A 45034-nucleotide genomic window follows, 5' to 3' on the forward strand; every position below is an offset into this window, starting at 1 on the left:
AAACTATCAATAACTCATGCTTGTAAAGTTTGTACACTAAGGCTTTGAGTTTTTGTTAGATTGATATTTATCAACTTTAGAGCCTTGCTGTGCAGAGAGGGAGCTTGAGGAATTTTCTACAGTGTAAGTTCGGAAGAACCAGTAATTTTAAGCTAAAGAAACACCTTTGCGTTTAAATTTTAAGCCCTTTTTGGAGGATTTTGTTTCAGTTTCCCCCGCCAAAATTTTGGCTTCTTTTTCCTGTTTTTCGATCACGGGTAATTTAAAAATTACGCCCGCAAATATCCAGTAATAAACGCCCACAGGATCCGTATCGAGGGCATACCAATAGGGAAGATAGGCAACAAAGGGCAGCAAAACCCAATAACTACCGGCAAAACCCCGCAGAGTGGAATCTTTGAGAGAAAGATAGGTGCGGAAGGCCAGATAAACTAGATGGGTTATGAATATCATGTACAAGGCAAAACCAATGTATCCCAACTCGAATAAAACTTTACTGTGAAAGGTTTCCACGAAAGAAATATCACCGAAAAACCTAGCAGAAGATGTGGCCACACCGAGTCCACGACCTAAAATACCGCCCTGATTACGGATAGCAAAATCCAACTGTTCTTGAATAAAAGCGGTGGGGGGACTGTTTTGCCAACGGGCGATGGCGCTATCGTAGCGTTGTTGGACAAAATCGGGGTTAAGGAAAGAAAAACCGACAGCTAGGAGTAAAGCGACGGAAAAAATGATCGGCAAAAATCGTTTTAAGTTAGCGATTTGTCCCGTAAGAATCGTCATCAGACCAACAATCATCGGTACAGCAAAGAAAGCTAATCTTTGCCCGGAGACCACTGCATTAATAAGAACTAGGGTTAAACCCACTAGGGCTGCTAGTCGCCATTTTTGAGAAATTTCACTAAAGGCACTGGCATAACAAATCACGGCACTAGAGACCAAAAACCAAGCCCAGTGCCAGGGAGAAACAAAAGTACCGGGTAGGCGGATCATATTTACTTCTGGACTATAGACTAATCCTCCACCGACCAAACACCTTGCCTCTAAGGTGGCTTTGAATAGTGAGTCACCCAGGTAGCCTCTAGTTCCTGCACAACGACCGGTTTTCAGCATCCAGTATTGCATTAGTCCTAGGACACAACAAATAATCGCTAAAGTCACTAAAAGACGACTAAAAAATAAGAGGGTCGGTTTGTCTTTGATTAAGTAATAAGTGCAGAAGATCAAGGGGACATAACCTAGCAAAACTTTAAACCCTAATACTCCTTGCAGAAAAGTCTCACTTTCCCGACAGGGAAGTCCGACCAAACGGCCATCCCTAAAGATACTCATCCCAGCCACGGAATCGCAAGTAGGCAGAAATTGTCTCTGTAAATTGACGGCTAATAGACAGACTACACAGAAAACAAAGATTAATAATAGGGTTGTACCCAATTGTTTCGGGACAATAATCGGTAATCGCTTTTTTCGACATTCTAAAACTAAGGCGATTAAAGCGGGTAGATAAAAGATATCTTTACTTAGCTGGAGGATTGGACTACCCCCCAACCAATAGACGATAGTGCCAGTGAAGGGGACATAGATAATAAATGTCCAAAGAGCCGTACGAGGATAGCTAAAGGAGAAAACTCCTAAAATTAAGGCTAAACTTACTACAGCTCCTATCTTGGGATCAAACAACAAGCTGAGGGGTAATCCGATCAAAATTGCTACACAAATGGCAAAAACAATCAACCCTGTTAACTTTTGTTTCCTTTGCCTTTCTTCTTTTTTCAGGGCAAGTTTCTCCTTGATGTTAGGCGGGCGACTATCGGCTTTTGTTTCCCCTTGTTTATGCTTTTTTTTCTGGCGATCGATACTTAGTCCAGTCATAATTATCCCTTGCTAGGCTAGGCTAAGGGCATTATAATCCCTGTTCCCCTCGATCGACTACAAAAGATAGCTTCGCACCGCTTCCACTAGCCTTTCTGTCCAAAAACTGGCTAATTCGAGGGTTTCTGCTTCCACCATTACCCGAATTAACGGTTCTGTCCCGGAAGCTCGCACCAAAATTCGGCCTTTTTCTGCCATGGCTGTCTCAGCTTGGCGGATTTCTCGCCGCAAAGGTTCACATTGCTGCCAATTACGTCGCACTTCTCTATCTTCCACCCGCACATTGCGTAAAATCTGCGGATAGGTGACAAAGCTATGATCGACTAAATTAGCCAAGGAAACCCTCGATTTCTGCACTAAAACCGCTAAATGTAGGGCGGTTTGCATTCCATCCCCAGAAACTCCGTAATGATGGCAGAGAATATGGCCGGATTGTTCACCCCCTAGCATGGCCCCAGTTTCCCACATTTGCGCCTGAACGTGCTGATCACCCACGGCAGTCCGCAAGAATTGACCCCCCAGTTTTTGCCAAGCGCGTTCAAAACCTAAATTAGCCATCACCGTGGCTACTAATAACCCATCGGGTAGCTGTCCGGCTTCTAAGAGGGAACGACCCCAAAAATAGAGGATATAATCGCCATCTACTACTCTACCCTGACTATCCACGGCCATTACCCGATCGGCATCGCCATCGAAGGCAAACCCTAAATCCGCTTGCTGATTAATCACCGCAGCCTGTAAGCTTTCTAAATGGGTAGAACCACAATTAACGTTAATGCGATCGCCATCGGCTCGCTCGTGTAGGCAGATAACTTCCGCCCCCAAGGCTTGGAATACTAAAGGTGCTAGGTTAACGGCTGCCCCCCAAGCTAGATCCAAAACTATTTTTAATCCCGATAGGTTAATATCCGTCCCGACGGAATCAATCACAGCTTGATAATATTTTTGGATTAATTCGGGACAAAAAGTCGCTTTTCCCCAATTTTCTGGTTTATCTGCTAATTCTAAATTGCCCCTTAAACCCGCTTCTATCTGTGCCGCTAAACTGCCAGACAATTTTAAACCGCTGCCGTCAAAAAATTTAATGCCGTTATCTTCAGGAGGATTATGACTGGCAGAAATCATGATCCCCCCCATCGCTTCGCTTTCTCTGGTTAAATAGGCTACGCAGGGAGTGGGACATAATCCCAGTTGCCAGACTTCTATTCCCGCCCAAGTTAAACCCGCAGTGATAGCATTGGCTAACATATCACTGGAATTACGCGAATCTTGACCAATAATTACCGGTTTGGTGACACCAGCTTGATTTTTTAAGACCTGTCCCGCCCAAAATCCGATTTGTAGCGCTAGGGGGGCAGTTAATAATTCTCCCACTTGACCGCGAATTCCGTCCGTGCCGAACAGGGGTGATGACGGTAATTCGATCAAACCCCCTAAGGATAACAGGGGATGCGATCGAGCTTTTTGCCCATTTTGATACGATAGAGACGCTACCATGGCCGATTCCTTTCCTCACACAACACACTCAGAGAATAACATGATCGCCGATTTTTTAAAATCAATGTTCCCAGTTGACCCTAATCCTCCTCCCGGAGTTCCTTACATAGAGTGTGGGGTGTAGGGTGTAGGGTGTAGGGTGTGGGGTGTGGGGTGTGGGGTGTAGGGTGTGGGGTGTAGGGTGTAGGGTGTGGGGTGTGGGGTGTAGGGTGTAGGGAAATGGGGAGAATAAATAAAAATAATCTCCTGAATCCTGTCTCCTGTCTCCTGAATCCTGTCTCCTGAATCCTGTCTCCTGAATTAAAGATTGTTGATTTTTGCGGGAGGTCTAATCAAGAAACCGAGGTTATTTGGTAAGCTAAAACGATAATCTTGACCCCCGAATGCCCGTGCTGATCAGTGTTGTCATCCCTACCTACAATCGCCAAGCAATCTTAAAAAAATGTTTACTCGCCCTAGAAAATCAGCGTTTAACCGATAATAAGGTGGAAAACTACGAAATAGTCCTTGTCGATGATGGCTCTACCGATGGGACGATCGCTTGGCTAGAAACTCAAAAGGCTAATTTACCCCACCTGCAACTGTGGCAACAGGATCACGGCGGACCGGCGATCGCTAGGAATCTGGGGGTAGAAAAAGCTCGTGGTGATACGATTATTTTTATCGATAGCGATCTGGTGGTGACAGAAAATTTTTTGCAAGCCCACGCCGACGCTTTAACCGCCGGGGCAGCAAGTCTCGGTAGCGATCGCTTATTTACCTACGGCAGCGTCATTAATACCTGTAACTTCGAGCATCCCAGCAGTGAACCCTATAAAATCACCGATTTCTCCGCCGCCTATTTTGCCACGGGCAACGTGGCGATCGCCAAAAAATGGTTATTAGCAGCGGGGTTATTTGATACTCAGTTTCAACTCTACGGTTGGGAAGACTTGGAATTAGGGGTGAGATTGAAGCAATTGGGACTAAAATTAATTAAATGTCCTGAAGCCGTCGGTTATCATTGGCATCCCCCCTTTAATCTCGCTCAAATTCCCAATCTCATCGATAAGGAAATTCAACGGGGACGAATGGGAGTGCTTTTTTATAAAAAACATCCCACCTGGGAAGTGCGGATGATGATTCAAATGACTTGGATTCACCGACTTTTGTGGGGTTTACTTTCCCTAGGCGGAACCCTGAATGAACGCAGCCTCTCCCCGCTGTTACAATGGTTAATCGATCGAGGTAAACCGCAATTAGCCCTAGAAATTGCCCGCATTTTTCTCAATTGGTACAACGTGCGCGGCGTTTATCAAGCTTATCGGGAAATGCAGCCTCAGTGAAATGTCTTGCCAAACACCGATGCGGTGTGACAGGATTTAGCATCGACAACCGACTCCCTAAAACCAGAGACTTTGTACCTCACCATATTTGCCGAGAAAAAACTTAATATTTTCTTTCTTTTTTTGATAATTGCTGCCACAATCAAAAGCAATCGGCATAGAGAGCGGCGGATTACAAGTAAATTTTCCTAGAGGAGGAATCCCATAATGAGTATCGTCGATATTTTAATCGGTTTTGTCGGTGGAGGTGCGATCGGGGGTGGGGCTTTATATGCCCTGCAAGAGGGAAAAATCAGGGAGGCACGGCAAAAACAGGGTAAAATTCGGGCGGATTTAGGTAAAACCGAAGCGGAGTTAGAAGATACCAAAGGAGAGTTAAAACGACTCGAACTCTCCCAAGAACGGATGGGCAATATCGAAGCCGCCTATAGAGAAGAAGTGGCTAAATTACAAAAAGAGTTAGAAGACAGCCAAGGACGTTTACAAGAGGCAGCCGGCGCAAATCCAGTTCAAGCCACGGAAGTTGCCTATAAAACCCAAATTCAGGAACTTGAACAGGAATACGAGACTAAAATCGAGGAATTGCGCCAAAGCTATCAAAGTCAAATTCGCGAGATTATCGACGGCAAGCAAGCAGAAATGGAGGCCCTGCGTCAAAGTCAACAGGCGCAGATTCTAGAATTAGAAAAGGGCTATCAGTGGCAAATTCAACAACTAGAACAGAGTTATCAAAGCCAACTGTTAGAACTACAAAACGACACCCAAACAATCCAACCTGGGGAAGAAATCAATCCTTTTGATGGTTTTATCACCGAAGAAACCCTAGGATTGGAGCCAGAATTTGCTCCCGAAACGCTGCTAGAAGCCACAGTTTCTGAACCAGAATTCGTCAGTGAAATCAATACTTTTGATGGTTTTATCACTGAAGAAAATCTAGATTTGGCAGCGGAATTCACTCCTGAGATGGAGATGTTTGACGAAGAGGAAGAAACTAGAATGATCGTTAGCCTAGAAGAATTATCGGGTAATTACGATCAGAGCTACAGTCAAGAAACCGTTGGCAGTAACACGGGTTTCTCTGATTTATTAGCCACCGACTCAGAAAAATTCGCCGCTGCCCCAAATTCTCTAGATGACTTATTTGCCGATATTACTGACAGCAATAGCCCAGAATTATTCGATCCTTTTGCTGAAGAAACCCCTAAAGTTGAATCTAACCGCCAAAATGTTGCTTCTGTTCCGAGTTACCAAGAGGAACTAGATTTCTTCAGTATGTGGGATGATGAAGGAGTGGGCGATCTAGAATCCCTGCCTTCTGAGGAAGAATTTCCCCTTGATGATCTATTTAGCGATGATTTATTCTCCGATGGAGATAATACCAAAACCACGATGCCAGAATCTCATCAGTAGGTGGATTGCCCGCTATGAAACTAATCTACTCACTTAAAGCAACCAACAGGGAGAAATCTAGATATTAGGTAAAGTTACGTCAATGGTCGTTGGAGCAATAAGGGTGGCAGCGAAATTCAAGGAACTGTAGCCCGTCCCTAGCAGATTTGACATTTTCTCAATCGGGACACAAGGGATAAAAACTTAGTAAGGGCCATAATTACCCCTTGCCAAGGGGAATTTTTTGACTGGAAAACCAATGTTCGCCGTTGGGGCAGCCAAGATCCCTTCAATGGAACCTGTGGCCAGAAAAATTGGAAAAACAGCCCTGGGGTTTCTCGCGAGTGCTATAAAGGAAATAGTCATTTTGATCGCCTACTCGTCCTAACTATGCCACGCACTCAACGTAACGATAATTTTATTGATAAATCTTTTACCGTCATGGCGGATATCATTTTAAAGATACTCCCCGCCGATAAAAAAGCCAAGGAAGCCTTTGTTTATTATCGCGATGGGATGTCTGCTCAAGCTGACGGTGAATACGCCGAAGCCCTCGATAATTACTATGAAGCTTTAACATTAGAAGAGGATCCTAATGATCGCAGTTATATCCTCTACAATATCGGCATTATCCACGCTAGTAACGGCGAGCATCAAAAGGCCTTAGAATACTACGAAGAAGCTATCCAACTTAATCCCAGAATGCCCTCCGCCTTGAATAATATCGCTGTTATTTACCATTTTCAAGGGGAAAAAGCCAGAGAAGACGGACAACAGGCCGAAGCAGAAGCACTCTACGACAAAGCGGCAGAATACTGGAAACAAGCCATCCGATTAGCCCCCAATAACTACATTGAAGCCCAAAACTGGCTGAAAATTACCGGGCGCTCGGAAATTGATGTTTTCTTTTAAATTGAGGAGTCGCTCGTCGGTCGTTAGGAGACGGGAGACGGGAGACGGGAGATTATTTTTATTTATTCTCCCCACACCCCACACCCCACACCCTACACCCCACACCCCACACCCCACACCCCACACCCCACACCCTACACCCTACACCCTACACCCCATTTCTCCCATGATCGATCGAGCTACAGTTGAAAAAATCGCCCATTTAGCCCGTTTAGAGATTACCAACGCTGAAGAAGAACAATTTGCGGGGCAATTAAGCGGGATACTGGATTATTTCGAGCAGTTAAGCGAATTAGACACTGAAAATGTGCCACCCACCACGCGAGCGATCGAAATTCAAAATATTACTCGCGCTGATAGTAATAGACTTTATCGCGATCACGAGGTCTTAGTGCAGGAATCGCCGGTCCCGGAAGGAGATTATTTCCGGGTTCCCCGTATTCTCAACAGCGACGAAGAGTGAATCAGTGAGCAGTTGATCACTGATTTAGATGCCATCTAGGATTTTTGCTGCTATCTTGGACTAAGATCAGACCTAGCAATGGAGACATAATATAATGATCGCAGCCCAAGATGTGGCACCATTTCAGCTTATTTCGAGCGTAGAATCGGCGGCAACAGAATTTAGGCCCTGGGGTTCCTTCACCACCCTAGAAGAGGGTCCCGGTTATAAAATCAAGCGGATTGAAGTGAATCCGGGTCATCGTCTCAGTTTACAGATGCACTACCATCGCAGTGAACATTGGATTGTCGTTTCGGGGACGGCAAAAGTCACCTGTGGAGATAACGAGGAAATTCTCGGTGCTAATCAGTCCACCTATGTGCCGCAGTGTACCGCTCACCGTCTGGAAAACCCCGGGGTAATCAAATTGGTATTAATTGAAGTGCAGAATGGGGAATATTTAGGAGAGGATGATATAGTGCGTTTTCAGGATGATTATGCTCGTCACCAGAGCTAAGACTGCTTTTAGGGGGACAGAAAGGCAAGAAACTATATTTTCGCTCCAAAAACCTTTTTAGTTTAGTCTGTCTGACTGTCTTCCCTGCTGTCAAGGCTTGTCAATTTCTAGAAAAATTTTCTTTTCGGGCCAGGTAGCGGTTTTCCTCATGGGCAGAAAAATAAACTTCCCCTAGACCCTGTGTGGGAAGCTTGAGGAAAGCTGGGCTAGGGGAAATAATTTATTCCTTTGCTGGATTAACTTTAGCATATAACTCTCATTTGTCAGGACTATAACAGCCGGATGTCAATTCTGTGACAAGTGCGAGTTTTCAGTTTACTGATTGCTGGTGACTGATTACTGGTTACTGTCGTCCACCTATTTTCTGAGAATTCTAGAGGTACTTGTAAAGATTTGTTACAAAGAGACGCGGAAAAATCTGAGGACAGGGAGACAAGAAAGGATTATCGACGGGGATCAAGGATTTCAGTAGGAAACTGGATTGGGGATCAAGGGAAACCGATTGTAAAGTTTTCGATACCTCTTGGCGATTTTTGTAATAGTTCGATACATATAACATAGATGATCGGCGATGATTGTAAATTTATATTGCGAATAGCTCATTTTCTTCGGTGTTTTTCCTATACTGGTTTTCATCAACTTTGAGCCGACGTGCAGAAAAGTTAGACCACCAAGTTTGTAAGAGGTCAGGAAGATGCAATTAACCGCAAGAAATAACTGGGGCCACGTTTCTTTAGCAATGCTAAAAAGCTTTCTTCTCTGGAGTTTCGTCCTCACTGTCTGTTTATTAGTAGTGGGATTTCCTTTAGTAGTATTAATGATGACAGTGGGGGCATTGTCTGCGATTATCTTACAGTCAGTTTTACCGGTTAGTTCCGTGCTTTTAGTGGCAGGAATGATTATTGGTATTAACATTTTGGCTATCCTAATTAGTGCCGCTTTGTTGGCAGCAAAAGGTGTTCATCCCCATGAAGTTAGCTGGCTGCACTGGTTACACGGTGAGGTAAAAACCTCTCATCAAGCTGTTTATGCTTCTTGTCCCCTAACTTGCGGGATGATTCATTAAATCTGATTCTCTTACAGCGGAATTGCTTACCTTTTTTCTATTTAGATTTATTTAAGTTTTCAACTGCCTTATCGGTTGATTATACACACTCCAAGCTAGTGCAACCCGGTGAAACCGGGTTTTTTCATTGTTATTGAGCTAAAGCAGTTATCTGAATGGTGAGGTACGAAGTTTTCGTTTTGGGGGGTAGGTCTTCAATCAAATTAGGTTAAACTTCATCTATTATCAGAAAAGCTGTGACTGAATATTAGGAAGATAGGGAGATGAGAGCTTTTTTGCTGTGATCGGTAAACAGTGATTAGTGAACTGAAAACTCACATCTGATAACTGATAACTGATCACTGATAACTAACTGGTATAATGGGCGAGAAAACCGGAAAAAATCGATGTCTAGCCTTCCAGAAACCGACAATCCCAGTTACAAGGCCATCTTAGCGGCATTAAACCATTTAATCAGCGTTGTTGCCCGTTTACGAGACCCAGAAAGCGGCTGTCCTTGGGATTTAGCGCAAACCCCGGAAACCCTAATTCCCTACGTTATCGAGGAAGCTTATGAGGTGGTAGCAGCGATTAAAAGTGGTGATAAAACTGCCATTGCCGAGGAATTAGGCGATTTACTGCTACAGGTGGTTTTACAAGCTCAAATTGCCAGTGATGAGGGTAATTTTAGCCTAGAAGAAGTGGCTAGGGGCATCACTGATAAATTAATTCGTCGTCATCCCCACGTTTTTGGGGAGCTATCCCTAGAAAATCCCGAACAGGTGCGTCAAAATTGGGAGAAAATCAAAGCTGAGGAAAAAAATGACCCGACTATTAGCGGCAAATTAACCCGTTATGCCCAAACTTTACCACCCTTGATCGGGGCGATGAAAATTTCTCGGCAAGCAGCGCGAGTCGGTTTTGATTGGGAAAATATCGCGGGAGTCTGGGAAAAATTTGGCGAAGAGTTAGCAGAATGGCAAGAGTCCCTAGAATCGGACGATAAAGAGCATCAACAGGCAGAATTAGGCGATTTACTCTTTACTATTGTCAATCTTGCTCGCTGGTATGATTTAGACCCCAGTATCGCTTTACAAGAGACTAATCTGCGTTTTATTCAACGTTTTTCCCTAGTGGAATCCGTGGCAGAAAAGCCTCTCCATGACTATACACTAGAGGAATTAACAGTTTTCTGGCAGCAAGCGAAAGCTAAGTTAAACCAACCATCATCTGGGCAATAATGCAAGAGCAAGAAATTAATAAGGACAAATCCAAGAGTTTTTGGGCTTCTATTCGAGAAAATCTGCAAATTATCACTATAGCTTTAGTTTTAGCCCTATTGATTCGCACTTTTGTGGCTGAACCTCGTTTTATCCCCTCTGATTCTATGTTACCCACTTTAGAACAGGGCGATCGCTTAGTGGTGGAAAAACTTTCCTACGATTTCCATCCTCCTCGACGGGGGGATATCGTCGTCTTTGAACCGCCGGCACAATTACAATTACAGGGATATCAAAAGAACCAAGCTTTTATTAAAAGAGTGATTGCCACCCCAGGGGATGTGATTGCTGTCAAGGAGGGCAAAATTTATCTGAATAATCAACCCTTGGCAGAAGATTATATTCTCGAATCCCCTCAATATAATTTAATGCCTTTGCTCGTGCCAGAAAATAACTTATTTGTCATGGGAGATAATCGCAATAATAGCAATGACTCCCATATCTGGGGGTTTTTACCGGAAAATAACGTGATTGGTAGGGCGGTTTTTCGCTTTTTTCCTTTTAATCGTTTGGGGATTTTAGGGGGAAATAGCTAACAGGAATTTTTAGTCCTGAGGATGTTGAACAATTAAGACGGAACAGGGGGCATGATGGAGAACATAATTACTCACACTACCTAAGAATAACTCTCCTAGACCCGATCGCCCACGCCGACCGATAACAATTAAATCAATATTTTCCTCTCGCGCCACTTTACAGATAGTTTTGGCGGCATGACCATAAATTTGCCGGTATTCTCCCTTTACACCCATTTCTCCCGCTTGATTAGCTCTTTTTTGCAACATTGCCAACCCTTTCTGCTCAAATTCTTCCCATTGTTGCCGCCAAAAATCAAGAGTCAGATCATTACCCTGGGCGGGGTAAATATCGGCTAAGTTGGGCGGAATCGGTAAAGGGCTATAATCTTCTTCAGGAGAAAGGACGTGCAGTAGTAGGAGGTTAGCTTCGTACTTACTGGCTAAGGATACAGCCTCCTTAAAGACACTCTCCCCCATCTCCGACAAATCTACTGCTATCAAGATTTTTTGATACATTTTTCAGCCTCTGCAACCATGCCTTATTTAACGGAATCCGACGCTATTAGGAATGCGATCGATCACTTTTGCCATTTTCCCATTCTTTGGTTAGATACGGAAGTAGCCGATTACGATAGCAAGACTCCCCGTTTGTCTCTGATTCAAATTCTGGCTGATTCCACGGATTTAACGGGGGAGCGGGTGACAATTTTGGATGTTCTCGAACGACTGGATCGTACTGACTATTTTATCACTAAAATCCTGTTGGTTGACCGGATAGAAAAGGTTTTGCACAATGCTACTTATGATTGTAAATTTTTGGGCGGTAAAAGCAAAGTTAAAAAAATTACCTGTACCCTAGAGTTAGCTAAACAGGTTCCCTACTATATTGCTCCTTTACCCAATTATCAACTGAAAACGCTGGCTGAATTAGGTTATACTTGATATTTATGAGAAAGGCTGTAATAGCTAGAAAAAATTGCTTGCGGGGATAATCTAAATGACTGTAAAGATCGCTTATCTGGGGCCAGTGGGAACCTATTCAGAAACAGCCGCTTTAGCCTATGCTAACAGTTTACCACCCCAGCCTCATCAATTAATACCCTATCCTAGCATTGCCCTGGCCCTGCGATCGGTTGTCCAAAATCAGGCCGATTTAGCAGTGGTTCCGGTGGAAAATTCCACCGAAGGAAGTGTGGTAATGACTCTTGATGCTTTATGGCAATTACCCAGGTTACAGATTCAACAAGAATTAGTTTTACCGATTTCCCATGCACTTCTATCTCCTCAACAATCGCTAACAGAAATTAAAACCGTTTATTCCCATCCCCAAGCTTTAGCTCAATGTCAAAAATGGCTAGAAAATAATTTACCTAACGTGCCGATTATTCCCACCAATTCTACCACGGAAGCGATTCAAATTCTCGATCGAGAGGCTAATTCGGCCGCGATTGCTTCCCCCCGAGCAGCAAAACTCTATCATGTACCAATATTAATACAACCAATTAATGATTATCCCGATAATTGTACCCGTTTTTGGGTAATGGCTTTAACTTCCTATCCTCAAGGAGAGCGAATGTCCCTCGCTTTTCAAGTTTTAGATCAACCCGGTGCTTTAGTCAAACCTTTAGAAGTTTTTGCCAAACGTCAGCTTAATTTATCTCGGATTGAATCGCGACCAACTAAACGATCTTTAGGGGAATACATATTTTTTATTGATCTAGAAATTAATCTGGATCAACAGCATTTAATCGCAGAAACTTTAGAAGAATTAACAAATTATACCGATGCGATCAAGGTTTTTGGTGCTTATCAGGTGGTTAATTTGCCTGTAGAAAGTTTAGAGGAATTATAAACTAAATTCCTCATAAATTACAGTAGTTAAATAGAGATATTTTAGCTTTTAAGAGAAGGAAGAATCGGCAAAGATGAGTTTTCCTCTGGTGGGGTAAAATCAAGCTTTCTTTCCCCCACCAGAGGAAGAATAATTTCTACAGTTGTTCCTAAACCTTGACCTTGACTAGAGATAGTAATATCTCCCCCCATTATTTTCATAAAATTCTTAGAAATAGCTAATCCTAAACCCGTACCGCTAAATTTTCTAGTTGTGGAACCATCAATCATCACAAAAGGACGGAATAATTTTAATTGCTGCTGGGGGTCGATACCGATTCCTGTATCGATTATAGTGATAATAGCCTGTGGATATTCTAAGTGAGTTATCAGAGAAATAGTTCCCGTCTCGGTAAATTTAATTGAGTTAGAAATAACATTCAAAATTACCTGTTTTAATTTAGTGGGATCAGCATAGACTATCGGATTTTCTGGACAGAAAAGCGAATTTAATTTTAAGTGCTTACCCTGCAGCGATGCTGTTTGTAAATTAATAACTTCATTGATAATTTGGTGTAAATCTACTGGTTCAGGATTAACGGAAAGTTTGCCTGCTTCTATTTTAGCAATACTGAGAATATCATCAATAATTTCCAAAAGATGTACGGCTGCCTTATCCGCTTGTTGCAAATATTCTTTTTCCTCCTCTTCACTGTTACAAAATCCATCCATAACGCAACGAATTGAGCCAATAATACCATTGAGAGGGGTGCGTAATTCGTGGGAAGTATTCGCCAAAAATTGGTTTTTTAATTGATTAGCATTTTCCGCTTCTTGCCAACTCTTAACTATTTCCTCTCCCCAAAGACGTAAACGTTCGAGCATTTCCTCTAGGGACGAGGCTAACTGATTAATTTCTCTAATATTAAAATTTTGTGGTCTAATCTTTTGGGAAGGAATTTTCTGAATATTTAAGGCATAATCTCGCAGTTTTTCTAAAGGTCTAGCTAAATCCCTAGCAATAAGTACAATAGCTACTAAATAAGCTAATAATAAACCAGAAATTAGATAAAAAATTGCCTCCCAAATTTGTTGTAGAGGAGCCAGAGCTTGGGAGAGAGAACTAATGGCTAAAACTACCCATTTTTGGGATGATTCTCCCGTAACTGGACTGGGGAGGGAACTGTAACCAGCGACTAATTCTTTGCCATATTTCTCGAAAGAAAATAAATGGAGAAATCTCCGTCGACCTCTAACAGCATTATCGATGATCAGATTGAGACGTTCCGCATCAGCTTCTTGACTGATATGGCTACCAATGCGATGAAAATAGGGATGAGCGAGAATAATGCCATTTTCAGAAATAACCACGGGATAACCTGACAAAGAACCGCGTAAAACCTTCTCACCATAAAGTAGAGAAGTTTGTAAAATCAGACCAGATTGTAATTGTCCTTGATTGTCGTAGATGGGAACGGCAAAGACTAATTCTAATTGACGATTGTTATCGGGAGATTTAATTAGAAATTTTCTAGGTAAACTTTTAACTAAAATATTCTCGATATTCCTGGCAAAGCTATTCCGTTTTTCTGCCCATCTTTCCAGAGGCAAAATTTTGAGGATTTCTGGTTCACAGGCTCGATTTAATAAAGGTTTCTTGGTCTTAATATCAATTAATTCCAGATAGTTAATCTGATTAGGAAGCTGTGCCGTGAATTGTTGTAAAAAAGCTTGTTTTTCGGCTAAGGTTCCCTGTTTTAAAACCAGACTCTCACCCGCAGTGATCAGATTGGCCCGCAAAAATTGAATTGATTGCTCAATATTGTCTGCTTTTCTGATGGCACTTTCGGTGAGATTTTGACGGGCCGTTTCCAAAAAAGCCGATCGCGCCTTACGATAGGTAACATAAACCCCCATTAGTAGTACAGGAACACTAACCAGGAGTAAGCGAGAGAGCAGAATACGACGAAAGGAGGATTGACCGATAGACATGGGCGGAAATTGGTTTGATTATTGCTATCAAACTCCAGACTATACTAGCCTATTCACCAATCGGACCTGGTGATATCCCTCATCATTTACTATGAATCATCCTCACACCACCGTTATTTTAGCCATGAGTGCCGATGGTAAAATTGCCGACGCCTACCAGTCAGCGGCCAGATTTGCCTCTGCTACCGATAAAATGCGTCTAGAACAACATTTATCCCGCATGGATGCCGCTTTATTCGGTGCTAACACCCTGCGCGCTTATCACACCAGTCTTCCTATCCGTCATGGCGATTTTCTCGCTTATCGTCAACAACGGGGATTATCCCCGCAGCCGATACAGATCGTTTGTTCTCATTCGGGCCTGCTTGATCCCCGGATGAAATTTTTTCAGCAGCCTTTTCCTCGCTGGTTAATCACGGCAGCCGAAAAAGTGGCAGCCTGGGAAAATCGGGGTTTATTTGAGCTTGTCTTAGTCTGCGGCGATTGGAAGGCTATTTTTAGTCAATTTACCGCCCTAGGTATCAAAAAACTGGCGATTCTGGGAGGAGGTGAATTAATTGCCTCTCTTTTAGCTGAAGATTTAATCGATGAAATCTATCTAACCATTTGTCCTTTGATGTTAGGAGGCAATAAAGCGGCAACTCCCCTGGGAGGAACTGGATTTCTGGCAGATTCTGCCAGAAAATTACGACTTTTGAGCGTGGAAACCGTGGAAGCAGAAATTTTCCTACATTATTCCCTTGAACGAGATTGCCACAAATCTCAAAACTAGATTACCTTAAATAAAAAGGTTGACTTATCTTGTCCCATGGTAGAACAGCTTAAACCCCAATATTCTGTCGCTTGGATTGATAAAATGAGTGAGATTTCCCAACAAAAATGGGATGCTCTCGCTCAACCCCTAACTACTCCCTTTCTAGAGTGGGAATGGTTACATAATATCGAAACTTCCGGCAGCGCTACGGGACGGACGGGGTGGCAACCTGCTCATCTAACAGTTTGGTGCGGTGCTGAGTTAATTGCCGCCGCTCCTTTGTATATTAAAAGTCATAGTTACGGTGAATTTGTCTTTGACCACCAATGGGCAGATCTTTCCCATCGTTTAGGGATTAGATACTATCCGAAACTGTTAGGAATGACCCCTTTTACTCCGGCGGTAGGTTATCGTTTTTTAATTGCTCCGGGGGAAAATGAACTGGAGATTACTGCTTTAATGATAGCGGCTATTGATCATTTTTGTGATCAAAATAATCTGTCGGGTTGTCATTTTCTTTTTGTGGATCCCCAATGGCGAATTTTAATGGAAAATTTGGGTTTTACCCCCTGGTTACACCATAGTTATATTTGGAATAACAAGGGTTTTCAAAGTTTTGAAGATTATCTGACGGTTTTTAATGCTAATCAACGCCGCAATATTAAACGGGAACGGAAAGCGGTGACTAATGCGGGGTTAATTATTAAAACTCTGGCTGCCGAAGAAATTCCCCATCATTTATTCCCGTTAATTTATCGGTTTTATAGCAGTACCTGTGATAAATTTTACTGGGGAAGTAAATATCTGACACAGAAATTTTTTGAACAATTATATCCGAATTATCGTCAGCGAGTGGTTTTGATTACTGCCTACCAAAATGAAAAGGATACTAAACCGGTGGGTTTATCTTTTTGTATTCGCAAAGATACTAATCTTTATGGTCGTTACTGGGGCAGTTTTCAAGAGTATGACTGTTTACATTTTGAAGCTTGTTACTATCAACCGATCGATTGGGCAATTAGTCAAGGTATTACCATGTTTGACCCGGGTGCGGGAGGACAACATAAAAAAAGACGGGGTTTTCCTGCCACTGCTAATCATAGTTTACACCGTTTTTATCATGGCAAAATGACTCAAATTCTCCGCAATTATATCCAGGAAATCAATCAAATGGAACAGGAAGAAATTGATGCAATCAATCAAGATTTACCCTTTTCTAAGAGAGAAATTGAGTTGAACGAGTAATTTAGATAGGGTTTGTCCCTATTAGTGCAATCAACTATGAATACGAGGTTCCGGGTGCAGAGTAGTGAGAATTTCACTTTCGATCGCCGCTAGGGTTTCTAAACGTTGCTCGATCACTGTACGTTCAAAATAATCCGCTGCTAATAGCCAATAAATACCATAATGACGCGCTTCGGAAGCCATTAAACCGCGATAAAATTGAGCTAATTGAGGATCGGGACAATATTCTGCCAATAAACCTAATCTTTCGTGGGAACGCGCCTCAATTAAAGCTGATATTAACAGAGAATCCAAAAGGCGATCGGGTTCTTGGTGACGAATCTGGGCCTTCAATTTAGCACCATAGGGGGGAGAATTTAAGGGAGCGAGGGGAATTCCCCATTTATCTAACCATTGATTGACCTGTTCAAAATGTTCTAATTCCTCTTGTGCGATCGCCGTTAATTTCCGCACGAGGGAAGCGTAGGAAGGATAACGAAACATGAGATTTAATGCCACTCCTGCCGCTTTTCGCTCACAATGGGAATGATCGAGCAGAATAATCTCTAAATTATTAATTGCCTGTTCTATCCAATCCTCAGAGGTGGCACTGACTAATAAATTAATCTTTCCCATCGTCGCTGATTCCAATGTGCTGCATCTTTCACCCTAACCCAAAAAGTCGAACAACACCAGTCAAAAACTAAGGACACGGCTTCTGTGATAGCCTAGATGATTGGTGAAGCATAAACACGGCCAATCAATCAGATGGATTTTTTACTGGAAGTCGGTACAGAAGAACTACCCGCAGATTTTGTCGATAGCGCGATCGCACAATTGCAGGAAAGAGTTAGCAAGAGTTTAGAGACGGAATCTCTGGACGCTACTGCTATTCAAGTTTACGGAACCCCGCGCCGTTTGGCCGTGTTAATCACAGGATTACCAAGGGAGCAAGAGGCTCGCAGCGAGGAGATCAAAGGACCGCCAGTTAGTGCAGCCTACAAAAATGGCCAAATTACCCCCGCTGGTGAGGGTTTTGCTCGAAAACAGGGAGTTAGCACCGACGCTTTCTCCATTCGTGCCACAGACAAAGGAGAATTTGTCTATATTGAAAAAACGATTCCGGGTCGTCAAACAGCCGAGATTTTAACTGAATTAATTCCCCAATGGATTACCCGTTTGGAAGGAAGACGTTTTATGCGTTGGGGAGATGGAGACTTAAGATTTCCCCGGCCAATTCGTTGGTTATTAACTTTAGTGGATGGGGAAGTTTTGCCCCTAGAATTAATTAATGGCTCTACCACTTTAACCAGCGATCGCTTAACTTTTGGTCATCGCATTCTACACCCGCAATCCCTAGCCATTAGTCACCCCCAAGCATATTTAACCAGTTTGCGATCAATTTTTGTGGAAGCGGATCCGCAAGTGCGTCAACAGATAATTACTGATCAGATTACCACCCTAGCCAAAAAGCTGGAGGGAGTGGCAGAAATTCCCGCAGATTTATTAGCAGAAGTGACTAACTTAGTCGAATATCCCACGGCAATTGTCGGCAAATTTGACGATGAATTTCTGGAATTACCCCCAGAAGTAATTATTACTGTGATGGTGACACATCAGCGTTATTTCCCGGTGAAAACTCCCCAGGGTTTGTCACCCTATTTCATCACTATTTCTAATGGCGATCCCCAGAAATCTGAGATTATCTCCGCAGGAAATGAAAGGGTTATCCGCGCACGGTTAGCCGATGCCAGATTTTTCTATACTGCCGATTGTGATGAACCCTTAGATAGTTTTCTTCCCCAACTGGAAACCGTCACTTTCCAAGAAGAATTGGGAACCATGCGCGATAAAGTCGATCGGATTATGGAAATTGCCCAGATGATCGTCGAACAGTTAAATCTCGATGAACAAAGTCGCAGTGATATAGAGTCCACTGCCATGCTTTGTAAAGCGGATTTAGTTACCCAAATGGTTTATGAATTCCCCGAATTACAGGGAATAATGGCCGAAAAATATGCTTTAATTAGTGGTGAATCGGCTGTAGTTGCCCGGGGCATTTTTGAACATTATCTGCCTCGCAATTCTGGGGATATACTCCCGGAAACAATCACCGGTCAAGTGGTGGGAATTGCCGATCGATTAGATACTTTAGTCGGTATTTTTGGACTGGGAATGCTACCCACTGGTTCCTCAGATCCCTTCGCTCTCCGTCGGGCTGCCAATGCAATAATTAGTATTATCTGGTCAGCCGATTTTAATATCAATCTTTTGGCATTAATTGAGCAGATAGCTGAGGATTTTGTCACCAGTCATCCCGATAAACCCAACCCAGTCAATCTGATTAAAGATTTCTTTTTACAACGTCTGCAAACTCTCTTAATTGATGATTTGAGGATAGATTATGATCTCGTTAATGCAGTTTTAGGGGAAAACGATCCAGAGTATAAGTCTCGCGCTTTAGAAAATTTATTAGATACCCGTGAACGCGCTCGCTTTTTATCCCAAATTCGTCAGGATGGTCAGTTAGCCAACATCTATGAAACCGTCAATCGCTCGACCCGTTTAGCACAAAAAGGAGATTTAGATACAACTACCCTAGAAACCAAGGGAATCATCGATAGGGAGTTATTTGAACAATCCTCCGAACAAGCATTTTATGACGCTTTAATTGCCCTAATTCCCGAAACTATCAGCGCAAGAGAGCAAAGAGATTATCAGCGTCTCCTCACTGCTTTAACGGCAATTTCTCCCGTGGTGGCTGACTTTTTCGATGGCGAAAATAGTGTGTTAGTCATGGCCGAAAAAGAATCTGTCCGTCGCAATCGTTTAAATCTGTTGGGTTTACTGCGAAATCACGCCCGAGTCCTAGCAGATTTTGGGGCAATTGTCAAGGGATAATTCAGTTATCAGTTATTTGAGTTTTCAGTTATCAGTTATCAGATTTGAGTTTTCAGTGGACAGTGGTAATCAGTGAGCAGTTGTCAATAGACTACCTTTATTGATTCTCCCCATCACCCCACACCCCACACCCCACACCCCACACCCCACACCCCACACCCCAAACCCCACTGAATTACTGCTCACTGATAACTGAAATGGCCGATTCTGAACTACAGCAACAAGTCCAAAGATTACATCGACTGACGGTATGGGGTCGTTGGTTATTTGTGTTGGGTTGTTGGTTAGGGATTGGTTCGGCGAGTTTATGGGTTTTATGGGATGATATAGCCTTAATGCGGCAGTATTTTACTTGGACAGCCCTTAGATACGCTTTAGCTTTCAATTACTGGCCTTCTATCGGTCTAGCCTTTTGTCTTGCCATTACAGGAGCAGTATTAGTCTGGCAAAGTCGCAACATTATTTTAGGACTTTCCCCCAGAGAAAAACTGCGCTTAGAGCAACGGGTGCAGAAAATTCGGGACAAAGGGCCGGGTCATCCCCTCTGGCGCTGGATCTTAAAAAGCAGGGAAAAAGACTTACAATGATAAAGCTTTGCTGAAAGCTGACGGCTAGAACCCCCACTAGATATAATTCTTTACGCAACAACTCTTGACTTTTGAATCCACTTATGACCGTGACTCCCCAAGCTCCTACGAAAACTCGCCGCGTGGTTTTTCCCTTCACCGCTATTGTCGGCCAGGAAGAAATGAAATTATCCCTAATGCTCAACGTCATCGACCCCAAAATTGGCGGGGTGATGATTATGGGGGATCGAGGTACGGGAAAATCGACCACAATTAGGGCTTTAGCCGACCTTTTACCAGAAATTGACGTAGTTGCTAACGATCCCTTTAATTCTGACCCCAATGATCCCGATTTAATGAGCGATGAGGTGCGGCAAAGGGTGGACGAGGCCATCCCCTTGACCATTGCCAAGAAAAAAGTCACTATGGTAGATTTGCCCCTCGGTGCGACGGAGGATCGGGTCTGTGGCACAATTGACATCGAAAAGGCCCTGTCAGAAGGGGTAAAAGCTTTTGAACCCGGTTTGCTGGCCAAAGCTAACCGCGGCATTCTCTATGTGGATGAAGTCAATTTACTTGACGATCACCTCGTCGATGTGCTATTAGATTCGGCCGCTAGTGGTTGGAATACGGTGGAACGGGAAGGAATTTCCATCCGTCACCCGGCCCGGTTTGTTTTGGTGGGATCGGGCAACCCAGAAGAGGGAGAATTGCGCCCACAACTGCTCGATCGCTTCGGAATGCACGCCGAGATTCACACCGTCAAAGAACCACCTCTACGGGTCAAAATCGTGGAACAGCGTGCGGAATTTGATGGCAATCCCCTCTCGTTTTTAGAGAAATATAACTTAGAACAGGAAGAACTGCAAAGAAAGCTCGTGGAGGCCCAAAATCTTTTGCCTTCCGTGGAGCTTGATTATGAGCTGCGGGTGAAAATTTCCGAGGTTTGTTCCGAGTTGGACGTGGATGGATTGCGCGGCGATATCGTTACCAATCGCGCCGCTAAAGCTCTGGCCGCTTTGGAAGGACGGACCACTGTGACGGTAGATGATATCCGTCGGGTAATTGTTCTCTGTTTACGTCACCGTTTGCGGAAAGATCCGCTAGAATCGATCGATTCTGGTTATAAAGTCTTGAAAGCTTTTAATCGCGTCTTTGGATTAGAGGAAAATTCCTAAACCCCACTTCACCCTCTCCCCGAAGAGAGGGTTTTTTAGGCTCTTCGTTACTTGTTATGGTTCGATAGGGTGGCATAAATAAACTAAATCCTTATCTGGCAAGAGATTTAATTGATTAGTTCGCTCTAGATCAAAAACAATTGACAAAAATCGCCAAACGTTTTTCTCTATAAGGGTTCCGTCCCTTATAACCCGCGTACATTGCATAACACAAACCGAAGAACCGTTTTTTAATAGCCAAAAGTGATGAAAGCATTATTTTGACCAATAACTGGGAGAATTTTAATCGCTTTTTTGCTTTTTACCTTTTACTTAGATATTACAGCCTTTCTCGTAAAGATAAAGTATAATCTGACAGGGCATAGTCTCGGAGTCGACCGTCTCCCCAAAACGAAAACTTCGTATCTCACCATTAAGATAACTGCTATATGTCTCGTCCTGTTGTTTATTTTGCCGTTACTAATCATGGTTTTGGCCATGCCGTCCGCAGTGCTTCAGTAGTAGCTAATATTATTGAACTTAATCCCGAAATTTTGCCGATATTAGTCACCACGGCCCCGCGCTGGTTATTAGATTCCTATATATCCGGAGAATATATTCAAAGACCCCGGGGGTTTGATGTGGGGGTAATCCAATCGGATAGTTTAACGATGGATAAATTAGCTACTAAAGAAAAATTAGAACAAATAATTGCTCAATCAAGGGCAATTATTGCCAGTGAAGTTAATTTTATTAAAACTAATCGTGTGGGTTTAGTTGTGGCCGATTTACCGCCTTTAGCGGCACTAATTGCCAAAAGCGCGGGGCTTCCTTGTTGGATGATTGGTAACTTTGGCTGGGATTTTATCTATCGTGATTGGGGTGAAGAATTTGCCAGTATTAGTGATTGGATCAGTCGTTGTTATAATCAATGTGATCGCTTATTTAAACTGCCTTTAGCAGAAGCGATGACAGCATTTCCTCACATTACAGAAGCAAATTTAACCGGGGGTACACCCCGCTACAGTGAAGAACAATTGCGACAGGAGTTTAAGCTAAATGCCCCTAAAGAAAAAACTATTTTATTGAGTTTTGGGGGGTTAGGATTAGAAGCAATTCCATATAATAATCTCGCCAGTTTTCCCGATTGGCAATTTATCACTTTTGAAAAAAACGCGCCCGAATTGCCCAATTTAGTCCGCTTACAGGATAAACTAGATCGGAGCTATCGTCCCGTGGATTTTATGCCCCTGTGCGATCGAATTATTTCCAAACCGGGATATAGTACCTTTGCCGAGGCTTTAAAATTAGAGGTGCCGATTGTTTCCCTAATTCGAGAAGGTTTCGCCGAATCAGCGATTTTATTGGCTGGAATCCAAGATTATAGTTATCATCAAATCATTAGCAGTGAAGAATTTTTTCAAGGTAATTGGGACTTTTTACGCCAAGCCCCCCAACCGCCACGATTAAAGGTTAAACTGCCTAAAGATGGTGCAGAATCGATAGCGAGAGCTATCGTAGAATACTTTGAGAGGTAATAGTAATGATTAACTTAGCCAATTTAACCTCTGATTATTAAGTAGGTAGGCATTAAAAATTATCAGACACCCCCCTTATCAAGGGGGGATTAAGGTTAGGGGCAGGGTAGCTCAGAGGCAAAATCCATCTTCAATTTAATTATAACTACTTAGGGTCTGCTGAAAAAGTTTTTCCTGGGGGTAGGAGTCAGGAGTCTCCGAGTCAGTAGCCGGTCGTTTCAGGCTTTGTTGCCCTTGTTTTTTGTACCAAGCGATGTACTACAAGAAGGATAATGCAAGGTTTTTGAAAGTCCCTATCCTATTTTCGCAGCATGAACATCGGACTTTAACAGGTCAAAAGCTTTATTTTAAAAGGGTTTTACCATTATTCAGCAGACCCTACTTACTTAAGTTAATTTCCTCCAAATTTTTGCGGCTCTCTTGTCTTTTTTGTGATAGGTTTTAGCGCTCGAATTTGTCTTCCTCTCTCTGTCCTTTGTACCTTTGTGGTTTATCCCCAAGAGAGCCTTTTTCCAGTCTATCCCTTCGGTGAGAAAAATAAGAGCGGAAACCACAGTTGATGAAGAATATCTTCATTAATCCGACGCACGGCTAACCATTCCAACATATTAGAACGATGGCAGGTGGCCACTGTGATCGCACTTATATCATTTTCTTCTGCTGCCGTCAAAACTTCTAATACAGGTGTTCCTGATCGCACTTGGCTCTTTACTTGCAAACCGAGTTTTTCTAGTCGCGCTTGCACCGCTTCTAATTCCCGACGAGCATCATTAAAACGGTATTCGGTGACACCGGGATCGCGACTGATATTTTCTACTACCCGGAGGAGAAGACATTGCTCAAAAGAGCCGGGGGCGCGGATTTGAGCGTATTTTTCTATCTGTTCAATTAGATAAATTGCGTCGGGACTGCCATCGTAGGGAATTAATAAATGTTTCCAGAGATGCTGACAGCGCAGGGCCAATTCATCGTGAGTATAAACTGATAATAATTGCGGTCGGAAAATCAGCAGCGGAATATCGGTAATACCTGCGATCGCTAAACTGGTACTACCGAATAATTTTTCTTGGACAGCACCGCGCATGGGATTTCCCATCAAAATCACGTCAATAGAGTGATTAGCGAGGATTTCCCGCACGGCATCCACGGGACGACGGTTAGAGATTTCGACAATAACTGTCATACCGTCGGGAATATTTGCTAAAGCTGGAGATAATTTTTCTTTGGCCGCGTCAATTTTTGCTTGATCTACGGCAGCTAGGGTGGGTTGTTCCCAAACCGGAATACTGTGGAGGAAGATAACTTGTTTTAAGCCGCTCAGGGCTAAGTGTGGCACACAATGGACAAGACGATGGAGACCATCGAAAAGATCTGTACAGATCAAAGCGCGCTCGAACATAAATTAACCCCCAGCAGTTCGGTTATTCTTCCCTAAGAATAGCTAAAAAGGTGAAGAAATGCGCCCCGCATCCCTAGCTCGTTTCCGGAGAAACCCAGCCGGAGAAAGAGGTCGCCCGAAGGGGTGGAATGAGTTACTGGGGGGCCCAGGGATTAGAATCTAGACCCCACTGGTGTTTGAGAAAAGCTTTGTACATATTTTCTCTGACCATCATTTGTTCGTAGAGCTTGATCAGGAAGTCCTGCGCTTGCTCCTGACTCATTTTTTCTACCTGAGTCTGAAAAGAACGAATGTTGAACTGTTGTTCTAAGGAAAGTTCGATCGGTTGAGACATGGTGTTCCTCCTCAATGAAGACAGTGGTTGATCACAAGCGAGATGGGTGATTGGTATCACCTCTTTTCTTTAACTAATGTAACAAATACTTGACAAAGTGTCAATGTATCTGTAGAGAGGGTTTTGCTTTCTCCCTCCTGTTAGCTAGGATACCCCGCCGCCAAAAGCAAAGAAGCATATAATGATACATTTAGCAAGAGTTTTCATAAAATTTTGCTTACTGTGAACAAATACTTAAGTAGTTATACTTAGGCAGCTCAGAGCGAGAGAAAATATTTGACAAATTGTGGAAACATTCTGTAATAATCGAAAAGAGCGACATAAATCGGGTAAGTTGAATGGTTAGGCCTGTTAAAAGCTAAAAACGTAACCCCTAGATTCCGTCCCTCTCGTTGAAATCGTTAAGGATAGTCAAAATTGACGGCCACAGCCGCTATCGTGCAGAAACTACAAGCTTATCGCTGGGAAATATCTTCCTTAGCTCTGTTTGCCTTAAAAAAATCAGCATACAGGCACGGAATGTCGCACAAGTTTTTACATCACCCTATACTTGGAGGAATCCATCATGTCCGTTCGTCTATACGTTGGTAATTTGCCCAAAGAATCCGTCGAGCGCGAAAAATTACAGGCGCTTTTTGCCGATGAAGGGGATACGATCACCACTAAAGTCATCAAAGATCGCAAAACCGGCAAATGTCGCGGTTTTGCCTTCGTTACCGTCCCTAGCGATGAACTAGCTGACCAGTTTATCGAAAAATACAACGGCCAATCCTTCATGGAAAACCCGATCAAAATCGAGAAAGCTCTCCCCCGCAGCAAGGGAGGTAAAGAAGAAGGAGAAGAAGCAGACGGACCGGAGGCCAGCGTAGAAACCCCGGAAAAAGTCGAAAGACCGACTCCGAAACCGACGACGGCGGCACCGCGCAAATCCAGTGGTGGTGGCGGCGGCGGCAAAAAACGCAAGGCTGAACGGGGTGGCAATAATGCCCCGAAAGTTACCAGCGATGGTGACGCTTTACAGCCAGATCCCCGTTGGGCCAATGAATTGGCTAAACTCAAGGAAATGTTAGCAGCTCAGGCCACTAATCCCTAATTCCATTGACAAGAGGGCAAGGGATAGCCGATAACTAAGAGGTTCAAAACATCGCTTTTAGGAGTGTGCATCATGACAGCAATCGATCCGGTCATTCTTATGAAACAGGAGGTCGGTAAGGCCGCCGCTAATCTAGTTCAATCTAATTCGGTCGTGGGATTGGGAACTGGTTCAACGACGGCCTACGCGATCGAATATCTCGGTGCTAGACTGCAAAGCGGGGAAATCAGCAATATTGTCGGGGTTCCTACTTCTTTTCAAGCGCAGGTTTTGGCCCGGAAGTACGGAATTCCCCTCACTACCCTCGATGTCATCGTGAAGATGGATATCGCCATCGATGGGGCCGATGAGGTGGATCCCCAGAAAAATCTGATTAAAGGCGGCGGTGCTGCCCATACTCAGGAGAAAATTGTCGATAGTCTCGCCGATATTTTCGTCGTGGTGGTGGATGGCAATAAGCTGGTGGATAAGTTGGGATCGACTTTTCTTTTGCCGGTGGAAGTGTTACCTATGGCCATGACTCCGGTAATGCGGAAATTAGAGGCCCTCGGTGGTAAACCTTCCCTGCGCATGGGGGTGAAAAAAGCCGGCCCCGTGGTCACAGATCAAGGCAATTTAGTTATCGATGTTAAATTTGATAGTATCGATGATCCGGCTGATTTGGAAAGAACTATTAATAATATGCCGGGGGTTTTAGAAAATGGTTTATTCGTCGGGGTTGCTGATCTGATTCTCGTCGGTGAAATTATCGACGGTAAGCCGGTAGTGCGCGAAATTAAGTAGGCTTAATTATTCTGAAGCTAATAGTGAAACAGGCCTGCCGCCTGTTTTATTAAGTAGTTAGGTGTTAAAAACTGTCAGATCCCCCCCTTAATAAGGGTAGGGCTATTTCATTCTCAAGAAAAAAGGAGAAATACGGCGAGAAACGAAATTTTAGCGACCTAAAGACAATAATTGGGAGATGCTGATTAAGCTTTTCACCATCGACAATGTACCTCGTGCGAACAGGAAACGCTATAGTCAAGCTAGTTTTTGGAAAATGACGATCAAATATAGTCTGAAAAAATTAACTTTTGATTCAGCTTTTCGAGAATTTATTGAGTCACAAATTCAGAGCAATGATTTTCAAATTTTGCCCCTTAATTTACTACATTTTTAACGAGTAGCGCAATTGCCTTTTCAGCATTTTAGTAGATATGTAGGGGGTAAGTTCGGTTATATTGCCGGCTCTTCTGGTTTCCGTAGCGCCGCTAGAACCACTGAGAACAGAGGACATCACTTTTGTGCAATTCCTGTGAAAGGTTGAATAAAACTATCCACACCGACAAAGGAGGTGAGGGGCGACCAGTTTAAAATATCCTCTAAAATTGATTGATAGCCTTGCACATTGGGATGAAGTCCATCTTCCATTAATCTTTCTTGGCACCACAGATCACCCCGGTTCATCCAGAGATCAAATAAATCGAGATAGGGAATATTTTGCTCTAGACAAGCTTGTTTAGTGGTTTCCTTAAAACTATACTGATCGCCATGGTTGAAGTAAAAGCAATCTAAAAAGGGCATTTTCCGCTCATCCACGGGAATCATACCTATAAACAAAACCGGGCAAAGAGAACGGGCCCGGGTGAGTAAATGTTCGATTTGAGTTTGAAAAAGATCGTGATCGGTATAAGTACGACCATCGGGCCGGCCTAAACGGGCTGTATCATTAACACCGACGGAGAGAAGAATCAGGTCGGGGAGACGATTGCGAATTTCCCCCCTGAGACGAAATTCCTGTTCTAAACGTTCGGACACTTGTACTACTCGATCGCCGCGAATCCCCAAATTATACAGGGCATGACCGGCACTTTCCATCCACAAACGACGTAGGCGCTCGGCCCAACCGCCACCCACGGGGTCGCCATAGCCATACACAAGGCTATCACCTAAAGCGACGATTTTGAGGGGATGGGTCATGATTAGGGCTTTGTCTTTAGTAGGTAAACGAGAAAGAGTTGGCATGATCGCTTGATCGAATCGGTTATCCTTTACACTTGTAAACGAATTTGGTTAAACTGTCCGTGTATTATACTACATTAAAAATTTTTTCCTGCCAGTTAACTTATCTGATATCAGCCAAGCACTGACACCGACCAGTATAAAGCAGCGCAGCCCGATGATCATTGCTTGCCTCCGAGTCATTTCCGGGCTAAATCTACTATAAAATTTATGGTTAAAACCTAGATAAATTGATGACTACTCGTTTACAACGCGCGGTTCAAGACCAAGAATTTTTGATTACAGCCGAGATTACTCCCCCGAAAGGGGGTAATACCAGTCATATGCTAGAAATGGCCCTCTGGCTAAAAAATCGCGTTCATGCAGCTAATATTACCGATGGCAGTCGCGCCGTAGTGCGGATGTCCTCTCTGGCTGCCTCCGCTATTCTCTATCAACACGACATCGAACCCATCTGTCAAATGGCCTGCCGCGATCGCAATGTGATCGGATTACAAGCAGATCTAATGGGCGCTCATGCTTTGGGATTGAGAAATATACTAGCTTTAACTGGAGATCCGGTCAAAGCAGGAGATCACCCCCAAGCTAGGGCAGTTTTTGACCTAGAATCGGTACGTTTGTTAAAATTAATCGATAAATTAAATAAAGGTTTTGACTTTAACGATAAATCTTTACCCGATGGCTCCCTAGAACTTTTTGCCGGGGCTGCCGTTGATGTGCAGTCAAAAAGTTGGTCTGGTCTTCAACGCCGTTTTGAGCGTAAAATCGAAGCGGGAGCGCAGTTTTTTCAAAGTCAATTAGTTACAGATTTCGAGTGTCTTGATAAGTTCATGCAGCAGGTGGCCTCGCTGGCCGATAAACCGATTCTAGCGGGGATTTTTCTGTTAAAATCAGCTAAAAACGCCGTATTTTTAAATAAAAATGTGCCGGGGGTACAAATTCCCGACCATATCATTCAAAGACTCGCCGATGCAGCCCATCCCCTCGAAGAAGGCATCAAAATCGCCGCCGAACAAATAAAATTAGCCCAGCAGTTATGCCAAGGTGTCCACATCATGGCGATTAAACGGGAGGATTTAGTCCCAAAAATTCTCGACGTGGCCGGTATCCCGCCAGTGCATAACTAAGATGAAAAGTCAATAGTTTTTAGAAAAAATTAACTTTCATTTTGACTAGCGGTCTTTTGACAAGAATTCTACCCCTAACCTAGGATGGTAAGGCTCAAAGCATCTTCGGGGTTAAAAGCATGGATTCCAATCTAGGTCAAGAAAAAGAGAATAGTTGTGGTAATTCCGGACGAAAATGGTTGTCGATCGGTATTGCCCCCACTGGTATAATTTCTATTGGCATTGTTCCCATGGGCGTTATTTCCATCGGTATTGTTCCTATGGGAATAGTTTCCATTGGAACCGTGGCCATGGGGACAATTGCGGCCGGTTTTGTGTCCATGGGACTTTTCAGTATTGGTAGCGTTGGGATGGGATTAAATAACGGCCATTTTTCCAATCTTAATTCTCCCCCTGCTGAATCCCCCCATAAACATCATCAGCATTAAAATCAAGATTTGACCAGCAATCATGAACTATTCCATCCGTGCTGCCGTTGCTACCGATGTCAAGGCTATTTTTGACTTAATTGTCGCCTTAGCGGCCTATCAAGAACTCAGCCATTTGATGACAGGAAATAGTCAAGCTTTAGGGGAGCATTTATTCGGAGAAAAACCCTACATCGAAGCATTGGTGGTGGAAGTAGAGGGTAAAATAGTCGGTTTTGCCCTATTTTTTACTAACTATTCCACCTTTATAACTAAACCGGGGATTTACCTAGAAGATATCTTCGTTTTACCCGATTATCGTAGTCAAGGTATCGGGAAAGCTTTACTAATGGCTGTGGCTAAAATTGCCGTCGCTAGGGATGCGGGACTTTTAGAATGGACTGTCTTAGAGTGGAATCAACTGGCGATCGATTTTTATGGAAAAATGGGGGCTAAGGTCTTCCAAGAGTGGCAAATTTGTCGTCTCACCGGGACAGCTTTAACCCAATTGGGTAATAGCGATAAATAAGTCAGTCCCGATGCCAAAGTTGGCACCGTCAAGCATGAAAATATTCTGATCCTAAATCCGGTTATTAAAAACTGATTATTTATTCCCCCTTTTGCAGGAGTTTCTTTCCTGATATGTGGCCTAGACTCAACGGATGGCCGTATTACTTCAGATCTGATTACTCAATCCAAGCTTTTGGGGGGTAGAACCCCCCAAACCCCCCGCGCATTAGTTTTTCGGTGGGATGCTTACACGCAGCCGCTGACGCATCTGTAATAATTTGAGAGTCATTTCACTCGCAGGGGTGCCTCTCCTGATATGTAGCCTATACTCAACGGATGGCCGTATGATTGACGAATTTGCCTTATTTCAGCTTCTATTTTCAAGTCAGGAGATAGGAGTCAGGAGATAGGAGATAGGAGACTTTTTTATTTATTCTCCCCACACCCTACACCCCACACCCTACACCCCACACCCTACACCCCACACCCTACACCCCACACCCCACACCCTCTTTCAAGTCAGACGCTTTGTCGAGCCTGGAACTTTGTGATCGGTCGAGACTCCTTGCTATACTATACCTCTGACACTGGCTTTCCTCATTGGTGCAGAATGCAACCCACAGACTCGAATAAATTTACCGAACAAGCTTGGGATTCGATCGTTAAATCGCAAGAAATTGCGCGACGCTTTAAAAATCAGACCTTAGAGGTAGAACACGTTATTATTGCCCTCCTAGAGCAGAATAACGGTCTAGCCACCCGGATTTTACAAAAAGCTAATATAGAAATTCCGCGACTGCAACAACAGCTAGAAGTCTTCACCAACCGACAGCCGAAAGTGGCCATCGTCGATCAATTATACCTAGGTCGTGGTCTCGATCTGCTGCTCGATCGAGCGGAAGCATCCCGGGAAAGTTGGCAAGATAAATTTATCTCCGTGGAACATCTTCTCGTCGGTTTTGCCGAAGATGAAAGGGTGGGCCGGAAATGTTTACGCACTTTCAATCTTGACCCCCAAGATTTAGAATTAGCTATCAAAGCTATTCGCGGTACTCAAAAGGTTACTGAACCCAATCAAGAGGAAAAATACGAAGCTTTAGATAAATATGGCCGGGATTTAACAGCAGCAGCCAAAGAAGGCAAATTAGACCCGGTTATCGGTCGTGATGAAGAAATTCGACGGGTGGTACAAGTCCTCTCGCGACGGTCGAAAAATAACCCGGTTTTAATCGGTGAACCGGGAGTAGGAAAAACCGCTATTGCGGAAGGATTGGCCCAAAGGATTGTTAACGGAGATGTTCCCGAATCTTTGAAAAATCGTCAGTTAATTTCCCTTGATATGGGAAGTTTAATCGCTGGGGCAAAATATCGAGGCGAATTCGAGGAAAGATTGCGGTCAGTCATGAAAGAAGTTACCCAATCAGAAGGGCGAATTATTCTCTTTATTGATGAACTGCATACTGTTGTCGGTGCGGGTTCTAGGGAAGGAGGATCGATGGATGCGGGCAACCTATTAAAACCTATGTTAGCTCGGGGAGAATTGCGCTGTATTGGGGCGACAACTTTGGATGAATATCGCAATCATATTGAAAAAGACCCTCCTTTAGAAAGACGTTTTCAACAGGTTTATATTAAGGAACCTTCCGTGGAGGATACTATCTCAATTCTCCGGGGTTTAAAAGAACGTTATGAGGTGCATCATGGGGTGACAATTACCGATTCGGCCCTAGTGGCAGCAGCTAACCTATCCCATCGTTATATTAGCGATCGTTTTTTACCGGATAAAGCGATCGATTTAGTCGATGAAGCGGCGGCAAAATTAGAGGTAGAAAGTACCACTAAACCCGCCGATTTGGAAATGATAGATCGTCGCTTAATGCAGTTACAGATGGAAAAATTCTCCTTAGAAAAAGAGGAGAAAAAAGATCGAGCTTTTCAAGAGCGTTTAGAAAGAATTATCGAAGAAATTGAGGAATTAGAAAGTAAACAAAAGCCTCTCGCTGACCAATGGCAAACGGAGAAACATATCGCCGAGGAAATTAAATTGTTACGAGAGGAAGAAGAACAATTGCGCCTACAGGTGGAACAGGCGGAACGAGCTTATGATCTCAATAAAGCGGCCCAATTAAAGTATGGCAAACTAGAAATTTTACAGGGGGAATTAGAAGTAAAAGAAAAAGAGCTAGAAACGATTCAAGCGGCAGGTTCGACCCTGTTAAGACAACAGGTAACTGATGCCGATATCGCCGAAATAGTTGCCCGGTGGACAGGAATTCCCGTCAATCGTTTAATGGAATCGGAACGACAAAAATTATTAGAATTAGAGTCTCATTTACAGAAAAAAGTGGTCGGACAAAATGAAGCGGTCACGGCAGTAGCAGCGGCGATTCGACGCGCACGCGCAGGAATGAAAGATCCCTCCCGTCCGATTGGTTCATTCCTATTTATGGGACCCACAGGAGTGGGTAAAACCGAGTTAGCGCGGGCCTTGGCGGGGTTACTGTTCGACTCCGAGGAAGCCATGGTTCGCATCGATATGTCGGAATACATGGAAAAACACGCGGTTTCGCGGTTAATCGGCGCTCCTCCGGGTTATGTGGGTTACGAGGAAGGGGGACAACTATCGGAAGCGGTGCGTCGTCGTCCCTATTCTGTGGTTTTATTGGATGAAGTGGAGAAGGCCCATCGGGATGTTTTTAACATTTTATTACAAGTGCTTGACGATGGGCGCATTACCGACTCTCAGGGGCGAGTGGTGGATTTTCGGAATACGATTATCGTCATGACCAGTAATATTGGCAGTGACCATATTTTAAATGTTTCCGAAGATGCCGATTATGAGGAGATGCGGAAACGGGTTTTAACAGCTTTGCGGAGTCATTTTCGTCCCGAATTTTTGAATCGTATCGACGATTTAATTATTTTCCATACCCTGAAAAAAGAAGAATTGCGTTATATTGTTCGTCTGCAATTACAGCGTCTGGAAAGATTATTAGGAGAACAAAAAATCAATCTAGAATTAACTACGGCCGCAGAAAATCATATTGTTACTGTTGGTTACGATCCCACCTACGGTGCGCGACCTTTAAAACGTGCTATCCAACGGGAGTTAGAGAATCCTTTAGCCACAAAAATTCTCGAACAAGCTTTTATGGAAGGGGATACGGTGGTAATTGATTGTCTGGATGAGGTGTTAAGTTTTAGTAAAAAGGAGCTAGAAAAGGAAGGGCAAACATTAGAATTAGCTGTGGTTAACCTCAGTTCAGATTAAAACCAGATAGGGGATATATTCCCCCTCTGAGTTTACCGTAACCCCCGCCTATCGGCACCCCCCTTATCAAGGGGGGCAGGGGGGATCGAACCTAAAATCCATTTTTAATTTAATTATAACCAGCTATTTATAACTATGAGTTAGGGATAGGTGTAGCAGCTTATTAAAAGTTGCCAAACATTAATCCAGTGAAGGAGAATTGTAATTAGTCAGGAGAATTTATTCTCAATTATAAAAATTGAGAGAGTTTGTGCTGCTTAAATAAAGAGGTTTTGACAACCAAATTCAAGCATATCTAAAGAATTTTGAGTTAAAAGTTAAACTTCTGGTTTTCATTCAGAACAAATATATTAATTAACTATTTTTTTTGGGAAAATTAGTTAACCGAATCTTATAACATATAATTAATTTGCAAGAATTCTAATGTGCTGCACTGGATGGCAATTCTGCTGCGCTCCATTGCAGCTGTTAAGCTTTGTTGTTAGATCGACAGCTTAACACGGGTTACTTGTACTCTATGCTAAAATCTGAACGCTACGATCTAACTTATTTATCTTCTGTCAGAGGAGGAGAGTTAGAATAGAGAGAAAATTCCTCAAAACGAGACTTGGTATATGGTTAAGCCAATTAAAGGTTCGCTGCTATGAAATTCCGTCAATTGATGCGGGCAACAGAAAATAAATACAATCGGCTGCTGGCAAATCTGCTCTCGCTCTACATTATTTACCCGTTTTTAGTATATCTACCCCTGGGAGATTGGCTGATTTTCTTTTTCTTCTCCCTCTCTCTGATCATCGCCGTCTATCAGATCGATCGAAGTAAATTGGCTTTAAGATATAATATCGGTCTGTTTTTGATTGCCCTCCTCCTGCGAGCATTCAGCACGATTATCCCTATTTATAGCGATTTCAACCGTTGGTTCGAGCTATCTAGTACATTAATTTCTCTAGCTTTTGTTAGTTTATGTGTGTACTCGATTTTACTAGAATTAATTCTCGCCGAACAGGTCACATCTGATATCATCAAAGGGGGAATTTGTGTCTATTTTCTCTTGGGATTTTTCTGGGCATCCGCTTATAATATCGTCCAGATTTTCGACCCCGATTCCTTTAGCTCCGCCGCTAAAACCGTCAACCAGGCGGATCTACTTCATTTCAGCTTTACTACCCTGGCTACGGTTGGCTACGGTGATATAGTTCCTACCAGTAAAATCGCTAGAGTTCTAGCCAATTTAGAAGGAATGACTGGAGTTCTCTATCCCGCCGTTTTTATCGCTCGTTTAGTCAGTTTACACAATGGTCGTTAACCAAAACAATTGATCGCCCTGGGGGAATATTAGATGATTATGCGTCGCTTTATCCCGATTCTTTCTTTGCTTTTGCCTTGGGTCACTGCTGCGGCAGTCTTGGCGGAAATCCCCACTCTGGCCCAGGAAATCCGCCCAAAAACGGCGGAACAAGTGATCGAGCAACTCTGTGCTAATTTAACCAAACAGCGAGCGTTCACCGTCAATATGGATGTCACCTATGACGATGTACTCGACTCTGGGGCGAAAGTTCAGTACAGTGCCTATCAAAACATCTGGGTAGAGAAACCCAATCGCCTGCGCTCGGACTACACTGGGGATGAACGAGTTACCCGCTTTTTTTACGATGGTAAAACCTTCACCCTTGCGGATCTGGAACGGGATCTATACGTCACGAAACCAGCACCGAATACTCTGGATGAAGTCTTAGACCAAGTAGAACAAAAGTACGGGATCAGCATTCCCATGTCAAATCTGGCAGCGAACGATCCCTGTGCAGAGCTAATGGCCGATGTCAAGCAAATTATTTTTATCGGCAACGACATGGTCAACCGCGAACCGATGTATCACCTGCTGCTGATCGGTAGCGATCGCGACTATCAAATCTGGGTCACGCAGGATGCCACCCCCCTAATGAGAAAAGCGATTATCACCTATAAAACTCTACCCGGTTCACCCCAGTACACGGCAATATTATCCGATTGGAATTTTAATCCCAGTACACCCGCCGATACTTTCACTTTCCAACCGGGATCAGAGTCGATCCCTATCGAACTTCTACCCCCTAGGGATAATCAATCCCAGCAGTAAACCCTGTTCATAAAATGCGATCGCTTGTCGGTATTCCCCTAAATCAGCGTTTTGATATACTTTGAATATCTAACGAATTCGAGGTGGGATCATGAAGTCGCAGATTCGACGCTGGGGTAATTCTTTAGCGATTCGGATTCCCAAGTATGCGGTGGAGGCACTGAACCTCAATCCTAAGGACGTTGTTGAATGTTCTGTGGAAAACGGAAAGCTAGTAATTGAGCTAATTCAAGCCTTGCCTGAGTTAAGTCTAGAAGAACTACTGGCTGGGGTTGTTGAATCACCGGAGCCGGAAGTGGATTGGGGACGACCGATGGGAGAGGAGGTTTGGTGACATACATTCCAGAACGTGGAGATTTCCTGCGGTTGAGCTTCGACCCACAAATTGGGCATGAGCAAATGGGTAATCGTCCAGCACTGGTGGTAAGCCATATTGATTTTAATCGCAAGATTGGTTTTGCCTTTGTCTGTCCGGTGAGCAATACGCAACGCCAGAACCCTTTCTACGTCAAGATTCCAGATGGAGAGGCAGTGACAGGAGTTATCATGGTAGATCAACTGCGATCGTTGGACTTCCGAGGGAGAAAAGCGAGCTTTATCGGCAAGTGTCCAGAACGGTTGCTCCAGGATGTTCTCAGAAGAATTAAGCCGATTCTTTTCTAATCGGGACATTAGGGACTTGCGTGGGAATAATATCCCAGCCAGAAAATCGCTCTGTAGAAGAGTCAGACCAGCCAGATGGCATATTATCAAAGCGCAAGTCCCTTAGCTGCGGAGGCTGTCGAAGGCTCTCCCCCTACTTAGAGTGATCAGCAAACCTGATCGATCGGAGGGCGCAAGCTTTGCGCCCCTACAGTAACGGATTTTGTCCACAATGTAGGGGCGAACTGCGTTCGCCCAAAAGGTAGATTATCAAAGCGCAAGTCTCTTATCAAAAGCCTTACTCTATCCGAACGCAACCCAGATTTATCATAGAAAATGTTCCCGCCAGAGTTTGTGTAGAAACAGGAGAGCGTTTTTTTGCACCAGAAACCGTCGAACGCTTGCAGAAAATAATCTGGGAAGATAAGCAGCCAAGGCGAATAAAAAAATCAAGGAGTCCGGGCCATGAAAAGATCTTTATGTCAAAACTTATGTGTTCTTGCCGCCCTCCTTTTGGGTACAAGTTTACTGATCACGGATTATGTGGACGCTCGCGGTGGCGGTGGCGGTGGTCGTAGCGGTGGCGGTGGTGGAGCTTCCCCACGGGTTAACCGCAGTAGTGATCTGCAAAACCGAGGGAATTTTAGTAATCGTTCCCAACCCTCTAGAGATTTTTCTGGAAGACAGGGGGAACGGCAAACCAGTCAACAAAACCGTCAAGGGGAACGCAGCGCAAGACAGGGGGAAAGACAAACCAGTCAACAAAACCGTCAAGGGGAACGCACGGAAAGACAGGGGGAACGGCAAACCAGTCAACAAACCCGTCAAGGGGAACGCACCGAAAGACAGGGGGAACGGCAGAACGAACGCACCGAAAGAACCGATACCCGTCAAGGGGAACGCACCGAAAGACAGGGGGAACGGCAGCAGCAGGTTAGCGATCGCAAACAGAACCGTCAGAACTTTATTGACGATAATCGCAACGGTTACTGGCGTGGTGGCGGTTGGTACGGTGGCGGTTATTACGTCCCCCCGGGTTGGGGTTGGGTGGGTTTGACCACCGGCTTAGTCATCGGTTCAGCGATCGCTACTCTCCCCCCCTACTACAATACCGTCTATGTGGGTTCTACTTCCTACATTTACTCGGACGGCATCTATCTTCAACCTAGCGGCAGTTCCTACACGGTGGTGGCCCCGCCAATCGGCGCAATTGTCACCTATATCCCAGACGGCTGCACCACAATTACGGCTGACAATACGCTTTATTACAATTGCAGCGGTATTTACTATCGGCCTCTGTTTGAGAATGGTTCCACGGTTTATCAGGTGGTTCGCTTCTAATCGGTTTCTTCTTCATCAATAATTGCCGATCGATCTAATAATAATAAATCTCGTAGGCGATCGGTATCTAATTCGGTTAACCAATTTTCCCCAGCATCTACGGTTTGTTCCGCTAATTGTTTCTTGCTTTCGATCATCTCATTAATGCGTTCCTCTAGGGTTCCCGTACAGATGAATTTATGTACCTGAACATTGCGTTTTTGTCCGATGCGGAAAGCGCGATCAGTGGCCTGATTTTCTACGGCCGGATTCCACCAACGATCGATATGAAAAACGTGATTAGCGCGCGTTAAATTTAATCCTGTTCCCCCCGCTTTCAGGGAGAGAATAAAAATCTTTGGTCCTTGGGGATCATTTTGAAAGCGCTCGATCATTTCTACCCGATCTTTTGTTTTGGTAGAACCGGAGAGAAATAATATTTCCTCGGCTAATTTTTTCTGGAGATGGGTTTGTAGGAGTTTTCCCCACTCAGCAAATTGTGTAAAAATTAAAGCTCGATCGCCTTCTGCTATCACTTCCTCTACCATGGCTTCTAAACGTAATAATTTTCCCGATCTTTGACTGGTTTCTAAACTATTTTCTTTCAAAAAATGGCCGGGATGATTACAAATTTGTTTTAGTTGCATTAGCAAGGTTAAAATTAATCCATGTTTCTGAATCCCTTGAGTTTCTTCAATTTTCTGGAGGGTTTTCTCGACTAATTGTTGATAAAGTTGTCCCTGTTCTTTCGATAAACCACAAAAAATATTCATTTCCTGTTTTTCTGGTAAATCTTCGATAATAGTTTTATCGGTTTTTAATCTCCGTAAAATAAAAGGACGGACAAGGGAACGCAAATTATGCAGGGATTCTTGATCGCCGTATTTTTCAATGGGAAGGGCAAAACGACGCTGAAAAAAGGCTTGAGTTCCTAAAAAATTGGGATTGAGAAAATCCAAAATTGACCATAATTCTGTCAGGCGATTTTCTACGGGAGTTCCCGTTAAGGCAATCCGAAATCCTGCGGGTATTTTTCGCACTGCTTGGGATTGTTTAGCCGTAGAATTTTTAATATTTTGAGCCTCATCTAAAACTAAACCTTGCCATTGTACTGCTTCCAAAGTGGACAGATCGCGATAGATTAAAGGATAACTGGTAATAACAACCGATTTATTTTTTACCGCTTGAGCAAAAGCTTGACCTTTTAATCTTTTTTCGCCATGATGCACAAAAACCGCCAGAGTGGGAGCAAATTTTCTTAACTCATGTTCCCAGTTATTAACCACAGAAGTGGGAGCCACCACTAACACGGGATTAACTAACATATCCTCTTCTTTTAATGCTAGTAAAAAAGCGATTAATTGCGGGGTTTTTCCTAAACCCATATCATCGGCTAAACAAGCACCTAAACCCCACTTTTCTAGGAAAGCTAACCAACTAACTCCCTTGATTTGATAGGGACGTAATTCCCCCCGAAATTCCCGCGGTGGGTTGATTAATTGAATCCCTTGATTGTTATTTAAATTATCAATTAATTCCTTTAATGCTCCCTCCGCTTGAAAATTAACTACCGGCAGTTTAGCAATTAGATTATTATCTCCTGAACTCAAGCGCAGGGCATCCTCTACCGAGAGATTAAGGGGAGTAATGGTATTATTTAAAATTGCCTGAGCTGCTTTGACATCCGTAGGTTGTAGGATTAACCATTTGCCCCCCACTTCCACCACTGGCGATTTTTTCTCTAATAACTTATCAAAATCTTTTTTCGATATTTCCTGTTCCCCTACCACTAATTTAAGCTGAAAGTTTAATAAACTGGTTAAACTTAATCTTTCTCCTTTTTTGGTAGTTACACTGGCAGCAATCTTAATTCCTAATCTTTGTTCATTACTACCAGCAGTTAACCCCGTTGGTAAAATTACCCCTAATCCCTGATCTTGCAATTGCCAAGCGATCGAGCGAATAAACTGATAAACTTCGATCGAATCAAGAGAACATTCCTCCGGGTGTCTCTGCTCTAAACTAATTCTAATCGGTTCGTACAATCGCGATGCTAATCCTAATCCTTTTAAGAGAATTTCCTGGGGATTATTGACAACTCTTTGATAACTATGATAACTTTCTTTCCCCTCTAACCAAATCAACTTGGCACTAATGAGAAATTCGGGATCATCTAACGCTTGTAAATAATAGGTTAGTTTCCACGCTGTCCCTAATCTGGGAGGTTGTAAAGATAAACAGACACGGTATTGATTCTCGATTAATTGGCGATTATTGCCATTAACTAAACTTTCTTGGATAGGAAACACCCAGTTATTATAAGCATTTTCTAGACGCTGTAAATTCTTGGCTTCTAAAGCAATCTCATGATGATCACCGCTTAAAGATTGTAGCCAAGTTTTCACCATCAATGAGGGGGAAATATTAACACTACTATCTATTTTTTGTCGCAAACGAGCATCGACAATATTTTTTAAGCAATCGAGAATAATTGTTTGTGGTTCGCTATTTTCTTGATAGGCAAGACAAACCGGGGGGATGGTTTGGATAAACTTAGCTAAACGAGTGCGATCGATGGTACTATCTAGCAGCGGATACCAGCAACTTTCACCCTGATTTATTCCCGCTAAAAATTTCCCCCTTGCTAATAAATCTAAACTCCAACGGTGCAAATACAGCCAAAATCGTAGATCATTGCCGATAAATTCGGCCTTAGCTAGGGGTAATTTCTCCCATAACTGTATTATCATCCCCGCAGAAAAAGTTAATCCCGATACCTGCCATGGTTGCCAAGACAAGGATTTAGCTGTGGGTTCGAGAATTTGCCCCGACAGCAGCGGTAAAAAATATTTTTTCCTTGGGGGGGAATAACTAGGCAAACTGAGCTTGATTGATTCTGGAGAATAGCGGTCAAGCTGAGGAGAAAATTTCTCGATAAATTGGGCTAATGCCCCAGATTCTAGACAAAAAGGATGATTTTCCTTTGTTTCACTTAATTCCTTCCCTTGCCACTGTTCACCCCAAAGAAAAAAAACACTATCCTGCGAACCAATCAGCCAATTACCGTGTAGAGTAGTCATTATAAAATAGGGAAATTCCTCTAAAAAACTTGCTGTTGAAAAGGTAACAAATCTCGATTTTGTCGCTTCTTCTGACCTTAAGAGCCTCTAATCTCCTATTTTAGTGGACAAGGGCTGATTTCTCAAGCAGAATCTAGTTCAGCGATTAGCCCCGATCGCATGGTTATTATCAGTAATAATAAATAGATTTATTTTTAAACTATGTACAAATCGATCGCCCTAACCCTCCTCCTCAGTCTTCCCCTGAACTTGTCCCTAGTTGGTTATGGGGAAGATTTAAACCATCTACAGCAATTATTATCCACCCGACAATGTCCCCAATGCGATCTGAGCGGTTCGGGGTTAGTGCAATCGAATCTAACTGGGGCAAAATTAAATGGGGCCAATCTCGTCGGTGCTAATCTTAGTCAAGCTAATTTAAGTGGAGCGGATCTGAGTGGTGCTAATTTAACTGGTGCTTCTTTTTTTGGTGCTAATCTGACTGGAGCGAACTTAAGCGGGGCAATCTTGACGGGTGCGGATTTAAGAGGCGCTTATCTCAATAATGCTAACCTTGACAACACCAAACTAGACACTGCATACGTGCAGGGTGCGGTGGGAATTCCCAGTAGTGCTGGTACTCCTGAACTATTCTACGGTCTAGGGATGGTGGAAGGAAAACAGGGACGCACCAGCACCGCTATAGAAAATTTTAATAAGGCCTTGACAATCAACTCGGAATATGCTCCAGCTTATCTGGCCCGGGCCATGGCTCACTATCGTCTGGGACAAAATGCTCTAGCGGCCCAGGACGCTCAAATGGCTTCGACTCTCTTTCAACGACAAGGTAATACCCCCGGTTACGAAGCGGCAGAGAATTTTATTAAAGGCATGGAAATCGCCCTAAAACCGCGAGAACAAGGTGGTGGCAACGCTCAATTAGACCAAATGGTGCAGGGGATTGGTTCTCTGCTCCTACAGTTTGTTTTACCCGCTTTGGGACTGTTTTAATCTTCGTCCGCTGGCTCTTCTAAATGTTCCGAGACCGCGTAATAAAGGTCAAGAACATGATGATCGGCAAGACGATAAAAGACTCTCCGTCCCTGTTTTTGGTATTTAACTAATCTTAAGGCTCTTAGGGTTCTTAACTGGTGCGATACGGCCGATTCACTCATCCCTAAGTCGTCGGCTAAGTCACAAACACATAATTCTTGTTTGGCTAAAAGCGACAGAATTCTTAGGCGGTTGGCATCCCCCAAAAGGCTGAAAAATTCGGCCATTTTTTGGGCTTTTTCGATTTCTAATCCCTGCAAGTGCTGGAATTTCGCCTCTTGGTGATGGGATTCCCCACAAACCGGTGCTATTTTCTCTAGGGCCATATTTTTTCCTGATCGGTTATTAAGGGAAAGTTGAGAAAGGGAGGTATCGATCAAATCTTCCATGCCGATACTTGTCCCCTTCTCCCCAATAACTAAATTTAACCGCAAATACAACTCTGGTGTCCACAGCCTTTCCCTTTAACGTGACCATCGGCACAAGCTTGGGAACAGTAGTATTTATCGTTTTCTTTGATGGCATCGGCGATCGATACTTGACACGTACAGGATTCACAAGCACATTTCATGGTGGTGACAGCGATCATGGTTACTACCTCGGAACTTCTTTACTGACTTTAGTATAACATCTGAACAGATGTTCATGGATTGAATAAAGTTAAATTTTTCTAAAACTCAGACGGGTGGGAAGTTCTCCTCGATCAGTGATCAGATGGGAGTTTTCAGTTTGCATATAGAGCTTTTCAGGTTACTGAGGTATCGACAAGTTTTGCCAACCAAGAGTTTAAGCCCCTTGCCCATGCCTCATTCTGATGAAAACTGCTATATATAGTCTAAGGTAGAAAAAAGTTAAATACTGACTAAACCGCCCAATCATAAGAACTTAGGCGACAAATTCTGATGTTATTAGCATTAAAACAACTAACTGTTACCCCAGGCGATCGCCTGTTGTTAACTTCACTCACTTGGCAAGATTATGAAACAATTCTTGACGAATTGGGAGATCGACGGTCAATTCGTCTATCTTATAGTCAGGGAACTTTAGAAGCAATGACTCCTCTTTTTATTCATGAAAACACCAAAGTTTTAATCGGGGATTTGGTTAAAGTTCTCCTAGATGAATTAGAGTTAGACTATGAACCCGCTGGATCGACAACCTTTAAAAATCATAAAATGGATCAAGGAATAGAACCAGATGAGTCTTTTTATATCGAAAATTGTCATGCTATTCGGGGAAAAACGCGCCTTGATTTGGCGATTGATCCCCCTCCCGATTTAGCAATTGAGATTGATATTACTAAGCGAACCCGATTTAATAATTATGAGCGATTGGGTGTTCCTGAATTGTGGCGATATGATGGGGAGAGACTGGAAATCAATGTTTTGCAAGGATCAGAATACGTTGAATCTTGCCAAAGCCGACTATTTTCTCAATTTAATCTAATAGAAAAAATTCCAGGAACGCTACAAAATAGTCAAAAAATCGGTAGTGCAATGGCATTAAAACAATTCCGAATTTGGGTCAAGCAAACGCTTAATCCCTGACCTCAAATGAACAACGAAGTCAGGGAACTGAGGTTTCCTACTGTCTTTTTACTGCTCACTGATTACTGTTTTTAGACGCAGAACGGCCTACCAACGATCGCCAGCATCGTAAATTGTTAAACGTCCGACTCCTAGAGCTAATCCGGGAGAATTGTCTCCGGGGGGATAAGCAGTAATTCCAAACTGATAGACACCACCATAATCGGGATTTCGTACTGGTTTCAGACCGATGGAAACGGTATTACCGGGGGGGACAGGAGGATCAAAAATGACCGTAATCGTCTGAGTATTGGGGTCAAAAGTAGTGGATTTTAGGGTTAATTTTTCGCCTCGCTGATTGCGATCGCCAAGAAAAGCAAAGGTTTGATCAACAAGAAAAGCAATAGTTTGAATATTAGGCTGCTGTTGTATAGTTACTTTGCCCAAGGGCGCCCCGAGAGACGGCGGCAGAGCGATGGTAAGATAGTATTTTGCACCCCAAGCACGCACGGATTGGAAAGTAGCGAAGAAATTAACCAGAGTGGGAGAACTCTCAAAAAATACTCTGCCATCGGGAAATTGTCCTGCGAGAGACACAGAAGCATCAAAAGCGAGTATAGCAATCAAAGCGAGTTTAGATAGACTTTCAGTCTGTTTTAAAGGCAAAAAGGGAATCTTCAAGGTAAAAGCTACTATAAAATATTGATTGTCAAGGAGAATTATAGCAAATTCACTTAACCCTCAGCCGCTGCCATTATCAGTGATCAGTGATCAGTTATCAGTGATCAGTTATCAGTTGTTTTCTCCCCACTCTCCCACCCCCAATACTTAACCCCCAACTTGCAATGTATCTCGAACACCTGCACCTTCACAGTTTTAGAAATTATGCCGAACAGTTGCTAAAATTCGAGTCCAAAAAAACAATATTATTGGGCAATAATGCTCAGGGAAAATCCAATTTACTAGAAGCGATCGAACTTTTGGCCACTCTCAAGAGCCATCGAGTCAGCAAGGATCGGGATCTAGTGCTAGAATCGGACTCGGAGGCGAGAATTTTTGCTAGGGTTAATCGTCTTTATGGAGCATCAGAATTAAGTTTAATTCTCCGTTCTTCCGGTCGTCGCACCGTGATCCGTGACCGTCAACCCCTGCGCCGTCATCTCGATTTTTTGGGCGTGATTAATGCGGTACAATTTTCTAGTCTCGATCTGGATTTAGTGCGCGGTGGTCCGGAAGCTCGCCGAGATTGGTTAGATACTTTATTAATTCAATTAGAACCCCTATACGTTCATATTTTACAGCAATATAATCAGGTTTTACGACAAAGGAACGCTCTTTTAAAAGAGATTCGTAAACAGGAATTAGAGGGAAAAGTTTATGCGGATTTATCCCAACTAAAACTCTGGGATTTACAATTAGCAGAAACTGGTTCAAGAGTTACGAGAAGAAGGGCGCGAGTCCTGCAAAGATTAATTCCTTTAGCTCAAAAATGGCACGAAAGTATTAGCGGAAAAACTGAATATCTAGAATTACAATATATTCCCAATGTGCCTTGGGTAGAAGATGATGTCAATGGGGTACAAACAGCTTTTTTAGATAAAATTGAAACCCGTCGTTTGGCCGAGAAACAGCTAGGGACATCGGTAGTCGGTCCCCACCGGGATGAAGTGGATTTTTTAATTAACCAAAACCCCGCTAAATCCTACGGTTCCCAAGGACAACAAAGAACCTTAGTTTTAGCCTTGAAATTAGCGGAATTACAGTTACTAGAGCAGATTATCGGGGAACCTCCCCTACTACTCCTTGATGATGTTTTAGCGGAATTAGATATCGAACGACAAAATCAATTATTAGATGCGATCGAAGACCGTTTTCAAACCTTAATTACCACCACTCATCTCAGTTCTTTTGAGTCTCGCTGGTTGCAATCTTCCCAGATATTTTCTGTCAAAAAGGGACATATTTTTTATTAGTCTATAGCCTCTCTTTGTTTGTCTCTTTGCTAACGATATACACCCATAATTTTATCCCCCCTTAATAAGGGTAGGGCTATTTCATTCTCAAGAAAAAAGGAGAAATACGGCGAGAAACGAAATTTTAGCGACCTAAAGACAATAATTGGGAGATGCTGTGCTGATTGTGGTCAATTCCCTTTGTTAAAGAATCATAACCCTCTAACCTGTACAAGGTTAAAACCGGGAGCATCTCACCTTTGTAACCCCTAAATCAGGTTTTATGTCAAGCTATTTTGAAAGCCTTGCGAGAAACCAGTTTGGTGGTGATTCGGTAGTAGTGATGGCGGCTTAATCCTTTGCTTTGCTGTGCATTGTAGTCATGGATAAAATACCAAAGGGTTCCCCAAGGTGATTCTCCATTTTTTTAGAGAAAGATAGACTCTCTCTCACCAGCCGAGA

Annotated in this window: 43 protein-coding genes; 30 read left to right on the plus strand and 13 right to left on the minus strand. The window is 43.3% G+C overall.

Annotated elements, in window-relative coordinates; all coding sequences use genetic code 11:
- Positions 1–147: 147 nt before the first annotated feature.
- Both hpsL and glmM read right to left on the minus strand, forming a co-directional pair.
- Positions 148–1875, minus strand: a complete 1728-nt coding sequence (gene hpsL, locus IM507_RS18845) for a hormogonium polysaccharide biosynthesis protein HpsL (protein WP_069474497.1) — start codon at positions 1873–1875, stop codon at positions 148–150.
- A 57-nt stretch (positions 1876–1932) separates the two neighbouring features.
- A complete protein-coding gene (gene glmM, locus IM507_RS18850) occupies positions 1933–3372 on the minus strand; it encodes a phosphoglucosamine mutase (RefSeq protein WP_103112800.1) in 1440 nt (479 codons plus the stop codon).
- Positions 3373–3755: 383 nt separating this feature from the next.
- On the opposite strand from glmM, the gene IM507_RS18855 reads away from it, so the two are divergent.
- The 5 genes from IM507_RS18855 (at position 3756) to IM507_RS18875 (ending at position 7957) form a co-directional block, all read left to right on the plus strand.
- Positions 3756–4697, plus strand: a complete 942-nt coding sequence (locus IM507_RS18855) for a glycosyltransferase family 2 protein (RefSeq protein ID WP_002778695.1) — start codon at positions 3756–3758, stop codon at positions 4695–4697.
- Between the two features lie 207 nt (positions 4698–4904).
- On the plus strand, positions 4905–6107 hold the full coding sequence (locus IM507_RS18860; RefSeq protein WP_287637521.1) for a hypothetical protein: 1203 nt from the start codon (positions 4905–4907) through the stop codon (positions 6105–6107).
- Between the two features lie 369 nt (positions 6108–6476).
- Positions 6477–6998, plus strand: a complete 522-nt coding sequence (locus IM507_RS18865) for a photosystem I assembly protein Ycf3 (RefSeq protein ID WP_002738883.1) — start codon at positions 6477–6479, stop codon at positions 6996–6998.
- 166 nt (positions 6999–7164) lie between these two features.
- Positions 7165–7461, plus strand: a complete 297-nt coding sequence (gatC, locus tag IM507_RS18870; protein ID WP_002738949.1) for an Asp-tRNA(Asn)/Glu-tRNA(Gln) amidotransferase subunit GatC — start codon at positions 7165–7167, stop codon at positions 7459–7461.
- A 94-nt stretch (positions 7462–7555) separates the two neighbouring features.
- Entirely contained in the window at positions 7556–7957 is a 402-nt protein-coding gene (locus IM507_RS18875; protein WP_002738428.1) for a phosphomannose isomerase type II C-terminal cupin domain, read from the plus strand.
- A gap of 373 nt (positions 7958–8330) precedes the next feature.
- Here IM507_RS18875 and IM507_RS18880 read toward each other — a convergent pair whose 3' ends face one another.
- Positions 8331–8516, minus strand: a complete 186-nt coding sequence (locus tag IM507_RS18880; RefSeq protein ID WP_002738492.1) for a hypothetical protein — start codon at positions 8514–8516, stop codon at positions 8331–8333.
- A 135-nt stretch (positions 8517–8651) separates the two neighbouring features.
- On the opposite strand from IM507_RS18880, the gene IM507_RS18885 reads away from it, so the two are divergent.
- The 3 genes from IM507_RS18885 (at position 8652) to lepB (ending at position 10818) form a co-directional block, all read left to right on the plus strand.
- Complete coding sequence (locus IM507_RS18885) at positions 8652–9023, plus strand: hypothetical protein (RefSeq protein ID WP_002739421.1); 372 nt, start codon at positions 8652–8654, stop codon at positions 9021–9023.
- A 386-nt stretch (positions 9024–9409) separates the two neighbouring features.
- On the plus strand, positions 9410–10243 hold the full coding sequence (gene mazG, locus IM507_RS18890; protein ID WP_002738913.1) for a nucleoside triphosphate pyrophosphohydrolase: 834 nt from the start codon (positions 9410–9412) through the stop codon (positions 10241–10243).
- Positions 10243–10818 (plus strand): signal peptidase I, encoded by a 576-nt coding sequence (lepB, locus tag IM507_RS18895; RefSeq protein ID WP_287637522.1) that lies wholly within the window; start codon positions 10243–10245, stop codon positions 10816–10818. Before mazG ends, lepB begins: the two co-directional genes overlap by 1 nt.
- A 9-nt stretch (positions 10819–10827) precedes the next feature.
- Here the strand turns inward: lepB and IM507_RS18900 are convergent, their stop codons facing one another.
- Positions 10828–11316: a universal stress protein gene (locus tag IM507_RS18900; protein WP_002738803.1), complete on the minus strand. Its 489-nt coding sequence runs from the start codon at positions 11314–11316 to the stop codon at positions 10828–10830.
- A gap of 18 nt (positions 11317–11334) precedes the next feature.
- Here IM507_RS18900 and IM507_RS18905 point away from each other — a divergent pair, with 18 nt between their 5' ends.
- Together IM507_RS18905 and pheA are read left to right on the plus strand one after the other, a co-directional pair.
- Entirely contained in the window at positions 11335–11742 is a 408-nt protein-coding gene (locus IM507_RS18905; RefSeq protein WP_199309445.1) for a ribonuclease D, read from the plus strand.
- Positions 11743–11797: 55 nt separating this feature from the next.
- Positions 11798–12652 carry a prephenate dehydratase gene (gene pheA / locus IM507_RS18910; RefSeq protein ID WP_287637523.1) on the plus strand — a complete coding sequence of 285 codons (855 nt, stop codon included), beginning with the start codon at positions 11798–11800 and terminating at the stop codon, positions 12650–12652.
- A gap of 41 nt (positions 12653–12693) precedes the next feature.
- Here pheA and IM507_RS18915 read toward each other — a convergent pair whose 3' ends face one another.
- On the minus strand, positions 12694–14622 hold the full coding sequence (locus IM507_RS18915; protein ID WP_287637524.1) for a sensor histidine kinase: 1929 nt from the start codon (positions 14620–14622) through the stop codon (positions 12694–12696).
- A 91-nt stretch (positions 14623–14713) separates the two neighbouring features.
- On the opposite strand from IM507_RS18915, the gene IM507_RS18920 reads away from it, so the two are divergent.
- The gene (locus IM507_RS18920) at positions 14714–15394 is read left to right on the plus strand and encodes a RibD family protein (protein WP_002738722.1); all 681 of its coding nucleotides are present in this window, start codon (positions 14714–14716) and stop codon (positions 15392–15394) included.
- 36 nt (positions 15395–15430) lie between these two features.
- Positions 15431–16621 carry a GNAT family N-acetyltransferase gene (locus IM507_RS18925; RefSeq protein WP_069474503.1) on the plus strand — a complete coding sequence of 397 codons (1191 nt, stop codon included), beginning with the start codon at positions 15431–15433 and terminating at the stop codon, positions 16619–16621.
- A gap of 30 nt (positions 16622–16651) precedes the next feature.
- On the opposite strand, the gene IM507_RS18930 is transcribed toward IM507_RS18925, so the two are convergent.
- A complete protein-coding gene (locus IM507_RS18930) occupies positions 16652–17236 on the minus strand; it encodes a MiaE family protein (RefSeq protein ID WP_287637525.1) in 585 nt (194 codons plus the stop codon).
- 132 nt (positions 17237–17368) lie between these two features.
- Between IM507_RS18930 and glyS the strand changes: the two genes are divergently transcribed.
- The 4 genes from glyS to IM507_RS18950 all read left to right on the plus strand — a co-directional run bounded on the left by glyS (position 17369) and on the right by IM507_RS18950 (position 22762).
- Positions 17369–19501 carry a glycine--tRNA ligase subunit beta gene (glyS, locus tag IM507_RS18935; protein WP_287637527.1) on the plus strand — a complete coding sequence of 711 codons (2133 nt, stop codon included), beginning with the start codon at positions 17369–17371 and terminating at the stop codon, positions 19499–19501.
- 197 nt (positions 19502–19698) lie between these two features.
- The gene (locus tag IM507_RS18940) at positions 19699–20088 is read left to right on the plus strand and encodes a hypothetical protein (protein WP_287637528.1); all 390 of its coding nucleotides are present in this window, start codon (positions 19699–19701) and stop codon (positions 20086–20088) included.
- 83 nt (positions 20089–20171) lie between these two features.
- Entirely contained in the window at positions 20172–21245 is a 1074-nt protein-coding gene (bchI, locus tag IM507_RS18945; RefSeq protein WP_002738384.1) for a magnesium chelatase ATPase subunit I, read from the plus strand.
- A gap of 428 nt (positions 21246–21673) precedes the next feature.
- Positions 21674–22762, plus strand: coding sequence for a glycosyltransferase family protein (locus tag IM507_RS18950; protein ID WP_069474490.1), 1089 nt, complete (start codon positions 21674–21676; stop codon positions 22760–22762).
- Between the two features lie 517 nt (positions 22763–23279).
- Here IM507_RS18950 and IM507_RS18955 read toward each other — a convergent pair.
- Together IM507_RS18955 and IM507_RS18960 are read right to left on the minus strand one after the other, a co-directional pair.
- Positions 23280–24161 carry a universal stress protein gene (locus IM507_RS18955; RefSeq protein ID WP_002778715.1) on the minus strand — a complete coding sequence of 294 codons (882 nt, stop codon included), beginning with the start codon at positions 24159–24161 and terminating at the stop codon, positions 23280–23282.
- Positions 24162–24294: 133 nt separating this feature from the next.
- On the minus strand, positions 24295–24495 hold the full coding sequence (locus IM507_RS18960) for an NblA/ycf18 family protein (protein WP_002739006.1): 201 nt from the start codon (positions 24493–24495) through the stop codon (positions 24295–24297).
- Positions 24496–25060: 565 nt separating this feature from the next.
- Between IM507_RS18960 and IM507_RS18965 the strand changes: the two genes are divergently transcribed.
- Together IM507_RS18965 and rpiA are read left to right on the plus strand one after the other, a co-directional pair.
- Positions 25061–25588 (plus strand): RNA recognition motif domain-containing protein, encoded by a 528-nt coding sequence (locus tag IM507_RS18965; RefSeq protein WP_287232446.1) that lies wholly within the window; start codon positions 25061–25063, stop codon positions 25586–25588.
- A 72-nt stretch (positions 25589–25660) separates the two neighbouring features.
- Positions 25661–26371, plus strand: a complete 711-nt coding sequence (gene rpiA, locus IM507_RS18970) for a ribose-5-phosphate isomerase RpiA (RefSeq protein ID WP_002738940.1) — start codon at positions 25661–25663, stop codon at positions 26369–26371.
- A 492-nt stretch (positions 26372–26863) separates the two neighbouring features.
- Here rpiA and IM507_RS18975 read toward each other — a convergent pair whose 3' ends face one another.
- Positions 26864–27592, minus strand: a complete 729-nt coding sequence (locus tag IM507_RS18975) for a GDSL-type esterase/lipase family protein (RefSeq protein WP_002749866.1) — start codon at positions 27590–27592, stop codon at positions 26864–26866.
- A gap of 230 nt (positions 27593–27822) precedes the next feature.
- On the opposite strand from IM507_RS18975, the gene IM507_RS18980 reads away from it, so the two are divergent.
- The 9 genes from IM507_RS18980 (at position 27823) to IM507_RS19020 (ending at position 37003) form a co-directional block, all read left to right on the plus strand.
- Complete coding sequence (locus IM507_RS18980) at positions 27823–28716, plus strand: methylenetetrahydrofolate reductase (RefSeq protein WP_069474488.1); 894 nt, start codon at positions 27823–27825, stop codon at positions 28714–28716.
- A 119-nt stretch (positions 28717–28835) separates the two neighbouring features.
- Positions 28836–29144 (plus strand): hypothetical protein, encoded by a 309-nt coding sequence (locus IM507_RS18985; protein ID WP_002759516.1) that lies wholly within the window; start codon positions 28836–28838, stop codon positions 29142–29144.
- Between the two features lie 22 nt (positions 29145–29166).
- Positions 29167–29652 carry a GNAT family N-acetyltransferase gene (locus IM507_RS18990; RefSeq protein WP_002738561.1) on the plus strand — a complete coding sequence of 162 codons (486 nt, stop codon included), beginning with the start codon at positions 29167–29169 and terminating at the stop codon, positions 29650–29652.
- 591 nt (positions 29653–30243) lie between these two features.
- On the plus strand, positions 30244–32904 hold the full coding sequence (gene clpB / locus IM507_RS18995; protein ID WP_123230739.1) for an ATP-dependent chaperone ClpB: 2661 nt from the start codon (positions 30244–30246) through the stop codon (positions 32902–32904).
- A 643-nt stretch (positions 32905–33547) separates the two neighbouring features.
- Positions 33548–34210: a potassium channel family protein gene (locus tag IM507_RS19000; protein ID WP_002738780.1), complete on the plus strand. Its 663-nt coding sequence runs from the start codon at positions 33548–33550 to the stop codon at positions 34208–34210.
- A gap of 33 nt (positions 34211–34243) precedes the next feature.
- Positions 34244–35020, plus strand: coding sequence for a DUF2092 domain-containing protein (locus IM507_RS19005; protein WP_287637530.1), 777 nt, complete (start codon positions 34244–34246; stop codon positions 35018–35020).
- A gap of 91 nt (positions 35021–35111) precedes the next feature.
- A complete protein-coding gene (locus IM507_RS19010) occupies positions 35112–35354 on the plus strand; it encodes an AbrB/MazE/SpoVT family DNA-binding domain-containing protein (protein ID WP_069474486.1) in 243 nt (80 codons plus the stop codon).
- The gene (locus tag IM507_RS19015; RefSeq protein WP_002778731.1) at positions 35351–35683 is read left to right on the plus strand and encodes a type II toxin-antitoxin system PemK/MazF family toxin; all 333 of its coding nucleotides are present in this window, start codon (positions 35351–35353) and stop codon (positions 35681–35683) included. Before IM507_RS19010 ends, IM507_RS19015 begins: the two co-directional genes overlap by 4 nt.
- Positions 35684–36127: 444 nt before the next feature.
- Positions 36128–37003 carry a DUF6515 family protein gene (locus IM507_RS19020; RefSeq protein ID WP_287637531.1) on the plus strand — a complete coding sequence of 292 codons (876 nt, stop codon included), beginning with the start codon at positions 36128–36130 and terminating at the stop codon, positions 37001–37003.
- Here the strand turns inward: IM507_RS19020 and IM507_RS19025 are convergent.
- A complete protein-coding gene (locus tag IM507_RS19025; protein ID WP_287637532.1) occupies positions 37000–40062 on the minus strand; it encodes a DEAD/DEAH box helicase in 3063 nt (1020 codons plus the stop codon). The genes IM507_RS19020 and IM507_RS19025 overlap by 4 nt on opposite strands.
- Before the next feature lie 201 nt (positions 40063–40263).
- On the opposite strand from IM507_RS19025, the gene IM507_RS19030 reads away from it, so the two are divergent.
- Complete coding sequence (locus IM507_RS19030; RefSeq protein ID WP_287637533.1) at positions 40264–41052, plus strand: pentapeptide repeat-containing protein; 789 nt, start codon at positions 40264–40266, stop codon at positions 41050–41052.
- On the opposite strand, the gene IM507_RS19035 is transcribed toward IM507_RS19030, so the two are convergent.
- Positions 41049–41483 (minus strand): ArsR/SmtB family transcription factor, encoded by a 435-nt coding sequence (locus IM507_RS19035; RefSeq protein WP_002754959.1) that lies wholly within the window; start codon positions 41481–41483, stop codon positions 41049–41051. The two genes, IM507_RS19030 and IM507_RS19035, sit on opposite strands and share 4 nt — an antisense overlap.
- Positions 41484–41518: 35 nt before the next feature.
- A complete protein-coding gene (locus IM507_RS19040; protein ID WP_002778739.1) occupies positions 41519–41683 on the minus strand; it encodes a metallothionein in 165 nt (54 codons plus the stop codon).
- Between the two features lie 313 nt (positions 41684–41996).
- On the opposite strand from IM507_RS19040, the gene IM507_RS19045 reads away from it, so the two are divergent.
- The gene (locus tag IM507_RS19045) at positions 41997–42641 is read left to right on the plus strand and encodes a Uma2 family endonuclease (RefSeq protein ID WP_069474483.1); all 645 of its coding nucleotides are present in this window, start codon (positions 41997–41999) and stop codon (positions 42639–42641) included.
- Between the two features lie 87 nt (positions 42642–42728).
- Here the strand turns inward: IM507_RS19045 and IM507_RS19050 are convergent, their stop codons facing one another.
- The gene (locus IM507_RS19050) at positions 42729–43301 is read right to left on the minus strand and encodes a DUF2808 domain-containing protein (protein ID WP_002738348.1); all 573 of its coding nucleotides are present in this window, start codon (positions 43299–43301) and stop codon (positions 42729–42731) included.
- Positions 43302–43465: 164 nt separating this feature from the next.
- Between IM507_RS19050 and recF the strand changes: the two genes are divergently transcribed.
- Positions 43466–44593 (plus strand): DNA replication/repair protein RecF, encoded by a 1128-nt coding sequence (gene recF / locus IM507_RS19055; protein ID WP_002747232.1) that lies wholly within the window; start codon positions 43466–43468, stop codon positions 44591–44593.
- The last annotated feature ends 441 nt before the right edge of the window (positions 44594–45034 follow it).

The organism is Microcystis sp. M20BS1, assembly GCF_020245305.1.
Taxonomy (GTDB): Bacteria; Cyanobacteriota; Cyanobacteriia; order Cyanobacteriales; family Microcystaceae; genus Microcystis; species Microcystis ichthyoblabe_A.

Bases quoted from the DNA above. Each gene is read 5' to 3' on its own strand.
- IM507_RS18990 (WP_002738561.1), top strand. From the start codon at position 29,167: ATGAACTATTCCATCCGTGCTGCCGTTGCTACCGATGTCAAGGCTATT.
- glyS (WP_287637527.1), top strand. From the start codon at position 17,369: ATGGATTTTTTACTGGAAGTCGGTACAGAAGAACTACCCGCAGATTTT.
- IM507_RS19005 (WP_287637530.1), top strand. From the start codon at position 34,244: ATGATTATGCGTCGCTTTATCCCGATTCTTTCTTTGCTTTTGCCTTGG.
- bchI (WP_002738384.1), top strand. From the start codon at position 20,172: ATGACCGTGACTCCCCAAGCTCCTACGAAAACTCGCCGCGTGGTTTTT.
- IM507_RS19020 (WP_287637531.1), top strand. From the start codon at position 36,128: ATGAAAAGATCTTTATGTCAAAACTTATGTGTTCTTGCCGCCCTCCTT.
- IM507_RS19045 (WP_069474483.1), top strand. From the start codon at position 41,997: ATGTTATTAGCATTAAAACAACTAACTGTTACCCCAGGCGATCGCCTG.
- IM507_RS18925 (WP_069474503.1), top strand. From the start codon at position 15,431: ATGGTAGAACAGCTTAAACCCCAATATTCTGTCGCTTGGATTGATAAA.
- IM507_RS19000 (WP_002738780.1), top strand. From the start codon at position 33,548: ATGAAATTCCGTCAATTGATGCGGGCAACAGAAAATAAATACAATCGG.
- IM507_RS18885 (WP_002739421.1), top strand. From the start codon at position 8,652: ATGCAATTAACCGCAAGAAATAACTGGGGCCACGTTTCTTTAGCAATG.
- rpiA (WP_002738940.1), top strand. From the start codon at position 25,661: ATGACAGCAATCGATCCGGTCATTCTTATGAAACAGGAGGTCGGTAAG.
- IM507_RS18865 (WP_002738883.1), top strand. From the start codon at position 6,477: ATGCCACGCACTCAACGTAACGATAATTTTATTGATAAATCTTTTACC.
- IM507_RS19025 (WP_287637532.1), bottom strand. From the start codon at position 40,062: ATGACTACTCTACACGGTAATTGGCTGATTGGTTCGCAGGATAGTGTT.
- IM507_RS18965 (WP_287232446.1), top strand. From the start codon at position 25,061: ATGTCCGTTCGTCTATACGTTGGTAATTTGCCCAAAGAATCCGTCGAG.
- IM507_RS18930 (WP_287637525.1), bottom strand. From the start codon at position 17,236: ATGGGAAAGATTAATTTATTAGTCAGTGCCACCTCTGAGGATTGGATA.
- glmM (WP_103112800.1), bottom strand. From the start codon at position 3,372: ATGGTAGCGTCTCTATCGTATCAAAATGGGCAAAAAGCTCGATCGCAT.
- IM507_RS18975 (WP_002749866.1), bottom strand. From the start codon at position 27,592: ATGCCAACTCTTTCTCGTTTACCTACTAAAGACAAAGCCCTAATCATG.
- IM507_RS18980 (WP_069474488.1), top strand. From the start codon at position 27,823: ATGACTACTCGTTTACAACGCGCGGTTCAAGACCAAGAATTTTTGATT.
- IM507_RS18920 (WP_002738722.1), top strand. From the start codon at position 14,714: ATGAATCATCCTCACACCACCGTTATTTTAGCCATGAGTGCCGATGGT.
- IM507_RS18875 (WP_002738428.1), top strand. From the start codon at position 7,556: ATGATCGCAGCCCAAGATGTGGCACCATTTCAGCTTATTTCGAGCGTA.
- IM507_RS18940 (WP_287637528.1), top strand. From the start codon at position 19,699: ATGGCCGATTCTGAACTACAGCAACAAGTCCAAAGATTACATCGACTG.
- mazG (WP_002738913.1), top strand. From the start codon at position 9,410: ATGTCTAGCCTTCCAGAAACCGACAATCCCAGTTACAAGGCCATCTTA.
- IM507_RS18950 (WP_069474490.1), top strand. From the start codon at position 21,674: ATGTCTCGTCCTGTTGTTTATTTTGCCGTTACTAATCATGGTTTTGGC.
- clpB (WP_123230739.1), top strand. From the start codon at position 30,244: ATGCAACCCACAGACTCGAATAAATTTACCGAACAAGCTTGGGATTCG.
- lepB (WP_287637522.1), top strand. From the start codon at position 10,243: ATGCAAGAGCAAGAAATTAATAAGGACAAATCCAAGAGTTTTTGGGCT.
- pheA (WP_287637523.1), top strand. From the start codon at position 11,798: ATGACTGTAAAGATCGCTTATCTGGGGCCAGTGGGAACCTATTCAGAA.
- IM507_RS18880 (WP_002738492.1), bottom strand. From the start codon at position 8,516: ATGTTATATGTATCGAACTATTACAAAAATCGCCAAGAGGTATCGAAA.
- IM507_RS18955 (WP_002778715.1), bottom strand. From the start codon at position 24,161: ATGTTCGAGCGCGCTTTGATCTGTACAGATCTTTTCGATGGTCTCCAT.
- IM507_RS18900 (WP_002738803.1), bottom strand. From the start codon at position 11,316: ATGTATCAAAAAATCTTGATAGCAGTAGATTTGTCGGAGATGGGGGAG.
- IM507_RS18855 (WP_002778695.1), top strand. From the start codon at position 3,756: ATGCCCGTGCTGATCAGTGTTGTCATCCCTACCTACAATCGCCAAGCA.
- IM507_RS19035 (WP_002754959.1), bottom strand. From the start codon at position 41,483: ATGGAAGATTTGATCGATACCTCCCTTTCTCAACTTTCCCTTAATAAC.
- IM507_RS18860 (WP_287637521.1), top strand. From the start codon at position 4,905: ATGAGTATCGTCGATATTTTAATCGGTTTTGTCGGTGGAGGTGCGATC.
- IM507_RS18985 (WP_002759516.1), top strand. From the start codon at position 28,836: ATGGATTCCAATCTAGGTCAAGAAAAAGAGAATAGTTGTGGTAATTCC.
- IM507_RS18915 (WP_287637524.1), bottom strand. From the start codon at position 14,622: ATGTCTATCGGTCAATCCTCCTTTCGTCGTATTCTGCTCTCTCGCTTA.
- IM507_RS19030 (WP_287637533.1), top strand. From the start codon at position 40,264: ATGTACAAATCGATCGCCCTAACCCTCCTCCTCAGTCTTCCCCTGAAC.
- IM507_RS18905 (WP_199309445.1), top strand. From the start codon at position 11,335: ATGCCTTATTTAACGGAATCCGACGCTATTAGGAATGCGATCGATCAC.
- hpsL (WP_069474497.1), bottom strand. From the start codon at position 1,875: ATGACTGGACTAAGTATCGATCGCCAGAAAAAAAAGCATAAACAAGGG.
- IM507_RS18960 (WP_002739006.1), bottom strand. From the start codon at position 24,495: ATGTCTCAACCGATCGAACTTTCCTTAGAACAACAGTTCAACATTCGT.
- gatC (WP_002738949.1), top strand. From the start codon at position 7,165: ATGATCGATCGAGCTACAGTTGAAAAAATCGCCCATTTAGCCCGTTTA.
- IM507_RS19010 (WP_069474486.1), top strand. From the start codon at position 35,112: ATGAAGTCGCAGATTCGACGCTGGGGTAATTCTTTAGCGATTCGGATT.
- recF (WP_002747232.1), top strand. From the start codon at position 43,466: ATGTATCTCGAACACCTGCACCTTCACAGTTTTAGAAATTATGCCGAA.
- IM507_RS19040 (WP_002778739.1), bottom strand. From the start codon at position 41,683: ATGATCGCTGTCACCACCATGAAATGTGCTTGTGAATCCTGTACGTGT.